The organism is Pedobacter nanyangensis, from assembly GCF_003313505.1.
Lineage (GTDB): Bacteria > Bacteroidota > Bacteroidia > Sphingobacteriales > Sphingobacteriaceae > Pedobacter > Pedobacter nanyangensis.
Genome location: NZ_QMHO01000007.1, coordinates 1 through 57,671 on the forward strand (window position 1 = coordinate 1; position 57,671 = coordinate 57,671).

The following is a 57,671-nucleotide window of genomic DNA, read 5'->3' on the forward strand; positions in this document are numbered from 1 at the left end:
TACTGAACAGTTTGGAACGTACAGGGATGGATAGTATTTCCGAAATACACAGGTCAAATCTAATAAGTCTTCCTGCCTTCTTTTGGCAGACCGTAAGGAAATAGTTGCTCCCAAGAAGATTTGCTAATTGCAAGTAAAGAGCCATTTCTGACGACAATTTGCCTGTTTTTATTGAAGCCTAGGTTTTTATGATTGTTTTAAAAATGATAATAATATTACTGCAAGTTTCACTATAATTCAAGCCTGTCCAATTGTAAGCTTTTTGATGGGGGAAGATATAGGGGAAATAGCTTTGAAACTTCGCGAAATCTGATGAAACTTTAAGAGAAAGTTTGTGTAGTCCATAGGGGAATCGAACCCCTGTTTCCAGAATGAAAATCTGGCGTCCTCACCCCTAGACGAATGGACCAAAGTTCAGTAAATCAAGCAGATGAGGCTTTTCAAAATCTGCATAAAAAAACACCAACCTTTTTTATTGATTGATGTTTAATGTAGCCCGTAGGGGAATCGAACCCCTGTTTCCAGAATGAAAATCTGGCGTCCTAACCCCTAGACGAACGGGCCATTAAAATAAAGAAGTGTCTTTTCAACTTCTTTTTTTGGTAGCGGGGACACGACTCGAACGTGCGACCTTCGGGTTATGAGCCCGACGAGCTACCAACTGCTCCACCCCGCACTATAAACAATTCAATTTTTGCTGCCTAATCCTACACAGCTTGTTTCCGAATTGGAATGCAAAGATATAATTCGTTTCTTTGTAACGCAAATTTTTTTTAAAAAAGTATATTATGGCACATAAAGCAGGTTTTGTAAGTATTATAGGAAAGCCAAACGTTGGTAAATCTACATTAATGAATGCATTGATAGGCGAAAAGCTATCCATCATTACCCCTAAAGCACAAACCACCCGCCACCGTATATTAGGAATTGTGAACGAAGATGACTTTCAGATTGTATTTTCAGATACCCCTGGAATCATTAAACCTAAATATGGACTGCAAAATTCGATGATGAATGCGGTAGGCGGAGCCTTACAAGATGCCGACCTGATTTTCTTTGTGACGGATATTAACGAGCGCCATGATGAAAATGACGTGCTTGAAAAAATTGTCAATACCAACATTCCGTTAGTGGTACTCATTAACAAGGTTGACAACGCTACCCAAGAGCAGGTGTTGGAGAAGATGGATTACTGGAAGGAAAAATTGAACCCTATGCACATCTTCGCCATTTCGGCCCTACATGGTTATAACCTGGAAGGCCTGCTCCCTTTGATACTGGAAGTAATTCCCGAGCATCCGGCATATTACGACAAAGAAGATTTAACCGATAGACACCTTCGGTTCTTTGTGTCGGAAATTATCCGGGAGAAAATTTTCAATAACTACCAAAAGGAGATTCCCTACAGTACCGAGGTAATTGTTACTGCTTTTAAGGAAGAAGAAAACCTGACCAGGATTAGTGCCGAAATTATTGTAGAACGTGAATCGCAAAAAAACATCCTCATCGGCAAGGGCGGCGCTAGTTTGAAAAAAGTAGGAATGGAAGCCCGTAAGGACATCGAGAAGTTCATCGATTCGAAAGTATTCCTGGAAACCTTTGTGAAGGTAATTCCAGATTGGAGAAGTAAAAAGAACTACCTTAAGAACTTCGGCTACGATAGCTAGTTGAACCGCCAAGAAAACGGCACTTATTTATTCGAAAATATTTTAGAGCCAAGGGTTTTGCCCTTGGCTTTTTTATCACTTTTTTTTATACTTGCATCACCATTTTTGAGGTTTAAATTTTAGCCTTTGGCCGCATAATGGATCGTGATAATTAGCATAAAAACGTAAAACAACCCTGTAAAAAATGGCAAGCACCTGTTTAAACTGTCAAGCAATCATTACTGAAAATTTTTGTAGCAACTGCGGGCAGAAGAAATTTAAACGAATTGACCGGAAATACGTGGTAGATGAGGCGCAATATCTGCTGGTACATACCAATAAGGGATTTTTGTATTCGGTGAAAAATATCCTTAAAAACCCAGGTAAAACAGCGAGGGATTTTATTGATGGAAATAGGGTTAACCATTACAAACCGATTCTTTTGGCTTTCGTATTGAGTGGTGTTTCGGCATTTATTTCCTACAAGGTGCTTAATTTGAATGAACTTTTGGGCCAGTTTACTGCCCAAATGAATGGTGCCAATGCAAACAAAGCTCTTTCCTTTTTGTCGAGCTACAACTCGGTAATTATGCTCGCCTTCCTGCCAGTTCTTGCTATTTTTACTTCTATTATTTTTCGTAAATGGGGCCAAAACTACTATGAGCATATCGTAATGAATGCTTTTGGGCTTTCTTGTTATACCCTAGTTACCATTATCATTTCGTATCCTATTCTGTATGTGGTAAGGGGAAATATGGGCCTATTTATGAAGGTATTTACAGCTTCAACCTTAATCATCCCATTTCTTTTTGTATGGTTTTACAAAGGCTTTTATCCTGAAAAGTCAATAGGAAAGATCATTTTAAAGGTATTGCTCATTATTGTAACGGTATTCTTAGCTTATATGGCGGTAATTTTCATAGCTGTTATTCTTATTGGTATTATCAAAGGACCAGAGGCACTTAAAATGCTGCAGCAGCCAAAATAAGTGTGCTCTTCCCGTCATCAGGTCTTTACTTAGCCGTATGTAAAGTTCCTCACCAATTGTTCAAAAAATAAGCGTACTTTTGCAAGTCAAACCCTTTACGTAAAAAGGGAATGAAACGAGAAACAGGTTCCGATTGATTTTATATCGTTCAAAAAGCTGAGATCGTAAACCCCTGTCTAAGGCAGGCAAGCAAAATCGTATTTTAAAATGAGCAATATCATCGCCATTGTAGGCAGACCCAACGTAGGAAAATCAACCCTTTTTAACCGCTTAACCGAAAGCCGTAAGGCTATTGTTGATGACTTTAGTGGGGTAACCAGAGATAGGCATTACGGCAAAGCCGAGTGGACCGATAAGGAATTTACCGTAATTGACACTGGTGGATATGTGGCCAACTCTGAAGATTTGTTCGAAGCCGCCATCCGCGAGCAGGTAGTCATTGCCATAGAAGAAGCTTCTGTAATCATCTTCATGGTGGATGTAACTACTGGCATTACCGATTTAGATGATGACATTGCTAATTTACTTCGCAAGAGCAAAAAGCCTGTTTTTGTAGTGGTGAACAAAGTAGACAACACCGCCTTAGAAACCGAATCGTCGGTATTTTATAGCTTTGGTTTGGGCGAAATTTACACCATCTCTTCCATGACCGGTTCTGGTACGGGTGATTTGTTGGATGAAGTGGTTAAGCACTTCGAAGATATCCAGGAAGAAGAAAATACCTTGCCGAAAATTACCATTGTAGGTAGGCCAAACGTAGGTAAATCTTCCTTGATTAATGCCCTGATCGGTAAAGACAGGAATATTGTAACCCCAATTGCCGGAACTACACGCGATTCGATCCATATCCATTATAACCAATACGGACACGAGTTCATGTTTATTGATACCGCTGGTTTACGTAAAAAAACCAAGGTAAAGGAAAACATCGAATTTTATTCGGTCATGCGTACCATTAAAGCTTTGGAAGATTCTGACGTGGTGATGTTGATGTTGGATGCGGAAGAAGGCTTAGAATCGCAAGACATCAATATTTTTCACCTTGCGGAGAAAAACAAAAAAGGAGTGGTCATTTTGGTGAACAAATGGGACTTGATCGAAAAGAACGACAAGACCATGAAAGCATTCGAAGAGCAAATTAAGCATAAGCTGCAGCCATTTACCGATGTGCCCATCCTTTTCATCTCGGTGCTAAATAAGCAGCGTATTTTCAAAGCCATAGAAACGGCATTGGAAGTGCAGAAAAACAGAGCGAAGAAAATCCCTACTTCTAAGCTTAACGACGTGTTGTTGCCCATTATTGAGGCATATCCGCCGCCGGCAACCAAAGGCAAGTACATCAAAATCAAGTACATTACCCAAATAAATGGGGTAGCACCCATGTTTGCTTTTTTCTGCAACCTGCCACAATATATCAAGGAGCCTTACAAGCGTTTTATTGAGAACAAACTGCGCGAAAACTTCGATTTTTCGGGCGTTCCTATCCAGATTTATTTCAGACAGAAATAGTTTTGGTTAGTCATGGCGAAGAACCATGCAATCAATTGGCGAGAATAGAAGATTTTAAAAGCCACCACAGAAGCCACTATTAAAGGATGGTCCTGCTGTACGCTGCAATCTTTTTGCTTTGCACCTTTTGTCGTTTCTGGGAATCTGTTCCTGTACAGGTTTAGCCTATCGGCAGCATTCACCTAAAATAAAGCAAAAAGGATTTCCGCTGCCATCAGGTTTAGCTGGCCATGCCTTTGCTATTGGGTGGGGCTTGTTTTGCACCGGCCTAAGTTTATAGCCCTTATTGTAGCGGCATCTTTTGGGCGCACGCAGTAAGCTCAAAAATACAGCGGAAAGAAGGACTAACTTTGATAGGAGCAGATCCAGTGCGCTCCAAAATCTATTGCTTTTTTGGGTTAAAGAGCGCAAGGGGCGGGCAGAGGCCACGTATCTCATCTGAGGTTAAATCTGCGTGAGCTGCGGAAAAACGAGGATTAGCCAACTAGGTTAAGCCCTGGTGTCGTTCCCGAAATAAATGCTTTGGTAGCTGTCGTAACGCGAAGGTGCTATTTCGCCTTCTTCCACTGCTTTGATAATGGCGCAGCCGGGCTCGTTAATGTGCCTACAGTTGTTAAACTTGCATTGGTTAAGCCTTTCCCTCATTTCTACGAAAAAGTGGCTTAGTTCCTCTTTTTCAATGTCTACAATGCCCAGTTCCCGGATGCCTGGCGTATCAATGAGGTAGCCGCCAAAAGGGAGTTGATGCATTTCCGCAAAAGTGGTGGTATGTTGGCCTTTATCGCTCCATTCGCTTACTTCGCCGGTTTTTAAGTCAAAATCGGGTAAAAGCGCATTGATTAAGCTTGATTTTCCTACGCCAGAGTGCCCAGAGAACAGCGTTACCTTGTTTTTCAATAGCGCTTCTATTTGTGGAATGTTGGTTCCCCGCAAGGCCGAAACCTCATAGCAGGAATAGCCGATATTTTCGTAGATGGCTTTGTAATCTGCCAATATTTCCAGGCCCTCGCTGCTGTATATGTCGAGTTTGTTGAATATCAAACAAGTGGGAATGTCATAAGCTTCGGCAGTTACCAAAAACCTGTCGATAAAACCTAGGGAAGTACGAGGTGATGCCAGGGTGACAATCAAAAAAGCCTGATCCAAGTTGGCCGCGATAATTTGCGTTTGCTTGCTCAGGTTGATAGATTTACGGATAATGTAGTTTTTGCGATCGTGCAGGTGGTTAATGACACCCGTATCAGCATTGGGTTCCAGCTCAAAATCCACTTGGTCGCCAACGGCAATAGGGTTGGTGGTTTGTATGCCCTTAATGCGAAATTTGCCCTTGATACGGCAAGAGTAGGTTTGGCCATCTTCGGCAAATACCTGGTACCAACTTCCTGTAGATTTAATGACTAATCCCTGCATATTTTTATTGTTGTAAAGGTAGCGTTGAAAGTTGACAGTTGAAAGTGAAAAGCTATTTAGTTATAACCACCTTAGGCATTTGAAGGGCTTTTATTTTATAAGGTCGTATGCTCAGGTGTTCTTAGGTGCCTAAGGTGGTTCAAATAACATGCAAGCTGGTTCAAAAACAAAAATGCCTCAACAAGCTGTCGAGGCACTTTCATTGAAATTAAATATTGCTTATTCCGAGAAATCGAAAGTCTCCATAAATTTAGTGGTAAAATTACCAGCTCTAAAGTTAGGGTCCTTCATCAATTTCAGGTGAAATGGAATGGTTGTTTTAATGCCTTCAATTACAAACTCGCTCAAGGCACGTTCCATGGTGCAAATGGCTTCTTCCCTCGTTTGAGCTACGGTGATCAGTTTTGCAATCATCGAGTCGTAGTTGGGCGGAATTTGGTAGCCAGCGTACACGTGCGTATCTACACGAACTCCGTGGCCACCTGGTGAGTGGAAATTGGTAATCCTGCCCGGTGAAGGACGGAAACCGTTAAACGGATCTTCCGCATTGATACGGCACTCGATAGCGTGCATGTCAGGCGTGTAGTTTTTGCCAGAAATTGGAATGCCTGCAGCAACCTTAATCTGTTCTTTGATCAGGTCAAAGTTGATCACTTCTTCCGTTACCGGGTGTTCTACCTGGATACGCGTGTTCATTTCCATGAAGTAGAAGTTGCGGTGCTTATCTACCAAAAATTCGATTGTTCCGGCGCCTTCGTAATTTACAGCCAAAGCACCTTTAATGGCAGCCTCTCCCATTTTCTGACGCAGTTCATCAGTCATGAAAGGAGAAGGAGCTTCTTCAACCAGTTTCTGGTGGCGACGTTGGATAGAGCAATCTCTTTCCGATAAGTGACAGGCCTTGCCATATTGGTCGCCGATGATCTGTATTTCGATGTGGCGGGGATCTTCGATGTATTTCTCTAGATAAAGGCCGTCGTTGCCAAAAGCAGCACCCGATTCCTGACGTGCACTGTCCCAAGCATTCTCAAATTCTTCATCTTTCCAAACTACACGCATCCCACGGCCACCACCACCAGCAGTAGCTTTTAAAATTACAGGATAGCCCATGCCATTGGCCAATTTGATCCCTTCGCTAACGCTCTCCAACAAGCCTTCTGAGCCTGGGATAGTAGGTACGCCAGCTTTTTTCATGGTTTCTTTAGCCGACGACTTGTCGCCCATGCTATTGATTTGCTCTGGTGTGGCACCAATGAACTTGATCCCGTAATCACGGCAAACTGAAGAGAATTTAGCATTCTCAGACAAGAAGCCGTAGCCTGGGTGTATGGCATCTGCATTGGTTAGTTCCGCAGCAGAAATAATGTTAGGAATGCTCAAGTAAGAGTCTTTGCTTGGCGGTGGGCCAATACAAACAGCCTCATCGGCAAAACGTACGTGTAAGCTATCTCTATCAGCTGTAGAGTAAACCGCCACGGTTTTAATGCCCATCTCCTTACAGGTACGGATAATACGCAAAGCGATTTCGCCCCTGTTGGCAATTAATATTTTTTTAAACATAATTTCTCTTTAATTAGCTGATTAGCTAATTGATTAATTTGCTAATTAAATAGGTTCTACTAAGAATAAAGGTTGGTCGTACTCCACAGGAGAGGCGTTGTCTACCAATATCTTCACGATACGGCCAGAAACTTCACTCTCAATTTCGTTGAAAAGCTTCATCGCCTCGATGATGCAAACCACTTTACCTGTACCTATTTCATCACCAACGTTTACAAACGAAGGTTTTTCTGGGCTTGCAGAACGATAGAAAGTACCAATCATAGGAGATTTTATGGTGATGTACTTAGAAGTATCTTCTGAAGCTGTAGATGCCGCTGGAGCTGCAGGTGCTGCTGCTACTGGAGCAGGTGCCGCTACTGTTGCCGCCGGAGCTGCCGCAGCTGGTACCTGTGTAGGAATGGCAGCATTTACATAAACTGGATTTTGGTTAGTTTTGATGGTAATCTTGAAGTTTTCTTGCTCTAGAGAAACTTCATTCACTCCCGACCGAGAAACAAATTTTATAAGTTCCTGAATTTGTTTAATATCCATTCTCTTTTTGTTATGTTAAATAATTGTTGTCTTATTTTGATTAACTAAGTTAAGGTTTTTATTAGTTTTTTAGATGTTCGGTTTTTTAGTTTTTTGGTCGCTTTTTTAGATTATAAACGCATTGTAATTCCCTAAGCAACGAACCATCCAATCAACCAACAACTAGCTATTATATGCCCACTTTAAATATACCGAGCCCCAGGTAAAACCTCCACCAAAGGCAGCTATAATAATGTTGTCGCCCTTTTTAAGATCTTTTTCCCATTCCCACAAACAAAGCGGAATGGTCCCATTGGTGGTGTTCCCGTAACGCTCAATGTTTACCATTACCTTCTCACTATCCACGCCCATTCTTGAAGCGGTAGCATCAATAATGCGTTTGTTGGCCTGGTGAGGTACCAACCATGCCACGTCATCAGAAGAAAGACTGTTTCTTTCCATGATTTCAGCGGCTACGTCAGCCATGTTGGTTACGGCAAATTTAAATACGGTTTGTCCTTCCTGATAGGCGAAATGCTCTTTGGCATCTATGGTTTGGTGGGTTGCAGGTTTTACAGATCCACCGGCTTTCATGCCTAAATATTTACCCCCTGAACCATCACTTCTTAAAATCGAATCCTGTATGCCTAAACCTTCTTCGTTAGGTTCCAGCAAAGCGCATCCACAACCGTCGCCAAAAATAATACAGGTGGTACGGTCTTCATAATTGATGATAGATGACATTTTATCGCCGCCAACCACCAGTACCTTTTTATGCTTGCCCGATTCGATGAACTGTGCGCCTGTAGTTAGGCCAAAAATAAACCCAGAGCAGGCTGCCTGTAGGTCGTATCCCCAGGCATTTACCGCACCGATTTTATCAGCCAATACATTGGCCGTGGCCGGAAAGGTAAAGTCGGGTGTGGTGGTACAAAAAATAATCAGGTCAATTTCTTTGGCATCTATGCCTCTTTTTTTCAAAAGGCCATTCACGGCCGGCACGGCCATATCCGAAGTGCCCATGCCTTCGCCTTTTAGTATTCTTCGCTCTTTAATACCAGTTCTGGTGGTAATCCATTCGTCAGTAGTGTCAACAATAGTTTCCAACTCTTTGTTGGTTAACACATATTCTGGAACGTAACCATTAACTGAGGTAATAGCAGCGTGAATTTTACTCATTTTGTTGTTTGTTTAATTATTGGAACGCGGCCTGTATTTTACCAACCAATCCAGTATTAATCATATCCCTAGATTGGAAGATCATATTCTTCACAGCTTCAGGGCTCGATATTCCATGTCCAATCAATACAGGCGCATTTACGCCCAATACAGGGCTGCCGCCATAGTTTTCATAATTGAACCGGTCAAAAAACTCGTCTTTCAATCCTTTTTTGATCGTTAGCACGTAAAAAGACTCCGCTAGTTTAAGCATAATGTTTCCCGTAAAGCCGTCGCAAACAATTACATCGGCCTTGTCGTTAAAAAGGTCTCTGCCTTCTACATTGCCCACAAAGTTAAAAGTTGCTTTTTCTTTAATTAAACGGTGGCTGGCCAAGGTAAGCATGTTGCCCTTTTCGTCTTCTTCTCCAATGTTCATCAATGCAACCTTTGGGTTAGGTATTTGCATAATGTGCTCTGCATACAAGCTGCCAAGTACCCCAAATTCCAATAAGTTGTCTGGCTTGCAATCTGCATTGGCGCCCACGTCTAAAAGTAGACCAACGCCACCTTTTAATTTAGGTACAATGGTGCACAGGCAAGGCCTAGAAATGCCTGCGATGGGCTTAACGCTAAAAACAGCGCCAACCAACATAGCGCCAGAATTACCTGCGCTGGCAAACGAATCCAGTTTGCCTTCCTTTAACAGCTGGAAGCCAACAGAAATACTAGAATTGGGTTTTTGAAGGATTGCTTTGGTAGCATGTTCGCCCATACCAATAACTTCTTCGGTATGTACGTATTCGAAGTGATCAGGGTTGAAACCTTGTTCAGAAAGAAGCGGTTTAATCTGCTGGGTATCTCCAATTAGCACTAAATGCTCATTTGGAGCCAGGGATTGATGAGCTGCTATTGCTCCCAAAACAATCGCTTTGGGAGCATAGTCTCCGCCCATAATATCGAGACCTATTTTCATAGTAAAAAATCTTTTGTGTAAGCCAGGCTGGCTTTTATTTCCATTGGCTAAGTTAATCTTAAACTAACGGAACACAAAAATTTTTCAGAAAATTAACCTATCGAAGTGTTTTCTATAACTAATTTACCGTTGTAGTAAAGGTTACCATCAACGTTGTAAGCTTGGTGAGGTACGTGTACTGCACCAGTAGTTTGGCAAGTAGTCAACGAAGGAGCTACAGCTTTGTAGTGTGTTCTTCTTTTATCTCTTCTTTGTTTAGAAGTTTTACGCTTTGGATGTGCCATTTCAGTTTTTTATTTACTATTTTAATTTTTTCAACGCTTCCCAACGTGGGTCGTCAATTTGTTCTTCTTGTTCTTCGTTTCCTGCCTGCAGCTTGTCCAGGGTAGCCAACATCTGCTCGTCGCAGCTTTGCCCGGCCTGTTCGCATTTGTTAATGAAAGGTACGGCAACGGTAATGAATTCATAAATCAATTCAGAAACGTCAATCGCAGTTTCCTTTCTTGGCAAAATGATGATCTCCAGATCTTCTTCTTCACCTTCTGCTTCTTCTGCAAACTTTACAATTTGTCTTTCGTTCAGCTCAATTGGTTGGTCAAAATCAGATAAACATTTGTCGCAATTTAATTTTATGGTTCCTTCAATATGGAAACCCAAAATCAACATGGTTTCTTGTTTATCCAGTTCAACTGTTGCCTTAAGCGCTCCATCTTTCACCAACGAATGCTCAAACGCATCAAAAAAGCTTTTATCAATTTCGAAATCGAACTGATGCTTTCCCAATTTCAAGCCTGTAAAGGGGATAGAAAATTGTTTCAACGCTTTCATGCTTTCAATTGCAACTAAATTTTAGCCTGCAAAGGTATGAAATATTTTTTGAATTGAAAATAAATTTAGAAAAATGGAAACGGAAAAAAATAAGCCCTCAACAGATGTTTGGCGATTTGAAAATCACTGCCGGTGGTTCTTGGCGCAACCAGCCCTTCTTTCCGCTTTACATCGGCCTCCCCCAATAAAACGGGGGCCGGCCTCGTGCCCGCTCCAATAAGGTTTATTTAACCAGGGAAGAAGTACATGGGTTAGTGTTAAGCTATTTACGCCAACCAGCAACCCTCTTGTGAGCACCTTAAGGCACATCGTGAATGCGCCCTGTATGCTGCCTGTGTAGCCTTTCAAAAAACGAGCTGTAAGTAAACTTTAGGCAGCGGTTAATTGTTGTAGATGAAAAAAACAACATCATGGAAAGAGCAGAATTGATAGAATTGTTGGAAGTTATCGAGCAACAGGTAAGTTCCTCTATATTAGGTGGCCGTGAAGCTGACTACGAAGAGCTGGAAGCTTTGGGCTACGTGAAAATAGATCGGGATAGCGTGCAGTGGGCAGCATCTATCACTCCCCAGGGAAGAGATTTTTTGAATAGGAACTAATGGCCAGGCAGCAGTTAAAGGACTGGCATAGCTGTAAGTTTATCTGATAATGGTTAAGCTACCAGTAATTTTTTGCCTGCCATCTAAATTGATTACGTAATAGTATACGCCCGGTGGGCAAACTTTGTTTCGGTGGTTTCCGTCCCAGGGCTTCGTGTATCCCGTTGAACTAAAAAGCTCAACCCCATTTCTCGAGAAAATTTTTACGGTACATTGGGGAAACATCCTTAGCTCGTCTATATTCCAAACGTCGTTAATGCCATCACCGTTTGGGGTAAAGGTGTTTGGCGGCACTACTTTCTCAATTTTGATCACATTTACCGTTAGCGTATTGGAGCTTACCAAGTTGGTGATTGCACAGGGCGTATTTACGCTCACTTCGCAAGTAATCTGATCGTTGTTTTTGAGGCTGTTGGTGCTGAAACTGTTGCCCCCGGTGTACGCTATCTGCCCGTTTATTTTCCAGGTGTAGGTTGGATACGTGCCCTCGTTTTTGGCTATTGCCGTAAAAGTTACTTCTAGGCCATCGTAAATTTTCTTTTCATCGGTATAAATCATTACCTCTGCAAAAATAATTGGTTTGATCAGTACATCGATGGTATTGCTCGTTGCAGAAGTGTTTGCTTGGCAAAACGGTGCGTTGCTGGTGATGGCACAGCTAACCAGGTCTCCGTTTTGGAATTGGTTGTATTGGAAAAACTTATCGTTTTTGCCGCTCATCGCCAAACCGTTCACATACCATTGGTAAGTGGGGTTGTTGCCGGCATTAACAGTTTGCGCCTCAAAAGTTTGTACGGAGCCTTTGCAAACATTGTTAACGTCAATATTGATTTGCACACTTGGCAGGGCCGTAGGATCCTGCAGGGTGATCATATTGCTTTGTACAACCGCATTGCTCACGCAATGATCTGAATTGGTCAGCTCACAGCTTACCACGTCATTTCCTTTTAAAGATGCGCTGCTAAAGGTACTTGCATGAGCATTTGGTACAACTATGCCATTTACTTTCCATTGTAGGGCCGGGTTGCTGCCTCCGTTGGTCAATGTAGCCGTAAATTCGGCAGGGAAGCTGCTACAGGTAATGGCTTTATTTGCGGTAATGCTAATTTGGGGAACGGTTTTGGCATTAACATCTATCGGATTTGAAGTAACTTCGCATCCGCTGGTGGTGGTAATTTTAACGGTATACCTTCCGCCTTGGAGCGTGGTATAGCTGCCGGTAAAGATATTTGAAAATTTAATCACCCTGGCATTGTCAAAATCACTTACAAAAAGGTTGTTGTGGTCATCCATGAAAATACCCACCGGTTTAATTTGGTTCGGATTGCTTCCCGGACCATTTCCGCCAGCAATGACTGTTCCCGAAGGCGCCCCTAAACGCCACTTTAATACGGCGTAACCAGTATAATCGCAGATATACATATGATCAGTCTGGTCAACGTAAATGCCTAAAGGGTTGGTGTACAGTGATGCTACGGTAGTGCCCGAATTAGCGCCAATTGCCCATTTTTGGATCCGTGTATTGTCGGTATCGCAAATATAAAGGTTGTTTTTGCCGTCCACAAAAATTCCGGTAGGGCTGGCCAGCTGGTTCGGATTTCTCCCTGTCCCGTTTCCACCGGCAACAATCCGGGCCGGTCCAGTGGCATTGGCAAGCATTAAAACGCTTTCGTCGTCTTGGGCAGAAACATAGAGGTTGCCATTGCCGTCAAAACAAACGCGTGTGGGAGCGCCAATGCCTGAGGCTAGTGTAACGCCGGTTGTAGCGCCGGGTGCCCATTTCTGAATTCTGTTATTGTTTTGGTCGGCAACGTAAATATTCCCATTTTTATCTACGGCCACGCCTGTTGGCCTGTTAAACTGGTTAGCCCCACTTCCAATACCATTCCCTCCCGCTACGGTAATTCCCGTACTTGCGCCAGGCGCCCATTTCTGTATGCGATTGTTGCTCATGTCGGGGATGTAAAGACTACCGTCTTTATCCACAAAAATGGCTGCCGGGTTGGCAAATTGGTTGGGAAGATTCCCTGTGCCATTACCACCAGCCACCACCACTCCGTTGTTTTGTAGTGCAATGTTCTGGTTCAAAATGGGCACTCCATCCAGCATCCAGGTAATTGACCGTACTGGCTCAGAACTTTTTACGGTAAGGATTTCACCTACGCAGGTACCACCCTCTAAAACAACGCTACAGGATTTTTGCTTGGGCTTTGAGGTTACTTCAGTAGTAAATGAACTGCAAAGAAGAAGTAAAAACAAATGGGTAGAAACGACTAAGAGGTTATTTGTAAGAGCATTTTTCATTAGTCTCAGTTCGCATCGTCTTTCACGTCGGCAGCTGTTTCGATAATCTTACCACCAGTTCTCAGCTGGTTGCGCAGCATTGCTTCCTGCTCCCTGCGGTTTTTAACGATATGGATGGCCGCAAATAGCGCTTCCATAAATGAAGTAGGATCAGCCAGGTTTTTGCCTGCAATATCATAGCCGGTACCGTGGTCGGGCGAAGTGCGTACAAACTTTAATCCCGCGGTAAAATTTACGCCGGTTTCAAAGGCAATGGTTTTGAAAGGGATTAAACCCTGGTCGTGGTACATGGCCAGCACAGCATCAAACTGTTTATAGGTGCCGTTGCCAAAAAAGCCATCAGCAGGATAAGGCCCGAAGCTAATAATTCCTTTATCAAAAGCATCTTGGATGGCTGGAGCAATAATTTCTGCTTCTTCGTTCCCCAGCAGGCCATTGTCGCTGGCATGCGGATTAAGGCCCAGTACCGCAATTTTAGGTTTTTCAATCCAAAAGTCCTTTTTTAAACTTTCGTTGATGAGCTGCAGTTTCCTAACAATTTTTTCCTTGGTAATGCTTTTGGCAACATCGGCAACGGGGATATGGCCGGTTACCACGCCAACACGCAGGGTGTCACTTACCAAAAACATCAGCACATCATTGCTGCCACTGCGTTCCTGTAAGTACTCGGTATGTCCTGGGAATTTAAAATCGGCAGATTGGATCTTGTTTTTATTGATAGGGGCGGTTACCAGGGCATCAATGGTGCCTCGTACCAGGTCATCGGTAGCTTTTTGCAAGGAAATAAAAGCATATTTGCCGCCGGTTTCATTGGCACTGCCCAAATCAATTTTAATGTCCTCGTCCCAGCAGTTGATCATGTTGGCTTTATGGGCAACAGCCGCTTCCGCATTGGGAATTACATTGAACATGAATTCGCTTAAACGCAGGCTTTTACGATGAAAAGAAGCTACTTTGGTATGGCCATAAACTATTGGCGTGCAATAATCTAAAATCTTGCTCTCGGCAAGCGTTTTTAAAATTACTTCTAAACCAATGCCGTTAACATCACCTATACTAATACCTATCTTAACCTTGTTGCTCATGTCGAAAATAAAATTTAGCGCAAAATAATGAATTGATACGAGATGTGAGATATGAGATGTGAGATTTGCGCCAGATCATCAGGCTTCGGACATTTGACATCAGACTAATTTCTTACCTTTGGCTTATGAGTTTAGTTAAAGCGAAAAAACATTTAGGACAACATTTTTTAACCGATAAAAACATTGCCCAAAGAATTGTAGATGGATTGGTCCATACCGATAAATACCATCAGGTGCTGGAAGTGGGGCCAGGCATGGGAATTTTGTCTGATATTTTGCTGCAGCGAGAAGACCTGCAAACTTTCCTCATCGATATTGACACAGAATCTTTCAACTTTTTAAGAGAGAAATATCCCCAATTAGGAGATCGGCTCATCAATGGCGACTTCCTAAAACTAAGCTTCGAATCTATTTTTCCGGGCAAGTTTGCCGTAATTGGCAATTTCCCCTATAACATCTCATCCCAGATTTTATTCAGGATTTTGGAAAACCGCCAAAACATTGTGGAAATGGTTGGTATGTTCCAAAAAGAAGTGGCCGAGCGTTGTGCCTCAAAGCCCGGTACTAAAGAGTACGGTATTTTAAGCGTGCTGATACAAGCCTACTACGATATCGAATATTTGTTTACCGTTAAACCGGGAACCTTTAATCCGCCGCCCAAGGTTAATTCAGGTGTTATTCGCTTAACTAGAAATAGCGTTGAAGAACTCGATTGTGATGAAAAGCTATTTTGGAGAGTGGTGAAAGCGGGCTTCAACCAGCGCAGAAAAACTTTGCGGAATGCGCTTTCGGCGGTAGTGCCAAAAGACCGATTGGGCGAACATCCATTTTATGAAAAAAGAGCGGAAACGTTAAGCGTACAGGATTTTGTTGAACTGACCAATTTTTTATCTACCAGATGATGCAACCTTAAACAAAAAATTAACCTCCTAATGGTAATGAAAAATTTAAGCTGTACCCTCATAATTGTGCTACTGGGACTGGTGGCTTTTGCCCAACAAGATCAAAACCAGGCTGATTTGGAAGCCTTGTATCAGGCTGTCCAGAAAATGCCATCCTATAAAAAGCTGTTAAAAGGCAAATCCAACTACCAACAACTTTACCAGGAAGTAAAAAAAAAACTGAAAGATGCCGATGAAAGGACCGCATTTATGCAACTCAGCCGTTTATTGTACTTCATTAACGACAACCATTTAGGATTTTATCGAACTCCCGATTCTGCCCTTAAAACAGCGTATGTTACTTTGCCGGTCAATATCGATTCTTTAAGAAAACAATTGGCCCAAAAAGACAAAAATGAGCTGGAAGGTATTTATTACATGGGCGATTATGATTTTGGACTTTATACTACCGACCAACAGCACTACAAGCTAATATTGCTGAAAAATGGGATTTTAATGGGCGAAATCATTAAAACGCCGTATGGTGGCTACGATGGTGTGCAATATGGCGGCCGGCATGTTCCTTATCAGTTGATTAAAAATGTACGTTTGATCAATGGACAGCTCATCGGAATGCCGTTTGTGAAAAGCAGGGCAAAGAGATTTTCTACCCTTGCAAAATCAGCTGAAAGCTTTGAATATAAGGATCTTAATGAAGATGTGGGCTATTTGAGGTTAAGTAGTTTTAGCGCTGATAATGCCAATGTCAAAAAATCAGAGGCGTTTTTTAAAACCATCAATGGTCGTTTAGCATCTAAATATTTGATTGTTGATTTAAGAAATAACATGGGCGGGGCCTATAAAACCTCACAAAAATTTATCGATCTGCTTAAGAAATATAAAGGCAAAATCTTTATCCTGCAAAATGCTCAAACGGTGAGCAATGCCGAACAAGTCATTATAGCGTTAAAAGGCCAAAAAAATATCGTAACGCTTGGCGAACAAACCAAGGGGATGATTACTTTTGGCAGCAACTACGGAAAAACCATACTGCTTCCCAGCGGCCGTTTCACCTTTTATCCTACCGATATGATTGGTGTAGACAGGGACCTGGCCTATGAAAGTAAGGGCGTTGATCCGGATGTCCCGTTAAACCCGTACCAGGGCGATTGGATTGAACAAGCGCTCGATTATATTAAAAAAACGCCTTAGGCATGAGCAAAAAGATATTAATAGTTGACGATTTACATCCCATTTTTAAAGCGCGTGCGGCGGCAATGGGCTATTTGGTTGATGACAGGCCAAATATTTCCCGAGAAGAAACCATTGCCACAATTGCCGATTATGAAGGCATTGCCGTAAGAACCAAATTTAATATAGATCAGGAGGTTTTTAACGCAGCGCCAAAACTTGAATTTGTAGCCAGGGCGGGCGCCGGATTGGACAATATTGATGTTGACATGGCCAATCAGCGTGGCATTAGGCTGTTGGCCGCCAACGAAGGAAATATGGATGCGGTAGGGGAACATGCCGTTGGACTACTATTGTCGTTGATGAACAATTTCAGAAGGGCCGATTTGCAGGTCAGGAATGGTATATGGGACCGCGAGGGCAACCGGGGCTATGAGCTAAAAGACAAAACGGTGGGCATTATTGGCTATGGTTTTATGGGCCGGAGCTTTGCCCGCAAGCTATCAGGTTTTGGCGTAAAAGTACTGGCCTACGATAAGTATAAAACTAACTTTAGTGATGCTTATGCCCAAGAAGCTGCCATGGAAGAAATTGTAAAACATTGCGATGTTTTGAGCCTGCATATCCCACTAACCAAGGAAACTAGGCAAATGGTTAATGAGGAATACTTCTTTCACTTTAAGAAACCTATCTTTTTGATCAACACCGCCAGGGGCGAAATCGTAAATACCCAAGCGGTACTGAACAATATCGCCAATGGCAAAATATTAGGCGCAGGATTAGACGTGCTCGAAAAAGAAAAATTCCCAGCCCTGGCCGAGCAACAATGGTATGATGCGCTGAGAACCAATGAGAAAGTGATTTTAACGCCCCACATAGGCGGTTGGACTTTCGATTCCTACCGTAAAATTTCTGAAGTTTTAGCCCAAAAATTGGAGGAAATAAATAGATAATTTGCTAAATTGGCGCAAACAAAACAATTTAGGCGGGCGTAGGTTGGGAAACAATCCTTAAAACTTATAGCTCTCTATCCGTATCTAGTTATGGCTAAGCATCATATTTACAAAACCAATTTGGTTTGGACAGGCAACAAAGGTTCTGGTACCATGGATTATCGTTCATACGATCGTGATTTTACGGTAGAGATAGAAGGTAAAATGTCCATACAAGGATCTTCCGACTCTGTTTTTTTGGGCGATAAGTCAAAGTACAATCCCGAAGATTTACTGCTTTCCTCGGTTTCTTCCTGCCATATGTTGTGGTATTTGCATTTATGTTCAAAAAACGGCATTGTGGTGATCGAATATACCGACAACGCTAGTGGCACCATGACTGAGAATGCCGATGGCAGCGGTAAGTTCACCGAGATCCTGTTGCAACCGCAGGTAGTAATTTCTAAACCTGAGGATATTTCATGGGCCAATTCTCTGCACGCAGAGGCCAATAGGATGTGCTTTATTGCCAGTTCGCTTAACTTTCCGGTAAAGCATCAAGCCAGCTGTACCGCCATAGGTAAATAAGATTTTCCTTTTAAAATACCTAAAAATGGGTATTGTATAGGCTAGCCCATTCGTTCATATTTACTGGTATTTAAATATCAGTTAATGTATGAAAAGGATACTGTTTTTCCTGTTTTTTATTCTTGCCACTTACGTAAAAGGCCAAATCCCTTATTTGGTAAAAGACGTAAACACCTCTGGAGCTTCTGTATCTTCTGCACCAACCTTTACTATTGAAGTTGGAGGAAGTATATACTTTGTTGCCAGAGATGCTGCTAATGGAGCTGAACTATGGAAAACCGATGGAACAGAAGTGGGCACCGTGTTGGTGAAGGACATTAGGCCGGGAAGCTTAGGATCAAACCCTCAATCATTAACCAATGTAAATGGTGTGCTTTATTTCGTGGCCGAAGATGATGTGAATGGTTATGAAGTATGGAAGAGTGATGGCACCGCGGCGGGGACAGTAATGGTAAAAGATATTAGAGCTAGTATTGGAGGATATGTTCCCAACTCGCTTACCAATGTGAATGGCACCTTGTTTTTTGCCGCAGACGATGGCGTTAACGGACTAGAACTTTGGAAAAGCGATGGCACTGCTGCGGGAACAGTAATGGTGAAGGATATCGTTAGTGGGGCTAGTTCGGGATTCCCACGCCTATTTACCAACGTAAATGGCACTTTGTTTTTTGCGGCTGATAATGGTACCAATGGCGAAGAACTTTGGAAGAGCGACGGTACCACTGCTGGAACTATAATGGTTAAAGATATCAATGTAGGTGTTGGGGCAAGTACGCTCGCAAATCTTTTGAATGTAAACGGCACACTCTATTTTAAAGCAGATAATAGCACCAATGGCGTAGAGCTCTGGAAGAGTAACGGCACTACTGCAGGTACAGTCATGGTAAGTGATTTGAATACTGGCTCAAGTGGTTCAGATATCTCAAATTTGACCGATGTTAACGGAACGCTATATTTTATCTTAGGAAATGGGCTGATGGCAAGTAAACTAATGAAGAGTAACGGTACTGCGGTAGGAACGGTTACCGTTAAAGATTTTTCTTCTGTGTCTCGTCCCTATGGTTTAACAGCCAATGGTAGTAGCCTTTATTTTGCGATTAATAATAATGCAGGTGAGGCCGAATTATGGCAAAGTAACGGCACCACTGTTGGCACTACGCTGATCAAAAAAATATATAGTGGAGATTCTTTCAATCAAGCTTTCAATTTTTTGATGGTGGGTAGCACTTTGTATTTTTCTGCAGTTGATGACGTGAACAATCGTGAGCTTTGGAAAAGTGACGGTACATTGGCGGGGACTGTAATGGTAAAGGATATCGCCCCTGGAAACATTGCATCTAGCCCCAATTATTTTGCAACGCTTAACAGTACCTTATATTTCTCGGCTTATGATGCGATAAACGGCGTTGAGCTATGGAAAAGTGATGGAACCGCTGTTGGTACAGTGATGATCAAGCATATTTATATAGGAACGGGAAGTGCTAATCCTCAACAGCTTACCAGAGTGGACAATCAAGTGTTTTATACTGCGGATAACGCTGTAAATGGGGTTGAACTTTGGAAAACAGACGGTACCGTAAGCGGTACAAGTATGGTCAAAGACATTTATCCAGGTAGTGGGATGCCTAACCTTTTAAAACTTACCAATGTCAATGGTACTTTATACTTCTCGGCCAATAACGGACCTCAAGGCCAGGAACTTTGGAAGAGTGATGGAACGACCGTAGGAACCGTGCTGGTTAAAGACATTTATCCAGGTGGGCTAGGGTCTAATCCCTCAAATCTAACTAATATCAACGGTACCTTATATTTCTCGGCCAACAACGGAACTCAAGGAACTGAACTTTGGAAGAGCGATGGAACAACCGCGGGAACGGTTATGGTCAAAGATGTTTATCCAGGTAGTGGAGATGCCTATGTGGATTTACTTATAAACGTGAATGGTACGCTGTATTTTGTGGCGAGTGATGGGGTAAATGGGCGGGAACTTTGGAAAAGCGACGGCACTACGGCAGGGACTATGATGGTAAAAGATATTTATAGTGGATCGTTTGATAGTGGTATTAATAATATGACCAACGTGAATGGTACACTGTTTTTCGCTGTTAATGATGGTGTAAATGGCTACGAACTTTGGAAGAGTGATGGCACCACAGCAGGTACCACATTGGTAAAAGATATACGGGTTGGTGCATTGGGTTCCTCGCCAGTGAATATGCTAGGTGTAGGCTCTACCCTATATTTTGCCGCCACAGATGGTTTTAGTGGTTATGAACTCTGGAAAAGTGACGGAACCACGGCAGGTACTGTAATGGTAAAGGATATTTGGAATGGTAGTAATGGCTCAAGCCCTGTCAATATGATTAATCATAACGGAACTTTGTTTTTTATAGGAAACGATGGTGCCAATGGTAGCGAGCTTTGGAAAAGTGACGGCACTGCAGCCGGTACCGTGATGGTGAAAGATATTGTTAGTGGAGCAGGTTCTTCTGGTTCATCACAGCTTGTGAGTATAGGTAATGCTTTATTCTTCTCGGCTACTAACGGAGTTGATGGGGCGGAACTTTGGAAAAGTGATGGCACAGCAGCTGGCACACAAATGGTTCATAATATTAGGAGTGGTATAGGAAATGCTTCTCCCGCATCTCTTACAAGGTTGAATGACCTTTTATTGTTTAGTGCAGATGATGGCACATCAGGGGTTGAGCTTTGGGCTTTGCAAATTCCTACAGAAGTATTGCCTTTGAAATGGCTAGATTTTAATGCCAAATTGGGTTTTGATAAAAAGACCCAGCTAAATTGGAGCGTAGAAGAACAGGATATAGCCACCTATGAAATTGAACGCAGCGTTGATGGGAAAACCTTTGAAAAACTAGCCGCATTTAAATCAATAGGCAATGGCACAAATCATTATCGTTTTATTGACAGTAATCCTTTCCCTAAGGAAAATCTAATAAGCTATTATCGCGTTAAACAAACTGAGCGGAGTGGTACAAGTGATTATAGTGAAGTTGCTTTTGTGAGGAATGATATCGGTGAATTAAGCATCTTCCCAAATCCTGTGGCCGATAAGTTTACTATACATTCGAAGATTAAACAGCATGTACAAGTGTTTGATGTAAGCGGGAAACAAATATGGAAGCAACAACTGCAACCTGGAGATAATACTTTTTTCAATTTCAATTGGAGTACAGGTGTTTACGTGCTGAAAACAGCTGATAAGGGATATAAATTAATTAAACAATAGCTGTTCAAAGTACATCACAGCCACTAAAAATTCCATCAATTTATTTGCTTTTATAGTTTAAGGCTTATATCTTCGTTTTCAACACAAGGCAAGACTATGTAGGTTAATCACCCATGTAGTCTTGTTTGTTTTTTAAGAGGATTAAAGAAAGAAATAGCGTTATGGCAGAAATTACCTATTACACTAAAGAAGGGTTAGATAAACTTAAAGAAGAATTGCACCAGTTAAAAACTGAAGGAAGAGCTTCAATTGCAAAAGCTATTGCGGAAGCCCGTGATAAGGGGGATTTATCCGAGAATGCAGAGTACGATGCAGCCAAGGAAGCACAAGGTTTGCATGAAGCTAAAATTGCGAAATTGGAAACGGTTTTGGCTAATTCTAGACTATTGGACGAATCGAAATTAGACTTGTCAAAAGTATTGGCGCTTTCTATCGTTAAAATAAAAAACATCAAAAACGGTGCTACCATGACCTATCAGTTGGTGGCTGAAAGCGAAGCTGACCTAAAGTCGGGGAAGATTTCCGTAAAATCGCCCATTGCTCAGGGTTTGTTGGGCAAATCTGTAGGCGATAAAACTGAAATTCAAGTGCCCGCGGGTAAAATTGAATTCGAAATTCTGGAAATCTCTAGATAATTACGTAATAAGTAATACTTTTACGTTTTGGCTGTGCCAACATAAAACGTATTACTTGAAACTTAATACTTTTATGGCAAGTATCTTTTCTAAAATAGTAGCTGGAGATATTCCTGCACACAAGGTGGCGGAAACCGAAGATTTTTTGGCTTTTTTGGATATCAGTCCTTTGGTGTTGGGCCACACCTTGGTGATTCCCAAAAAAGAGGTAGATTACATTTTTGATGTAGATGACGAGCTTTACCAAGGCCTGATGTTGTTTGCCAAGCAAGTGGCCGGGGGAATTAAAAAAGCCTGTCCCTGTGATAGGGTTGGAGTGGCCGTAATTGGCTTGGAAGTACCGCATGCGCACGTACACCTCATTCCCATTAACCAAATGAATGATATGAACTTTGCCAATCCTAAATTGAAACTTAGTCAGGAGGAGCTGGCAGAAGTAGCAACGAAGATTAGGGCAGCACTAACCCAAAACCCCTAAAGGGGGCTTGGATAGTAGTTGATATTGCGATCCCCTAGGGCATTTAGGGGTTCAATTTTTTGTTGTTTTGATGGCGTTCCGCATCGCGGATGGTTTTTTTCTCTAGGTTTTTGGTGAGCGCCTCTTCTAGGTCAATGCCCGTTTGATTGGCCAAGCACATCAGTACAAAAAGCACATCGGCCATCTCATCTGCCAGATCAACCTGCTCATCACTCTTTTTGAACGATTGCTCGCCATATTTACGGGCCATAATTCGGGCAACTTCGCCTACTTCTTCCATTAAAATCGCCGTATTGGTCAGCTCATTAAAGTAACGGATTCCGGTAGTGTTGATCCAACGATCTATCGTTTGTTGTGCTTCGGTAATGGTCATGCCCAAAGATAAGGATTGGAAATTAATGCCCAATGGCTAAGTAGCAATGATTAATGGTTAACGATCAATGATTAATTAACTAAGCACTAACCTCTGATGAAATCTTTCGCTGCCGAAATGTCGGTAGAGGTAGTTCGAAGAACGATGCAAGAGATTTACTTCGTAGCTGCTTCGCGGGAATGACCAAAGGCTGCGGTCGGGATGACGGGGTAGGAGAGAACGGTGTATAATTACTAACCAATAGTAAGTAACCACTAACATACAACTAACCCATTACCAAGCCCTAGCCCAAAAAACCATCCAACTAGATCACCAACGGCAATAAAAATTGGTCTTCGGAATAACAAAGAGGATGTTCAGAAGGGTGAACATAGCCCTTAAAGAAGGAAAATTGCACCTCAAAAGTGCAACATTAGTCATCCAAGCATCCAAACCTAGCTCATCAATCCCTTATTCCTTATTCTTGGTATCTATGATGATGGTCACGGGGCCGTCGTTCAATAAACTGATCTTCATGTCGGCACCGAAAATGCCACATTGTACCTCCTTACCAATCAGCACACCCAATTGCTTCTTCATTTCCTCATAAAGCGGAATAGCTGTGTTGGGCCTAGCGGCACGGGTAAAGCCAGGGCGGTTGCCCTTTTTGGTAGAAGCAAACAAAGTAAATTGGCTGATCAACAGGATGTTCCCGTCAATATCCGCTAGCGATTTGTTCATTAGGCCATTTTCATCACCAAAAACCCGCATGTTGGCAATCTTTTGCGCTAACCATTCCAAATCTTCTTGGCTGTCCGCATCTTCAATCCCTAATAAAACCAAAAAGCCATTGGTAATTTCGCCTGTTACCGTTCCATCTACTTTACAATTTGCCTCAGTTACCCTTTGTATTACTGCTCTCATACCGTACTTAATGTTAATTTTGCCTTATGAAATGCAAGTATATATTGTTTTTTGTAATTCTGTTCACGGGCTGCCAACAAAAAAGAGCGGTACAAACCAGTTTTTACTTTTGGAAAACGGTGTACCAAAACAATGCTGTGGAGCAAAGCTACTTGAAGCATTTCGGCAGCAATAAGTTATTTGTACGCATTTTGGATGTTGATAGCGATATTGATGGCAAAATTAGCCCTGTAGCACCCGTTAAATTTAAAGATCATATTCCTAAACAGCTGGAAATAGTACCGGTAGTTTTTATTGTAAATGAAGTGCTAAAGGAGATTAGCCAGGCCGAAATCAAAGAACTTGCTGCCAATATCGTGCAATTTGTAACCGTAAAGGTAAAACAGGCCGGCAAGGCCAGCTATAGGGAACTACAATTAGATTGCGACTGGACAGCAACCACCAGAGCCAATTATTTTCAGCTGCTTAAAGAGATCAAAAAGCAGTTGGGCAACAACATCATTTCATCTACGCTGCGGTTACACCAACTGAAAAATCAAGAAAAAAGCGGTATTCCGCCAGCAGATAAAGTATTGCTAATGTGCTATAATATGGGTAACTTAAGGAAATATGGTACACAAAATTCGATTTTGGACGTGCAAGAGCTCAAAAAATACGCTGGCCAAAACTTGGGATATTATCCCATGCCTATTGATGTAGCCTTGCCGCTATTTTCGTGGGCAGTGGTGTTTAGGAATAGGAACTATGCCGGTATTTCCAAACGCCTCAAGCTGGCCAACCTGCAAACAGGTGCGCAGTTCAGCAAAATGCCTCACGGGCTATATCGGGCTAATACCGATCTGCCTGAATTTGGGCTCTATAAAAATGATGAAATTAGGTTTGAAGCAAGTAAATTTGAAGATATTAAACAAAGCGCCTTCTATTTGGACAAGCACCTATCGGCAAAACCGCTAAACTTGTTGTTTTATCACTTAGATGAGCAAACGCTGGATAATTTTAAGATACATGAACTGGAAGAAATCAAGTATATTTTGCATTAGCTTTTTAACGGTCTTTTTTGGAGAAATTGTAGTTAATATCGCCTGTGGTGGCGAAATCGATCCCTATGATTATTACATTTCGTATTTCCATAACGATGTGCAGGGAAAGGAATATAGCCAATTTAATTTTACTGATTACCAGTATCTTTACCATGAGGAGGAAAGCGTAGATGAGTATGATTTGAACAGCGCCGAGTGGGCCAAATATCTAAAAGCTAAAAAGGAAGACGTACGTGAGGTAATGTACGGAAGTAAGGCTCTTCCAGAAAACCTTGACGAGAAAAACATCAGGCAATTGCCGCAAGAGATGCAGCAAAATACTTTTGTGAAAGCCCTTGCCAAAAATAAAGATGCCTTGAAATATTTTGCCTTTGCATTACGCTGCGAGCCCTTGGCAACGGTAAGTTACGATGCTTGGAACCCGGTGGAAAGAGACACCGCTCAATTGGTTGACCGGGCGGAAGAGGCCTTGAAACAACTGGAGGAGGTTAAAAAAGATCGGTTTTTGAAGATAAGATACGCCTATCAGGCCATGAGAATGTATCGCTATGCAGAAAACTATGAAGCTTGCAAAGCCGTATATAAACAATATGTAGCCCCCACCTCCTCTACGGATTTGGCCAAGGGTTGGGCCATGGCAGTTTATGCTGGTGCGGTGCGTTACAGCGGAAATCCTATAGAAGCGGCCTATCTTTTCGCCAAGGTTTTTAATAGCAATCCAGAGCGCAGGGTACAAGCCTACAAAAATTTCCACTACACCTCTGCTACCGTTAACGAGGTGCTGCCCTTTGCCAAAAACAACGAAGAAAAAGCACACATTTGGGCCATTGCAAGTTTTGGCAACCCTAGTTACGACCTCAATGCCTTGGAAAAAGTTTATGCTAACGTACCAAACAGCTTAATGAATGGAACTTTGTTGGTAAGGGAGGTAAACAAGCTCGAAAAAAACCTGAATACTCCGGCCGGCTTTATCAAAAACTACTATGATGAAGAGGATGAAAAAAATAAGGATGAAGTAAGGAAGGCCAACTTGCAGCAGCTTGAGCTCACCAAGGCTTTTGCACTGAAGTTGGCCAGCGATAAAAAATATCCGGAGCCAGAGCTGGGCATCATTAGCGCGGCCTATCTTAACTGGTTAAAAAAAGATGACTTGGCAGCAGCCAGTTTGCTAAAGCAGCTTAATCCAGCAACCTTGGCGCCTAGGTACGGCAATCAATACCAGCTCATCAACTTGTTGATTAATGCGAGAAAAATTAAGCAAAAAAGTACTTTTAATGCCAATGAGCTACTGCCAACGCTAAAATGGTTGGATGAAAAATGTAAGATTAAGCAGCCCGTTGGCCAAGATGACGACTTAAACAGTTCGGAAAATAGGTACCTTAACACTGCCCGCAATTTTTATCAGGAACTGCTGGTGCCAACTTACATGAAAATGGGCGATACTGCCCGGGCAGCATTGTTAATGCTCAAAGGAGATGTTACCCGCGATACTGCCAAAACAGGTCGTTTCTCCAATCAAATGAGTTGGAATACCCTGGAGTTTTGGCGGAACTATCTGAGTGCCGCTACCTTGACAAAGCTCGAAAAGAAATTTGCCAAAACTAACGAAGGCACTTTTGATGCTTTTCTTCAGGAGGATTTACAGAAGTTAAACCGATCTGACTTTTATGAGCTCCTTGGAACGGCATACCTCCGCGAACATCAATACCAGAAAGCACTAAAATGCTTTGACAAATTGAGCCCCCAGCATGAATTTACCACGCCCGAAGATTGGTACGGAGGGGGTGCGCTATACGCCAATCCGTTTATTACCACCCTTAACGATTATCCAAAGCAATTTACCTCAAAAATCAAAACCTATAACAAAAAAACCTTTGCAAAAGAGATGTTGCGCTTAGAAAAGCTAATTGTTAGTGATAAAAAGAATGCCGCACAATACTATTTCAAAATGGCCAATGGCGTGTACCAAACAGGATATTTTGGCAACTCGTGGATATTCATTAGCTATGTCTGGAGCTCGTACTCGATAAATGAGAAACCAATTTATATTTATGATAACGACTTTAAACTGGCCAAAACAGCTAAAAAATGGTATCTGAAAGCACGCAGTTTAAGCACTGATCCCGAGTTTAGGGCCAAATGTACGTTTATGTTGGCCAAATGCGAGCAAAAGCAAAAAGCAAACGACGCTTTAAGTTCGTTTAAATGGTACCATAATGAGTATTCCAACAGAATTAATCAACTACATTATTTAAACCGTAACAATATTTATTTCTCAGCATTAAAGCAGCATTATGCAAATACTGCTTACTTTAAAAAAGTTGGTAATGAATGTAGTTACTTAAGCGATTTTTTAGCGAGTAAGTAGATTTACGTTGTTTTTCGGATAGGGAATCGTCATTGCGAGGCACGAGTCTTTGCGTTCTTTGCGAATACTTCAAAAACCTTTGCATTAAACTATTTAAACTAAACCGCAAAGAAAAGAAGAGTTTCGCGAAGAGCGCAAAGCAGGCGTTTACATCCCTGTTAATCCGATGTTAAAGCTTCAAGCTCGCCGCATCATCATTCCAGCAGAATTAATCAACTACATTATTTAAACCGTAACAATATTTATTTCTCAGCATTAAAGCAGCATTATGCAAATACTGCTTACTTTAAAAAAGTTGGTAATGAATGTAGTTACTTAAGCGATTTTTTAGCGAGTAAGTAGATTTACGTTGTTTTTCGGATAGGGAATCGTCATTGCGAGGCACGAGTCTTTGCGTTCTTTGCGAATACTTCAAAAACCTTTGCATTAAACTATTTAAACTAAACCGCAAAGAAAAGAAGAGTTTCGCGAAGAGCGCAAAGTAGGTGTTTATATCCCTGTTAATCCAATGTTAAAACTTCAAGCTTGCCGCATCATAATTAGGGCAAGCGCCCTTTTGCGAAGTAACAAAGCCAGCCACCTTGGCAGCAAAATTTAGGCAGTCCACTATTTTTTCGCCAGCCAGTTTTTGGCTTAAAAATGCCGCTAAAAAACTATCGCCGCTACCCACGGTGTCCACTACGGTTACTTTTTCAGCCAGGTAATCAATCTTTTGGTTTTGGCTGTAATAAGTCCCGCCATCAGCACCTTTGGTAATTAATATCTCTGCAAGTTGAAACTGTTCCATCAAAGCAGCCACCACATTTTGCTCGTCACCGCCAGCCGTAAACCAGTTGCCCAGCATCACAATCTCATTTTCGTTCAGTTTTACAACATCAGCCTTGCTTAAAAAAGTGCCAATAGTATTTTTATCGTAGTATGGCGTTCTAAGGTTCACATCAAAAACCTTAAATTTGGCATGGTCCAATAATTGGAGCAAAGTGGTTTTGCTCACCTCATTTCTTGCCGAGAGGCTGCCAAAAATAAAAACATCCGCATCAGCTAACCTTCTCTCAAAATCATTTTGCCAAGTAATATAGTCCCAGGCCGTAGGGTAGGTAATGGTATAAACCATTTCGTTGTTTTCCTTCAGGCTGGCAATTACCTCGCTGGTGCTTTGTTCAAGGTCAATCTGTATATTTTCGGCAGGAATTCCAATGGAGGAAATAAAGTCAATCAGTGTTTTGCCCGCTTCATCATCACCAACACGGCTAATTAGCGAAGCATCAACACCTAGTTTTCTCAAATGGTAGGCAACATTCATGGGTGCACCACCAGCCAATCGGCCTGATGGTAGGTTATCCCATAAAATTTCCCCAAAGCAAATGGCTTTTTTAAGTTGATTTTGCATCGTGGACAAGCTTTAGGATAATATTTCCTGCATTTCCCTAAGTTCTGCTACTTTTTCAGTGGCACCTAAATTTTCATAGGCCGAAATCAGGTTCCGTAAAATACGGCGTACAATTTCCGCATTGCTACAGGGCGCATAAAAACCAGGTTGCGGCTCCAGGTTAAGCTGACGCAAAAACTGGTCTACATCATGCTTGCCAAAAATAGCCCCTTTGTTAAAAGCATTAATGTAAAATAGCACCGCCTGCTCCTTATCGGGATTGCTTTCATCAATATAGCCTAATATAAAATGTTGCGGCAAATTCACGCCATATACTGGTATATCCAGCTTTTGCGCAATGGTCGAGTAAATAATGGCCAACGAAATTTGGTTGCCCTTTTTGCTCTCCAATACTTGGTTTAAATAAGAATTTTGCGGATCATGGTGGTTTTTGGTATTCCCACTAAAGCCAAACTGGTTGTAAAAAACATGGTTAATCAGCTTAATTTTCTCTATCGAGCTCATTTCGTACTGCAGGCCCACCCACACTTCCCTTTTAATATCTTCAATTTGGTTAATAATGGCTTGCTCATCCAAATCCGGAAACTGGTATCGGTTAATGATCAGTGCGCCCTGCAAAAGGTCAAAGGCACCGCTTTGATACCACAAATTAAGATCCTGTTTAACATTGGTGAACTGAATAGTATGCACAATATTCTCTATCCTTTCGTGCAGCAAGGTATCCAACGATTTTTCCCAGGCCAGTTCCAGCGAACCAATGGCATCGCTCCCATACTCCAGCAGTTTTTCCTGCACATGCCTAAAAACCTCCTCATCAGGGTCGTCCAATAATTTTACCAACGCATCTATTTCTGCAACATTTTTCATCTGATGCTACCTTTCTTTCAATTATGCTGTTTAATTTTTTTTTGAAAATCGGGGCCGGTTTTCCATCGGCAACTGCCGTCCCGCTTTTCGTTGCAATCTTTTTGTTCCCTTACTCAAACCTCATAGGTTTATCGGCACCATGCAAAGAAAACCTATGAGGTTTACCCCCCCAGCGCAAAAAGTATTTCCACTTCAATCGGGTTTAGTTTACAAACTTTTGTGCACGTTTAAATCCTCCCCCCTTAACAAAAGTAACAAGTCTGCAAAAACAGGCCTTAATCCTTATTCTTTGCTCCTTGTTCTTTTTTCCTTTACTTTTGCCTCATGGTCCTACAATTTTTTGCCGATTACCTTAAGCATCAGTTTACTGCTAAAACCCGACATGGCACACACTCGCCCTTTGTTTACAAGCTAGCCGATGAGGTAATTTACGATTTTTCTGCAAAAAGCGCTTACAAAGACATCGAAGCACAGCGAAAAAAACTTTTAGCTGACCAAAAGCTCATCACCGTAACCGATTTGGGAGCGGGTTCCCATTTAAATAAAAATAGAACCAAAAAGGTAGCGCAAATTGCCAAAAATGCCCTAAAAACACCCCGATTAGCGCAATTGATCTACCGTTTGGCAGCCAACCACCAGCCCGCTAATATGGTAGAATTGGGCACGTGCTTAGGCATTACCACGGCATATTTATCCAAAGCGCAGCCAAAAGCCAATGTACTAACCATCGAAGGCTGCCCGCAAACGGCCGAAGTAGCCTATCAGAACTTTAACGAATTGGGCTTAAACAATGTGGAACTGCAAGTAGGTAATTTCAACGATTTGTTGCCAAAAGCCATCGAACAAAGCAACCAATTAGACTTTGTTTACATTGATGGCAACCACACCAAAGAAGCTACGCTCAATTATTTTCATTGGTGCTTGCCCAAGCTTACCGAAAACAGCCTGCTTATCTTCGACGATATCTATTGGAGCGAAGGAATGAAGCAGGCCTGGGAAGAAATTAAGGCCCATCCGCAGGTAACCGTAACCATTGATTTATTTTGGATAGGTTTGGTGTATTTCAGGAAAGGACAGGCCAAGGAGCACTTTAAGCTTAAAATTTAATTTCTATATAAAATTATTTTATTGATAATCAGTATTTTATTGTTTTAACTGATTTTTCAGTTGTATAACTGAAAAATCAGTTGTACATTCGGTTATGGAAGAATTAACCAAAGCCGAAGAACGTATCATGCAGATTCTATGGAAATTGGAACATGCATTTGTAAAGGACATCATCGAAGAAATAGATGAAGAACCTAAACCTCCCTATAACACTATTTCGTCAATTGTTAGGCTTTTAGAAAAGAAAGGCTACGTAAGCTATAAAGCCTACGGTAAAACTTATGAATATTTTCCCGCCATTACCAAGGAGCAGTATGCCGAAACCAGCTTTTCTAAGCTATTCTCTGGTTATTTCGATAATTCGCCCAAAAGCCTATTGTCGTTTATGGTAAAACAGGACAAATTAAGTGAAGCAGATATAGAAGAGTTAAAAGCACTCATCAATCAAAAATCTTAACATGGAACTATTCAGCTATTTACTCAAGGCAAGTGCGGGTTTAGTATTGTTTTTCGCCTTTTATTTACTTGTACTTCAAAAACTTACCTTCTTTAAATTCAACAGGTTTTATCTGTTGGGCGCTTTAATCGTAAGTTTTGTAATTCCAACACTACATTTTACCATTGAACGAGAGGTGCAGCCGACCACTAGCGAAGCAATAGCAGTGGCCCCTTCGCTTAATGTCGAAAATTTGCAAGCTGCCGATATGGAACAGTCAATGGATGTGCCCAAAGCTTTTCAATCAGAAAAGTTAATGGAACAACAAACGGCTTGGCTTGGCTTACTTCCTTATGCCTACGCAATGATTACTGCCTTGCTGCTGCTTATCGGAATGAGGAAATTGTTGGTGCTGGTTTGTTATACACGACAAAATGCCAAATCCATACATGGGCTAAAACTGTTGGAAAAGACGGAAGGGTTTACCAATTGCTCTTTTTTCAACTATGTTTTTATCGACGGATCAAATTTAGCCCCTCAAGAACTAGCCGCATTACTTGATCACGAAAAGGTTCATGCGCAACAATACCACTCTGTAGATAAAATTATCATGATGATGGCCAAGGCAGTCATGTGGTTTAACCCTGTTATTTATTTATGGGACAAAGCACTAGAACAAACACACGAATACGAAGCCGACGAAGCCACAGCCAATCATTTTGGCTCAAAAGATTACGCCTCTCTATTGCTTAAACTGGCAGTGAGCGAAAGCCAAGGCACTTTGGTTCACAATTTTGTGAAAAGCCCCGTAAAGGAGCGCATTAAAATGTTATTCAACGCTAAATCAAATAAAATGAAAAAAATAATGTATTTACTGGTAGTGCCTATCATTTTAGGTATTACCTGGGGTTTTACGGTTGAGGTGGTGGATGTTGTACCGAGTAAGGCACTGCTAAAACAGCAGGAAAAATTTCAAGAAGATCCCTTAATTGGAAAGACCATTAAAGGTAGGGTAGATAGTATTTCAAAACAAGGTTTTCCTCGGATACTATATCTTAAAGTAGGAAATGTCACCTATCCCATCAGACATGATATCCCTTACAAAATTAAGGCAGGTGATCAGTTGACGGTTACTATTTCAGGAAAAATCGAAGAATTAAGTATAAAAGATGTCGCTAAAAACGAGGAGCTGATTTATGATACACCTATTTACATGGTTAATGCTGCAGCTACTCCAACAGGTCAATCGTTAATGAAGGCGCCAGAAAAGCATGCTTTTTTGTACGAAGCCAATAGAGCCAGATTTGCTCATAGCAAAATCAAGAGCATCAAAAGAAACTCAAGTGGATATGCTACCGAAATTGAGCTTAATGATGGGACTTTTAAAATTTTATTAGATGTATCAGCGCTGAAAACAAAAGCAGAAAAATTTAAAATAGGTGATAAGATTACCGCAAAATTCATTGGAGAAAAATTGATCTCTAAAAATGTATACGCTACCGATAAACTCATTGCATTATATACTGATCCTAAAAAGTATGAATTAGTTAACCCAGCATTGTACACTAAGTTTTATACGAAAGAGGGTTATCAAAAAATAGCTGGAAGCCGACAAAAGCCGCTTACGATTACGCCAATTTCTGAAGACGAGGTAAAGGTGGTTTCGGCTGCAAATGCTACCAGAAATGCAAGTAGCGGGGTTGCTTATTTAACAAAGGCAAAACTACAGATCGGGAAGATCACCATTGAAGCAGAGGAAGCTTCTTTAGACAGCAGAAATAGAATGATGTTTGCAGAAAATGCGAAAGTTCATTTTGCCGATGGGAAAGTAAAGGTTTATAAAAGTGTTATTTATAATGTCAATAACAAAACCTATAATTTTTATGAGTTTGCAGTAAATAAAGAGCAATCCAGCGTAATTTCTGGACCTGGTAAAGAAGGTGCTTTGTCTTTTAGTAAAGACGTTGCGCTTTCGAAAATCCAATGGTCTGCATCTGACTCTGTAAAAATTAGAAGATTTTTTAACGATGTTGTATTTACTGGGAAAGCAAAAGTAGCGTTAGAGAAATATAAGGCCGAGGGTAGACTTATTCATCTTGACGATGAGAACAAAAGAATGATCATCTATTTTGGCTCTTTAATAGATGATGCTAATCTTAAGATAGAAGCGGAAGTCATAGAAGTAGATTTGATGGTCAATACTTATAAAACAAAGAATTTAGGGAAATCATTTCCTCAAGTACAAAGATAAGGCCCGTGAAAATTTTCCTATATTTATTGGAGGTAGAAAATAAGCATGAGCTTGGAGCTAAAAAGAATACATCACATAAAGGCAGCAGAGCACTTAGGTATTAGCCTAGTTGTTGCGGTAATGGTTTACTTCTTCTCAGCTCCTTTATTTAATAATTTCTTAAGCAGAATAATGCTCTCTTGGATTACATTCTGCACCATTCAAACAGGAATTAGCTGGTTGGTTTTCGTCAAATCATCGGCAAAACAAACCCGTCAACATGCAGGTATTGAGGATGGTGGACGAGCAATTGTCTCCTTAACCGTGTTATTGGCGACTTTTGCTGGTATGATGGCTGTTTTTATTTTGTTAATTAAAACTGATAATAGCTCAAAGCAGTGGATTGATGTATTACTTGGAATGGTGGGAATGTTTTTAAGCTGGATACTGGTACACACCAGCTACACCTCCCGCTATGCGCATCTATATTACGATGTGAAGGCAGGTAAATTGCATAAGGGACTGGTTTTTCCGGGCGATGAAGCACCTGATTTTATCGATTTTGCCTATCATTCCTTTGTCATTGGGATGACTTTCCAGGTTTCAGACATCGACATAACTTCCAAACGCATGCGCCGGCTGACCCTAGGGCATAGCCTAATTTCCTTTGTATTCAATACCTGTATTGTGGCACTTACCATTAGTGCGGTAGCGGGCTTATTTGGATAGAAACTTATTCTCCTGGGCGGTATTTTCTTTCCATATTAGCCAATACATCTTCTTTGTAGAAAAGCACATCTTTAAATTCTCCTTTAGTAAACATTTCCGCTTGGTCGTTAAAATGTTTAGAAGAAGGATTGCCGCTATTTCCACCCGCTAGTATTGATTTAGCTTTTACTTTTTCGCCAAACTCCACCGCACAAACAAAGCTATTGCCACTATAGCCATAACGTTTGTTGGTGCTAAACGGGTTACTGCGATAGGAGGGTAGCTGGCCCCAAAGTGCCGAGCCGTAAGCTACAGGGAGGCTAGGCAGGCTGTCGTCATATTTTTCGTTAACCTGTCCGGTAAGGCGCTGAAACCTGTTGATTTCGCCCCAGGGCATTTGCCATTTGCCAAAACGTTTGGTCAAATCATCAATGGTGGTTTTTAAAGGCTGAAGCAAAGTTTCATCCTTTGCTGTTTTGGCAAATTCTTTGGTCTTTTCTACCTGATCTTTTTCGCCTTGGTTGATATAAACATTTTGAATATCCCTATTTACCCTTTGAGCCCATTCCATAGCCAAGGTAGCCGCAATGGAAGTTGTAGAAGAATGATAGTTCCATTTTTTCAATTCGGCAATAGGTTCCTTTAAGCTTGCTCGTAAAGCATGGTCTAAAGGCAGCTGATCATAAGCTTTCGCAAGTGCGGGCAAGAGCACTTCAAAAGCGGGGAGGTAAGTGTCGTACCCCATGCTGATAACATCATTGAGGTCGTATTTTTTGGGCTGGTTCAATAAACGCAATGCCGCAACCCCTCTAAAGTTTTCCCCGTCGGGAGCCATATAACTGGGATAGGCCGATTTTTTGGGACTGTTTGCCCCAGCTACGGTAAATGGTGTTGAATTACAGTTTTGTAACCAACCATTTGCTGGGTTGTACAAATGTACCGTTTCACTTACGGGATGAAGGCCTTGCCAAGCCGTAGCAGAAGTGGTGCCATCTACTACCTCATTCCAGTTATAGGCAGGGTCTCTTTTGGGTACAAAATTTCCGTGCCAGTAGGCAATGTTTCCTTTAGCATCGGCATAAACCGTGTTGTTAGACGCATTGGCGTTTAAATCCATGGCTTTTTGATAGTCCTCAAAGCTTTTGGATTTGGTACGGACCCAGCTTTGCAGCAAACTCTGCGGATTTTGGTTTTTGTGCTTAAGGCTAATCCATTTGCCATCCCTAATGGCCATTATAGGTCCGTTATGCGTAAAATAGGTTTCAAATTTTTTGGTTTGCAAAAGGCCGTTCTCCAGATATTTGATCTCTATGGCCTTCTTCCCAATCGGGTATAGTTTTTTATCATAAGTATAATAAAGCGTTTTGTTCAGTTTGGTGATTTTTTCTGCGTACATGTCTGCCACGTCCACATTGTTGGAAGTGTGCATCCATCCGCAATACTCGTTAAAGCCTTGATAAATAAAAAATTGCCCCCAAGTTACCGCACCATAAGTATTCAAGCCTTCCTCGCTTTGCATGTGTATTTCGGGCCTAAAATAGAAAGTGGTATGTGGATTGATGTACAACATTGCCCGGCCAGTTTTACTGATTTTGGGCGCAAAAGCAAAACCATTGGAGCCACTATGCTGATCCCTGATTTGAGGGCGGTAACCGGTGGGAGAATAATCGTTGGTGTAGAATTTTTTAAGCTCGTTGATGGTAAGGTTGCCGGTACTGATGGCGCCTATACTACCGTCGGTCCATAAAAATGGGTACCAAGGTTTAAATTTGGTCAGGAGTGCAGGCTTTACCTGAGGGTTTTTGTACAAATAAAAATTAATGCCGTTGGCGTAAGCCTCTAAAATCTTTTTCAGCCAAGGCTCGGCCTTTTTATAATCGTTGATGGCTTGCACACTATCAATCAGTAGCCTGATCTGGAGATCGTTGTACAGGCTTTTCTCGCCTTCAATTTCTGCCAGGCGCCCAAGTTTTTCGATGTAATTGAGTTCAACGCGTTTAAAATCATCTTCACACTGGGCGTATAGCATGCCAAAAACAGCATCAGCATCGGTTTTGCCATAAATATGGGCAATTCCCCATTTATCGCGGATAATTTCTACTTGATGGGCTTGTTTTTCCCAATCGTTAATTTCTTTTAAGCTTGGTTTTTGGGCAAATAAATTTAAAGGTAGCAGCAATAACAACAGAAGTTTTTTCATACTCATGATAACCCGCAAATAGCGGCGAAGTTTTAGTATTTAGATTTTAGCGTTAAGCTAATTTCCATAAAAATACCAGAAACTTAAAGCTTTGAACTCATTATTGTGTGTAAAAACTTTGCGTTGAAGCAAATCAAACGCGCTAAAAGGACTCGGCAAAGCTGATGTAGAAGCCGCTTTGGCGTTTTTCGTTCGGCCGCTTCTCGCCAACGCCATAATCAATGCGCACGCTAAGGCCTTTGGCAGGGTCAAAAAAGTACCTTCCGCCAATGCCATAGTTGGGTTTAAAATTTTTAAGGTCGAAATCATCGTTGGCAAAAACTTTACCTGTACCACCAAAAAGGACTAAGCCCAATCTTTCCATAAATCTATACCTTAGTTCTGCTTGGGTAGCAAATAGGTTCTCATCGCGATAGCGCCCACCATAATAACCCCTCATCATTTCATCATTGCCTAATTGCGGCAACAAATAAAAAGACGTGTTTTTGCTTTGAACAGTGTGATACAAAGCCTGTACGCCAAGCACTACTTTTGGAGCCAGCAACCAAAAGTTGCGTAAGTTTACTTTGATTTGGCTCCCGCTGAAATTCTCGCCCCCAAATATATTGGGTGCATATTGGTAACTGATACGACCAAAAAAGCCCTTAGTGGGGTAATTGTTAGAATTTCGGGTGTCGTAACTTTGTGATACGCCGATAAAAAAAGCAGAACCACCGTCTTTATCGTACATGTTGTTGCCTGTGGCGTAAATACCGCCTGGTTCACTATCTTTAAAACGATAATTTTCAAAACCTACAGATATGCCGGTATAGGTATTTTTGGCAAAAGCTTTTTCAGCATCCAGTTGTACTTTGAACATGCGTTGCACCAGTTTGTCTTCATCGTCATGTGCAGTGTTGTTGCCAATGCCGTAAAAATTGAAAGGCATGTTTTTGAAACGTATTTCGCTGATGAAATGTAGCTCATTGCGCTTGGTCCAGGCATCACCTCTAAAAGTAACATTATAAGTTTTTTTGGTGGAGTAAGAAGCAGCACCAAAAAAGTTAGAACTTCGGTTGTTGGTATCGGCCTTATCCACATAAAAGGAATAAATACTGCCCAAGCCAAATTCAAAACCAGTTTCCTGAGCGTAGCCAAACACGGGGATAGGCATATAGCTGGATTTGCGAGTAGTGTCCTTTTCGTTGGAGAAAAGTTTTTTTAGAAACTTACCTTGTGCAAAGCTGAGGTGGGCCATGCAAAGGCACAAAACCATAAGTTGTACTTTTTTCATTTGCGTACAAAGTAAGTGAATTTCTGCGGATTAGGGTAATCTTACTTATATTAGGCAACCTTAACACTTGATTATGAGAAAAGTTCTCCTTTTTGCCATCCTGAACGTATTTTTTGTAGTTAACGCACAAAATACAGCTGTTTCTTTGGCTAATGAAGCCAGCTCCTTGCAGCCTTACGTAAATCAATTTCAATCTGATGAAAACATGCTCAATAGAAAGTATGTGCTAAAGAGGACTGATGAATATTTTTTACGCATGGAGAAATTCTATAAAGATTGGCTTTCTCAGTTGAAAAATATCGCATTTCAGAAGCTGTCTCAAAATGAAAAGATCGACTATATCTTATTGAAAAGAAATATCAGCGCAAATGCCAAAAGTTTGAAAATAGCACATCAAGAATTTAAAAGCAATAGCTATTTATTGCCCTTTGCAGCAATCATTATAGATTTTGAACAAAAAAGAAGAATAGGCAAGCAACAGCCCGGCGATCAGGCTAGCGCAGCTTTTGAGGAGTTGAAAACTCAAATTGAGGCAACCAGGATGGCTGTTGATAAAAAAGAACTTTCGGTAAACTGGAAGCAAGCAAATTGGGCACAACAAACCGTAGGCCAGTATACTGCGGCATTTACCGAAGCCTACAAGTTTTACGATGGTTACGATCCGCAGTTTACCAAGGCGACTAAAAATCTATACCCTGGAGTAATTACGGCACTTAAAAATTATGCAGCTGATTTAGAAAAAATCGCTAAGCAAAACACCGCTTTGGATGATGGGACAGGTATCGTAGGCGAGCCCATCGGGCGATTGGCTTTACTAGATGGTTTGAAAAACGAAATGATCCCTTACACCCCGGAAGAACTTACGGCTATAGCCCAAAGGGAATTTGCCTGGTGCGATGCAGAAATGGCCAAAGCTACCCGTGAAATGGGTTTTGGTAACGATTGGAAAGCGGCACTCGAAAAGGTCAAAACTGCTTATCCGCCACTAGGTAAGCAGCCTGAGTTGGTTTTTGAGCTGGCCAATGAAGCAATCAACTTTGTAGAGCAAAATAAGTTAATTGCCATTCCGGCTATGGCCAAAGAAGGCTGGCGCATGCGTATGCTAACGCCCGAAGAACAACGCTTTGCACCATTCTTTTTAGGGGGCGAATCGGTGCTGATTGCCTATCCCACGGAGGATATGGCCGAAGAAGCAAAAATGATGACCTTAAGAGGGAATAACCGGCATTTTTCAAGAGCCGTGGTGTTTCATGAACTAATCCCAGGGCATAATTTACAATATTACATGCAAAGCAGATACAAACCTTACCGCAGGGCATTTGGTACACCATTCTGGACCGAAGGTTGGTCCCTCTATTGGGAAATGCAGCTTTGGGACAACAACTTTGCAAAAACGCCCGAAGATAAAATTGGGATGCTGTTTTGGCGTATGCACCGTTGTGCCCGTATCATTTTTTCTACAAAATATCACCTGGGGGAGTGGACACCCAAACAATGCATCGACTTCCTGGTGGAGCGTGTAGGTTTTGAAAAGGCCAATGCCGAAGCGGAAGTGAGAAGATCTTTTACAGGTAATTATGGCCCTTTATATCAAATTGGATATATGATTGGCGGCTTACAGTTTAAAGCACTGCAAAAAGAGTTGGTGCAAACTGGAAAAATGAATAATATCGCTTTTCACGATCGGATCCTGAAAGAAAACTGTATGCCGGTAGAACTGTTGAGGGCGCTGTTAACTCAACAAGTATTAACCGAAAATTTTAGCACAAAGTGGAAGTTCGCTGGCGAGATAAAATAAATATCTGGGCATATTAGAAGTAAACTAAGCTATAAGCCAAACCAAAAATAAAAATTGATATTCTGCTTGTTTGGTAAAAATCAATTCACTAAATTTGTTATGCAAGCATAATAAATTAATGAAGCAGAAGGAAACCGTAGATTATTTTTTGAAGGTAGTTTGGCAAAACGTTTCAAACACCTATAACCAAATAGCGTCAGGGTTTGGGATTACCCAAGCTATAGGCTATGTACTGATCAATATAGACGCTGAAGGTACTGCGGTGTCGGCATTGGCAAATTTGCTTGGCGTTAAGGCCACAAGTTTATCGCGGATGTTAAACAATATGGAAGAATCGGGGTTGATTTATAGAGAAACTTCAGAAGGTGATAAGCGGTCTGTCAAGATTTTTTTAACGCCCTTTGGAATCGAAAAGCGAAAGCTGGCCCGAGATGTGGTGGTTTCATTTAACGAATACCTTAACGAAAGACTCAGCGTAAGGGAAAAAGAACAACTGATCAGCACGCTAGAAAAAATTAACCAGTTAACCTTGGCTTATCCGCCAGCAAAAAAATAATAATGAACAGAAAAATAACGAAAGTAGCGGTTTTAGGATCGGGCATTATGGGATCACGTATTGCCTGTCATTTTGCTAATATTGGCGTAGAAGTTTTATTGTTGGATATTGCACCGAAAGAACTGACAACCGAAGAGCAGGCTAAGGGTTTGGCTTTGGATCATAAGGTAGTTAAAAACAGAATCGTGAATGCAGCGCTGCAAACCGCGGTGAAAAGCAATCCTTCGCCAATTTATTCCCAAAGCGTACTTCAAAAAATTAGTACGGGTAATTTCGATGACGATATGTCTAAGATTGCCAATTACGATTGGATTATAGAGGTGGTGGTAGAAAACTTGGACATCAAGAAGAAAGTATTTGAACAAGTAGAGCAATTTCGTAAACCAGGAACTTTAATCACCTCAAATACTTCGGGTATCCCAATCCATTTGATGGCCGAGGGAAGAAGCGATGATTTTAAGGCCAATTTCTGCGGTACGCACTTTTTTAATCCGCCGCGCTACTTAAGATTGCTCGAAATTATCCCAACGCCGTATACCAAACCAGAAATTGTAGATTTCCTGATGCACTATGGCGATAAGTTTTTGGGTAAAACTACGGTGTTGTGTAAAGATACTCCTGCGTTTATCGCTAACCGGGTAGGTGTATATTCGATCATGGCCCTGCTTCATTCTGTAGAAAAGTTAGATCTTACGGTAGAGGAAGTAGATAAATTTACGGGCCCGGCCCTGGGCAGGCCAAAATCGGCCACTTTCCGTACCTCGGATGTAGTAGGCTTGGATACCATGATCAAAGTGGCCAAAGGCTTGTACGACAACGTGCCGAACGACAAAGCTCACGACCTATTTAAGCTGCCTGCCTACGTTGAAAAAATGTCTGAGAATAATTGGTTGGGCGATAAGACGAAGCAAGGTTTCTATAAAAAGATCAAAAATGCAGATGGTAAAAGCGAAATTTTGGCGCTTGACCTTAAAACGCTAGAATATAAACCACAGCAAAAAGTAAAATCGGCTACGTTAGAAATGACCAAAAACATTGACAAGGTAGCGGATAGGATGAAGGTTTTTGCGGCCGGGAAAGATAAAGCGGGCGAACTGTTCCGCACCTCGTTCTTTGGCTTGTTCGAATATGTTTCGGATCGTATTCCTGAAATTGCCGATGAGCTATATAAAATAGATGATGCCATGCGTGCTGGCTTTGGATGGGAGCTAGGCCCTTTTGAAGTTTGGGATGCGGTAGGCGTGGCCGAAGCGATTGAGGGCATGAAGAAATATGGTAACGAACCAGCGGCTTGGGTAAGTGAAATGTTGGCTGCGGGTAATACCTCATTCTATAAAGTAGAAGATGGCGTAAAGAAATACTATGACATTCCTTCAAAAAGCTATAAAGCTATTCCCGGAACATCAGATTTCATTATCCTCGAAAACCTGAAGGCCAACAATAAGGTGCTTTATAAAAATGCAGGTGCCTCTATCATTGATCTGGGTGATGGTATTTTAAATGTAGAGTTCCACTCGAAAATGAATACCATTGGTGGCGATACCTTAAGTGCCATCAATAAAGCCATTGACATGGCCGAAAAAGATTATCGCGGTGTGGTGATTGGTAACGATGGTGCCAATTTCTCTGCCGGGGCCAACGTGGGTATGATCTTTATGATGGCCGTGGAGCAGGAATGGGAAGAACTGAACATGGCCATACGCTTGTTTCAAAATACCTCAATGCGTATTCGATATTCTTCTATTCCGGTAGTGGTGGCCTCTCATAACCTTACCTTGGGTGGCGGCTGCGAGTTTAGCTTGCATGCCGACCACGTACAGTTGAGTGCCGAAACCTATATGGGACTGGTGGAGTTTGGTGTAGGCGTAATCCCTGGTGGTGGCGGAACCAAAGAGTTTGCCTTGAGGGCATCTGATGAGTTCAGCGATGATCAAATTGTACAAAATACCTTGAAAAACCGCTTCTTAACCATTGGTATGGCCAAAGTGTCGACCTCTGCTGTGGAGGCTTTTGAGTTGGGTTATTTGCAGAAAGATAAATACGCCATTAGTATGAACCGAAGCCGCTTAATTGCCGATGCCAAAGCTAAAGCTATTGAACTGGCCGATGCGGGTTATACCAAACCTGTACAGCGTAAAAACATTAAGGTGCTGGGCAAACAGGGCCTGGGCATTGTTTACGCAGGAGCGAATAGCATGTATTCGGGCCACTATATTTCGGAGCACGATAAAAAAATCTCTGAAAAATTGGGTTATGTAATGTGTGGCGGCGATCTATCATCTCCAACGGAAGTAACCGAGCAATACCTGTTAGATCTGGAACGCGAGGCCTTTTTATCGCTTTGCGGAGAACGTAAAACACTGGAGCGTATACAAAGTATTGTAACCAAGGGGAAACCGTTGAGGAATTAGGTTGGAGTAAAGAGCAAGGAACAAAGAGCAAAGATTTTTATGCACCACTTTAGGCAACTGCAAATTTGGAAAGAAGGAATGGGAATGACCAAACAGATTTACCTGCTTTTGGCTAAGTTTCCATCTTCAGAAAAATTTGGTCTGATATCACAAATCTCCAGATGTGCAGTTTCTGTTCCTTCAAACATTGCTGAAGGTTCATCAAGATCATCTGATAAGGAATTTGCACATTTCTTATCCATTGCTTTAGGTTCTTTATTTGAATTGGAAACTCAACTTTTGCTCGCAATTGAACTAGAAATTATTAATAGAAATGAAATGGACCCGATAATAGAAAGCATTATTCAACTGCAAAAGAAAATATCGGCTTTTAAAAAGACATTAAAATAAAACTTATTGGTTAAGGTACTTGGTCTTTATTCCTTGCTCCTTAATCTTTAATCCAAAATAAAAATGGAAGCATACATAATAGCAGGACTTAGAACAGCCGTTGGCAAGGCTCCAAGAGGGGTATTTCGCTTTACCAGAGCCGATGATTTAGCCGCGGATGTGATCAGACAGTTGGTAGCATCGGTACCTAATCTGGTAAAAGAAGAAATTGACGATGTCATTGTGGGCAATGCCACTCCCGAAGCAGAACAGGGCCTGAATATCGGGCGCATGATCAGTTTAATGGGCTTGGATACGGATAAAGTGCCCGGAGTAACCGTCAATAGGTATTGTGCATCAGGCTTAGAAACCATTGCCACTGCGGTAGCTAAAATTAAAGCAGGCATGGCCGATTGCATTGTGGCAGGTGGCGTAGAGGTGATGTCGGGAATGCCTTTTGGCGGTTGGAAACTGGTGCCCAACCCAGATGTGGCCAAAAACAACCCAGACTGGTACTGGGGCATGGGATTAACCGCCGAAGCCGTCGCCAAAGAATACAATGTGAGCAGGGAAGATCAAGACGAGTTTGCTTACCGCTCGCACATGAAAGCCGTTGAAGCCATCAAAAATGGTCACCTAAAAGCAGGTGTAGCACCAATTACGGTAAACGAAACTTACTTGGACGATCAACTGAAAAAGAAAACCAAATCTTACATAGTAGATACAGATGAAGGCCCTCGTGCTGATACAACTTTAGATCGTTTGGCCAAGCTAAAACCTGTTTTTGCCGCTGATGGCTGTATTACCGCAGGGAACTCCTCACAAACTTCAGATGGCGCAGCCTTTGTGCTGGTAGTGTCGGAAAAGAAAATGAAAGCACTGGGTGCTGAGCCGATTGCCCGTTTGGTAAGTTACGGTGTAGCAGGGGTACCGCCACGTATTATGGGGATTGGTCCAATTGAAGCCATCCCTAAGGCTTTAAAAATGGCCAATATGAAACAGGATGAAATTGGGCTGATAGAACTGAACGAGGCCTTTGCTTCGCAGTCATTGTCCATCATCAGGGCATTAGGCCTAGACCAAAGCAAAATTAATGTAAATGGTGGGGCAATTGCCCTAGGTCACCCGTTGGGTTGTACAGGGGCCAAATTATCGGTGCAGCTTTTTAACGAAGCCAAGCGCCAAAACCAGAAATACGGCATGGTTACCATGTGCGTAGGAACGGGGCAAGGCGCTGCGGGAATATTTGAGATTTTTTAGTAGCAAGATGTGAGTATCGAGTAGCAAGATTGAACAGTTGACGAAACGGTAGGCATGCATAATTTTAAGGATTTGAAAGTTTGGCAAAAGGCAATTGATTTAGCAGTAGATGTTTATCAGGCGATGTCTTTGCTGCCGATTGATGAAAAATATGGTCTCATCTCTCAAATCAAAAGATGTACTGTTTCGATATCATCAAATATTGCAGAAGGTGCTGGAAGAAATACGGATTTACAATTTAAACACTTCTTAAATATTAGTCAAGGTTCGGCGTTTGAACTTGAAACACAGTTAATAATTTCAAATAAATTAGGTTTGATTAATGATGTCGTAGCTAAACATCTAATTGATCAAACAACCGAAATTCAAAAAATGATATATGCTTTAGAGCGAAAATTGATTAAAAATTAAACTTAGCGAATATCAAGATTCAACAACCAGTCTTGATTCCTGATACTCGCTACTAGATACTAAAAACCATGAGCAAAACAATTAAAGGCGGAGAATTCCTAATCAAGGAAACATCTTACCACGATGTATTTATACCAGAAGAATTTGATGAAGAACAGCAAATGATTGCGCAAACCTGTCGCGATTTCTTGGCAGCGGAGGTTTATCCTAACCTAGAGAAATTGGACAGTCATGAAGATCCAGAACTGATGCCAACGTTATTAACCAAAGCCGGCGAGCTGGGTATTTTGGGGGTTTCAGTGCCAGAGGAATATGGCGGCTTCGGAAAGAACTTCAATACCTCCATGTTGGTGGCAGATGTGGTAGGTGCAGGACATTCGTTCGCGGTAGCATTGTCGGCACATACCGGTATTGGTACTTTACCAATCCTTTATTATGGTAATGAAGCACAAAAAGCGAAATATATTCCAAAGCTAGGTACTGGCGAGTGGAAAGCGGCTTACTGTTTAACCGAGCCCAACTCAGGTTCTGATGCCAACTCCGGAAAAACCAAAGCCAAATTGAGCGACGATGGCAAGCACTACATCATTAATGGCCAAAAAATGTGGATCACTAATGGGGGATTTGCAGATATCTTTATCGTTTTTGCCAAGATTGACGACGATGAAAACCTAACTGCTTTTATTGTGGAGCGTGATTTCGGTGGCATTACCATGAATCCCGAAGAACATAAAATGGGAATCAAAGGCTCATCTACCCGTCAAATCTTTTTTAACGACTGTCCAGTACCAGTAGAAAATATGCTGAGCGACCGTCAAAATGGGTTTAAGATTGCCGTTAATATCCTGAACATTGGTCGTATTAAACTTTCGGCTGCAGCTATTGGTGCCTCAAAAGCTACCATTAGCACCGCAGTAAACTATGCAAACGAGCGTCAGCAATTTGGAAGATCTATTTCAAAATATGGCGCAATACGCTACAAAATAGCCGAAATGGCAGCCAAGGTATATGCCGTAGATGCCGCAAATTACCGTGCCGGCCAGAACATTGACGATACTTACGACGCCTTAGTGGCCGAAGGAATGGAGCCCGCAAAAGCCAAATTGAAATCGGTAGAACAGTTTGCCGTGGAGTGTGCCATTTTAAAAGTTTGGGGCTCTGAGGCATTGGATTACGTGGTGGATGAAGGCGTACAGATTTACGGTGGGATGGGTTTTAGTGCGGATGCGCCAATGGACAGGGCTTATCGCGATGCACGGATCAACCGTATTTTTGAAGGAACCAACGAGATTAACCGCTTGCTGACCGTTGACATGATGCTGAAACGTGCCATGAAAGGCGAACTGGATCTGATGACCCCGGCAACGGCTGTAGCAGCAGAGCTGATGTCGATCCCTGATTTTGGAGAAGAAGACAATACGCTGTTTGCTGCCGAGAAGAAAGTATTGCAAAACCTCAAAAAAGCTACTTTGATGGTAGCAGGCGCTGCGGTACAGAAACTCATGATGAGCCTGAGCAAAGAGCAGGAAATTTTAATGAACATTGCTGACATGGCCAGCTACGTGTACGTGGCAGAATCGGCCATGTTGCGTACAGAGAAATTAGTGAGTATGAAAGGTGAGGAAGCTTGCAAAGCTCAGTTAGACATGATGCGCATTTACTTTGTAGAAGCGGTTGACGGCGTAGCCAAAGCAGGTAAAGAAGCACTTTGGGCATTTGGTGAAGGCGATGAACTTCGTATGATGTTGGTAGGATTGAGACGATTTACCAAAATGGAGCCGTTTAATGTAAAACAGGCCCGTCAAAATGTAGCCGTTCAAATTATTGAAGCGAATAAATATATTTTTTAAGGTGATATGATTTGTTGTTAAGGCTTAAGGTTATGGCAGCGCCATCCTTAAGCCTTTTTTAATAATACCGCATTTCTTGGATATATGAAGCTAAACTAAAATAGCGCTTCGGGAATTTCCGGTTTATAGATCTTATAGCAATGCAAGTAAGGCTCATTTTTTACTGGCCCTACACCAGCTAGTGGAGATGTTTTGGAAGGAATAATTGGTTACACATCTACAGATCCTTTCCCTACAAATCCTTGCGATACGGATTCTATGCTTTGTAGAAACGTTGTAGTCTTCAGGTATGCCAAACTTACCGGTTGGAGCGGACATGTTTACACCAATAGATATTCAGAGTTGGGTGCCGGTAATTCGACCTGGCTTTATGAAGGACCAGTATTTTGGTTAGATGCTTTTAGTTAATCTTCTTTATAAGTTGGAGAGCTCGAGTATTTCGGGCTCTTTTCATTTGTTAAATTTGGTTAAAAATTGTAGCATCGGATATAAAAGTTTATTTTTGCTGAATGAAGATAGTGGTAAGGTTTTTATTCTCCTTGGTTGCTCTTGTAACAGTCTTAGGGTCATGTAGTAAAGACAATTATAATGCAGAAGAGCAGGCGAAAAAAGACGATGCCTTAATTGTTGATTTTATTGCCAAAAACAATATCCAAGCAACAAAACACAGTTCAGGGTTATATTATCAAATTATTACACCAGGAACGGGAGCTAGCGTAACCGCATCTTCTAATGTAGGGGTTAATTATGTAGGTAAGTTTCTTGATGGCACACAGTTTGAAAAATCAGAAGCTATTGTGCCGTTAAATTTAAGCCAGGTAATTCAAGGTTGGACCATTGGCGTACCTTTAATTAAGGTAGGCGGCCGTATTCGTTTAATTATTCCTTCTGGGTTGGCCTACGGTAACAACGCCCAGGGCCCTATCGCTAAAAACACTGTTTTAGATTTTACTATCGATTTAATCAATGCGCAATAAGAACTTAATGTATAAAACCAGCACTTATTTGTTGGCACTTTTTACCGTGCTAACAGTTTTTACTTCTTGTAAGAAAGAGTATGAAACTACTGAGGAATTAGACAACAGAAATATTAAAAGCTATAAAGATGCCCATCCTAATTTAGCTTTTACTGATGTTGATGGCTACAGCTATAGCATTACAGAACCAGGAACGGGCAGTGCTGTAGTCAATACCGATTCAGTTTATTATTCATATGCCTTTAAATCAACTTCAGGCACAGTTTACAATCAAACTTCTGATTTAGTAATCACTGGCACTCTTTTAGGTTATACAGATCGATTTGCTATTGGAGGCTCCATTTATTCATTTAAACCAGTTAGAGAAGTTTTAGGAAAATTAAAACGTGGAGGTAAGGCAGTACTTCTTCTGCCGTCAAGAATGGCTTTTGGCAAAAATGGATTGAGCAATTTTGGAATTGGCTCCAATGAAATGATCGTTGTGGAGTTGGGATTATATAGCTTTGAAAAAAGACATCAAGTTGATGCTTTCGAGACACAAACTTTTATTACCAAGAATAACCTAACATTTAATACTGATCCTTCAGGCGTTAAATACAATATTTCTACACCTGGTACTGGTGCAGATTTAATCAGTTCAACTACTACTTTTGTCTGTAACTATACCGGAAGGTTTTTAGATGGAACTATTTTTGATCAAAGGAGTTCAGAGACTCTTAGATTAAGGGAATTGGTAACAGGTTGGGAAGTAATTGCTGGTAAGCTTTCTGCTGGTGGAAAGATAAGGATGATCATTCCTTCTCACTTAGGATATGGAAATACAGCAGACCCAAAATCGCCATCTTATGGAAGAGATTTTCCTAGTAATAAAGTTTTAGATTTTGAGATTGAAATTGTAAGCGTAACCAAAGACTAAAATATATTAAAGCCAGCAACTAGCTGGCTTTTTCATTTAATGCCTTTTTATAAACTTCCAATACTCTTTTTCTGGCAAACTCATGCTCAACGATAGGAATTGGTAGTAAAGCACTTTTGTACTCAGGAGCCCATTTAAAAACATACTCCATTTTAGGGTCAAACTTTTTAAGCTGTAGTTCGGGGTTAAATACCCTAAAGTAGGGTGCAGCATCGTTACCGCTACCGCAAGCCCATTGCCAGCCCCCTACATTGCTAGCCTGTTCGTAATCCAAAAGCTTTTCGGCAAAATAGGCTTCGCCCCAACGCCAGTCAATGAGCAAATGCTTACATAAAAAGCTGGCCACTACCATGCGCACGCGGTTGTGCATAAAGCCTGTAGCGTTTAGTTCCCGCATGCCCGCATCTACCAAAGGATAACCCGTTTGGCCTTTGCACCAAAGTTCAAACTCCTTTTCGTTGTTGCGCCAATTGATCTTGTCGTAATCAGGTTTAAAGGAGCTGTTAACGGTTTTAGGAAAATGCCATAAAATCATCATGTAAAACTCCCGCCAAGCCAGTTCAGATACCCACTTATCGGCCTTTTGAGAGAGTGCTTCACTAACTACTTCTCTGATACTTACTGTGCCAAAACGTAAGTGCAAACCGAGTTTTGTGGTGGCATTTTTGGCCGGATAATCTCTGTATTTTTCATAGCCGTCTAGTTTTTCCTTGAAATTTACCGGTGGAAATTTGGCGCCACTGCTAGAAAATCCAATAGCCTCTAAGGAAGGTAAACTGCATTTTTCTTTCTCCGAAGGCTCCGAAATTTGATATAAGTTTTTAAAATATTTGGCAGTAGGGTAAGGCTTTAAATAAAAGGGATTGAGCTTGAGCCGCCATTGCTTATAATAGGGCGTGAAAACGGTGTAGGGCGTGCCATCAGCTTTTTGTACCTCTCCTTTATCAAAAACCACCTGGTCTTTATAAGTGTGAAAGGCGATGCCATTTTGCGTTAGGAAATCGGCTATTTGCTGATCTCGTTTTCGGGCATAGGGTTCGTAGTCGTGGTTGGTATAAACCGCCTTGATCTCGAAATCGCCAATGATTTCTTCCCATGCTTTTTGCGGTGTTTGAAATTTTACGAGTAGCTGCGACCCTTTTTCCGTCAACTGTTGGTTAAGCTTAACTAGCTGTTGGTGGATAAAATCTACCCTCGCATCCTTTTTATTCTCCAGACGATCTAAAATATTGGGATCGAAGATGAATACAGCCAGTACCGGATAACCTGATTTTAGGGCGTGGTATAGGGCGGCGTGGTCTTCTAATCTTAAATCTCTTCTCAACCAGCAAATACTGATCGGCTGTACATTATTCTTTTTGCTCATAAATAGCGGTCAGGGCATTTTCGAGGGTCAAATATCTGAATTGAAAACCAGTATTCAAGATTTTTTGCGCAGAGGTATTGTTGCTGATCAGGGGCAGAATACTCATCTCCCCCAAAATCAATTTTAAGGCAAACCTGGGAACATTTATAGGCCAAACCGGCCGGTGCAGTGCTTTGGCTAGTGCTTTGGTGAAAGTGGTGTTGGTAACGGGCGAAGGCGCTGTAGCGTTGTAGGCATCAAACAACAAAGGATCTTCAACGGCTTTAACGTAAATGTTTACCAGATCATCGATATGTATCCAGGGCATCCATTGTTGGCCTGTTCCCAAAGGGGCACCTACAAAATTTTTCACGGGTTTTTCCATCGTGGCAAGGGCGCCACCTTTTGCACTCAACACAATGCCCGTTCTTAATTTCACTACTCGAATCCCTAAGGCTATACCTTCATCAGCGGCTTTTTCCCAAAGAATGCAACATTCGGCCAAAAAATCGTTGCCGGGGAGGCTTTCCTCATCTAAAACTTCATCGGCCCTATCTCCATAATAGCCCACTCCCGAGGCAGAGATAAAACTTTCAACAGGTGTGTTGGTTTCTTTAATTGCCTTAAAAAGAAGCTCGGTTGATTTTACCCTGCTGTCAATGATCTGTTGTTTGCGTTGCAGGCTCCAGGGTTTATCGGCTATGCCTTCTCCAGCTAAATTTATCACGGTATCTACCCCATTAAAAGCATCGTAGTCGATTTGTTGCTGATCAATATCCCACAGAAAAACTTTGATTCCTGCTTTCTGCGTAGGTTTCCTTGCTAAAATACTTACCTGATGTCCTTTTGCTTGCAATTGTGCAACCAGTTCCTGACCTATTAAGCCTGTGGCCCCTGCAATGAGAATGTTTTTTGCCATATCAACTAAACCCTAAATTAGGGAATTAGTTTTTGTTGGCAAGCCAATTCAGGATATAATCTGCCGTATTTTTCCAGTTAGAAAGTCCTAGCACAAAATGATTATTGCCCTCAAATTCTTTAAAGTCGGTAATCGATTGCTCGTTTCTATATTTCTTATAATTGCTGTAGTTTAAGGAAGCTGGCATAATATTGTCTGTTGAGCCCGCAATGAAAAGTAAAGGTGCATGGACTTTTTTGAAATCAATTTTTGCAGCACCAGTTAGCCCGTCTCTTGAAATTCTTTTCGATTCTGGAATGACATTCTCATCATAAGCTTTTTGTTGTTCGTCTAAAGACATGCCATTGGTGAAAGCATATTGCCATTGTGGGAAAGACATTAAGAAAGTTTTGTTGGGAGAAGTGAAAAACCCCAATGGTCCCCAGGTAGCTTTAAAGAAAGAAAATTTGGTGGTAATTACCCCCTGTGGTGGTACAGAGTGGATAGCCACAGCGGCTTCTGCCAAGCCACGTTGAACAAGTAATTGGGTAATTAAACCTCCCATGGAGTGGCCTACAATAATTGGTTTTTCAGGTAAGGTTTTAATGATGTTTTCGAAATAATCCACTACTTGTTTGAGTCTTAGCGAGGCAATGTTTTGATCTGGATGTTTTTGTCTAAGTTCGGCTGCGGTACCTTCTTTAAAAGGCCAAGCTGGCGCAAGGGTAGTATAGCCTTGTTCTTCGAAATATTTTTGCCAAGCAGTCCATCCTAAGTGGCTTACAAAATTACCTGTTACAAATAGTACGGTTTTAGAGTTGATCGTTTTCATCGTTTTTTGTTTTGTTTTAAATTGAACAAGTCAAAATTCCGCACAAAAACTGTCAATAATTTTAACCCAGGTTAAAATCGTTATTTACTGACCATTCTTTTTCTAATCCTACTTAATGAGGGACCTTGAATGCCCAGATAAGAAGCAATATGATATAAAGGGATGTGATTGGCCAATTGTGGATGGGCTTCGGTTAAATCTTTATAGCGCTGTTCGGGCGTATTAAAAATGAAATCTTCGGTTCTGGTCATGGCCATGTTAAAAGCCTTTTCCGCAATGAGCCTCCCAAAATGCTCCCATTGGTGTGATTGCTGGTAGAGCTTTTCTAATTGTGCATAACTGATATAGAGCACGCTTGCAGCAGTCATGGATTCGGTATGATAATTACAAGGAGCTTGGTTGACGAAACTTTTGTACGAAACAATAATTTGCTGCGGAGAAAAGAAAAAGATATTCTTTTCTTCTCCAGTTTCTTCATTTACATAATAAGTACGGAAAATACCATCGATGATAAAGCCCAAATTTTTGCAAACGTTTTTATATTCGTTGTAAAACTCCCCTTTCTGATAATTCCGTGGTTGCCAGTATTCACGGGAAAGGTCAAAGTTTTCTTCATCTATTCCTGCAAATGCCAGTAAAGCATGTTTGAGCATAACCATTTGTTCCATAGCTAAATATAGCTAAATAGAATAAATTTGATGCTTGTTTTATTTCTTTGCGTACTTCTTGAAAAAATTGATGATGGTTTGATTGGCATTTCTGGGATATTCATGGCCACCACTATGCAAAAAAATGATGACATCGTTTCCATCTTTGCCAGCGTATAAAGTGGCATTGCTATCTAGTTTTACTCCTTCTTTACTACAACCGTTTATCGATAACACCTTATTGTAGGTTGCTTTTTGCATGAACGGCTTTACCAAAGGATCTGCTTCGCCCATTAAGTGCAGTGCAGGTTTAGGTGTTAAGTCGCCTCTTAACTTTCCAGCTGCGGTAGCGGTTGGCGCAAAGGCGGCAAATTCATTAGCCCGTGTTGCCCATAGCAAATAAGTAAAACCACCGCCGTTGGAGTGACCCGTGGCATAAATGCGATTGTTGTCAACTTTATAGTTGGCTTTGAGCGTTTTAAGCATGGCATCAAAAAACTGCAAATCCCTATTCTTATCGGTTTCACTGATCATTACCCAGCCGCTTTTTTTGCCTTCCGGATCGGTAAGCATTCCAGGAGTGTTTAATCCTTGCGGACAAATGAAAATGGCTTCTGGCCAAAGTTTCTCAAAGCCTCTTGTTCTGTACATGTTAAGCATGGTTCCGCCATGACCATGAAAAGCGAAAATAACGGCAGTTGGCTTGCTTTTGGCAGATGAAGGAATGTAAACCATTGCTTTTCTAATTTCGCCATTGATGGTCCATTCCATTATTTTTGGACTGCTTTCCTGAGCTGCTGCCGATAATAGCGAAGTGAACATGAACAACGCCAACAACTGGATCTTAAAATAGTGTTTTGCTTGCATACCCGATAGAATAGCGTTTTGGAATAAGGTTTAAATGTTATTTTAATTTTGGAGGTTGAAAACGTCAAAATAACTTCAAATAACAGCTTTTTCCTAAACAATAGCCAATTAAAAGCGTTAGTTTTACAAGATACTATTTGGGTTATGGAGAAAGTTTTAGTTACGCGTTGTATTAGCGAAAATGCTTTGGAATTGATTAGAAATGAAGGCTACGAAACTAATGTTTACAAGGAAAGTAAGGACTTAACCCCCGCAGAACTCATTAAAATGTGTGAGGGTCATGCAGGTTTACTCAGCGTAGGTCCTAATAAAATCGACGAGCAATTTCTCCGCTCGTGTAAACATTTAAAAGGCATTGCCTTAATGAGCGTGGGCTACGATAAAGTTGACGTAAAAGCAGCCACTAAACACGGTATGCCTATTAGCAATACCCCCGATGTATTGAGCGAAGCTACCGCAGATGTAGCTTTTTTGTTAATGCTGTCGGTAGCCAGAAAAGCCTTTTACATGCATAAAACCATTGAGCGTGGTGAGTGGGGATTTTTTGATCCGATGAAAAACCTGGGGCAAGAGCTTTATGGCAAAACCCTTGGCGTATTGGGCTTAGGAAGGATAGGATTGGAGCTTGCCAAAAAAGCAAAAGCAGCCTATGGAATGCAGGTGATTTACCATAATAGAAGCAGAAATCAAGAGGCTGAAAAATTGCTCAATGCCACTTATGTGTCCTTTGAGGAACTGCTGAATCAAAGCGATGTGCTTTCGGTACATGTGAATTTAACGGAAGAAACTAAGGGTATGTTCAACCTCACAGCATTTGAAAAAATGAAGCCTAACGCCATCTTTATCAATACTGCACGTGGAGCTATCCACAATGAAAAGGATTTGATTACTGCATTACAAAACAAAACCATTTGGGGCGCTGGTTTAGATGTGACCAATCCTGAACCTATGGACAGAAACAATCTGTTGTTAAATATGGAAAATGTTTGTGTGCTGCCGCATATTGGCTCGGCTACAGAAGAAACGAGGGAAAAAATGGCGGTGATGGCGGCACAAAATATTGTTAAAGCTCTAAAAGGAGAGCAAATGCCACAGGTGATTAATCCTGAGGTGTATCAAAAGGATTAGCTAAAAGCTTTTTCTGTTTCGAAATTAGAATCCTCCCTCTTAATCTCCTCCGATGAGTTGGACAGCCTCTCCAAACGCAGACACGGTTACTGCTACTATTTGTTTCTCTAAAGTTTACTAAGTTTCTGCCATGGCTAATGCTTGGCGCTGTCGCTATATCCCCCTCTGGAGGGGGCAGGGGGAGGAATTATTCATATTTCCAACTCTCAACATATGAGAAAGGCGGTTAATTTTCATTAAATTCAAATATGAAAACCGCTGGAAAACAAAATCTCTGGCATTATAATGCCAATTTGAAAAACTTTGCTCGTGAAAATCGGAAGGAGATGACAAAAGCTGAAGCTTGTATCTGGAAATATTTGCTGAGTAATAAACAGATGATGGGTTATCAATTTAAGCGACAGCGTCCAATCTTAAATTATATTGCTGATTTTTTTTGTAAGGAGCTGATGCTGATCATAGAAGTGGATGGATTGACACATCAGTGGGAAGAAGTAGCAAAAAAAGATGTAATTAGAGAGCGGGAGCTGAAGCAGATAGGTTTTGAAGTTCTAAGGTTTCACGATGAAGAGGTTTTGAATGATATCGTGAATGTTGAGAGGGCAATTGTAGCTTATATCGAAAATTATCGTAGCTAATCCTCCCTCTTAATCTCCCTCCAAAGGGAGACATAGGCACTGCTAATATTTGCTTTTCTACAGCTTATTTAAGTTTCTGCTATGGCTAATGCTTGATCTTGTTGCTATATCCCCCTCTTCGAGGGGGTAGGGGGAGGATTTTTTAACTCGAAGAAATAAAGAAAGCATTTGTCCCAGAATTATGGAGGCGGTTATATAAATTAGTTGGTAAGGCGAATTGTAATAGGATTCCCGTGTAAACGGGAATGACGGGGAATGAGCAGTCTATGAAATTTGTTAGCGTTTGTTAAAATTTCAAAAAGATATTCCGAAAAGCTTTATTTTTATTTCATGATTGTTTCTATAAAGAATGAGCATTTGGCTATAGATTTTTCTACCAAAGGCGCAGAACTTCAACGTATCATGGGAACCGATAGTGAGGTAAACTACATGTGGAGTGGTGATGCAAAGTTTTGGGGAAAGTTTAGTCCAGTGTTATTTCCAATTGTAGGAGCGTTTAAAGATAATACCTATTTCTATCAAGGCAAACAATATCATTTGTCGAGGCATGGTTTTGCCCGAGACATGGAGTTCTCTTATGAAAAATTAAATGCCAATGAAATTGCTTTTAAGCTAAGACATAACGAGGAAACCTTAAAAAACTATCCTTTTGAGTTTGAACTTACCCTTAAGTACCGACTTCAGGGGGCTAGCTTACAATGCACCTACCAAGTTTCAAATCCAAGTATTCAACCACTTTTGTTTTCTATAGGTGGGCATCCCGCCTTTGCGGCGCCCTTGCATAATGAAGGGGTTTATACCGATTACTATCTGCAATTTGATAATGATGACGAGCTTACCTTTTATCACATTGTAGATAACCTAGTTTTAGATGAAACCACCACTTTAAAACTGAACGATAAGATTTTACCTTTAAAGCACGAGCTCTTTTATGAGGATGCACTGGTTTTTAAAAATCTGAAAAGCAAACATATCCGACTGCTAAACAACAAAAATTATAAGGGCCTAAATTTTCATTTTGAAGGCTTTCCTTATTTTGGGATTTGGGCAGCTAAAGATGCTGATTTTGTATGCTTAGAACCTTGGTGTGGCATAGCCGATGGGGTTAACCATAACCAGCAATTGGAAGATAAAGAGGGGATGGAAAAGTTGGAAGGTGGGCAAACTTGGCAACGAAGCTGGGAAATATGCTGCTTTTAACTTCCGCAACTTGCAGTAACCATCCTGTTCTCGAATACGAAACCGGCTCCTATTCATTGCTTGCAGATTATTTATCTGGAATGATTAACTTTAAGCAGTTCTTTAATCTTAACCTTTGACATAAAAATCGATTTGACTACCAGAAGAGATTTCCTAAAACAGGCCAGTCTATTGTCGGGGGCCACGGCATTGGCCACCGTTTTTCCAGAAGCCATTCAACGTGCCTTGGCCATTAACCCTAATTTGGGCAGTACCTTTTACGATGCCGAGCATGTGGTTTTTCTGATGCAGGAAAACCGTTCATTTGACCACATGTTTGGAGCCATGCGGGGGGTACGTGGTTTTAATGACCCGCATCCACATATTTTGCCCAATAAGGATAAAGTTTGGGTACAGCGTGATGCCAAGGGCAATGCCTATACGCCTTTTCATGTCGATATCCATAAAACCAAAATTACTTGGCAGGGAGGTTTGGCGCATTCATGGCCCGACCAAATTGCGGCAAGAAATGACGGGAAATACGACCGTTGGATTCCCGCAAAAACAGCCATGTGCTTAGCTCATTATCAAAGGCACGATTTGCCTTTTTATTATGCCATGGCAGATGCTTTCACCATTTGTGATCATCATTTTTGCTCGTCGTTAACGGGAACAACTCCTAACAGATTATTTTTTTGGACCGGAAATGTACGCCCCAACCCTAACGATAAAGAAACCAAGGCCGTAGTGAGCAATGCCCAAGCCGAATCGCATACCAACCGATTTGTGGACTGGCCTACATTTCCTGAACTGCTGGAAGATCACGGGATTGATTGGCGGGTTTACCAAAATGAGATCTGGACGGCCAAACTGCCCTCGCAAATAGATGATTGGTTAGGCAACTATGGGGATAATGCCTTGGAATATGTGAAGCGGCACCAGGTAAAACTATCTGCTTATTTCCGTAAAAACGGCGATAAAACGGTAACGCCAAATCTTTCGGCAGAAGAAGTGCTTGAAAAGTATAATCGTTTGTCGCAAAGGGAAAAAAACTTAATTGATAGGGCGTTTACAACCAATATCGACGCCCATGATTATTTGGATTTAGCTCCCCACGCTTATGAAAATGAACTGGGCGAAAAAGAAACCTTAAATGTGCCCAAGGGCGATATTTTTTATCAGTTTCGAAAAGACGTGAAGGAAGGAAAGCTACCTACAGTTTCGTGGCTGGTAGCCCCGCAACGATTTTCGGAGCATACCAGCTCGCCGTTATATGGCATTTGGTACGTATCGGAAGCACTCAATATTTTAACGGAAAATCCCGAGATCTGGAAAAAAACCATCTTTATTGTTAATTACGACGAAAATGATGGCTATTATGACCACATGCCGCCATTTGTAGCACCAAAACCTGATACTTTGGCTCGAGGAAAGGTGTCTGATGGGATTGATACCGCCTCAGATTATGAGTCGAATGAGGGTAGTCCCATTGGTTTAGGGTATCGTGTACCCATGATTGTGGCCTCGCCCTGGAGTAGGGGCGGCTATGTAAATTCGCAAGTTTTTGATCATACCAGTACCTTAATGTTTCTGGAGGATTTCCTCAAGCATAAAACTGGTAAGCAGTTAAAAAGCGAGCAAATTAGTACCTGGCGCAGGGCCGTTTGCGGAGATTTGACTTCGGTGTTTAGGCCTTACAAAGGCGAAAAGCTCAAATACCCAACCGTGTTGGAACGCAATCAGGTAATTGACCATATCCAAAAAGTGAAAAGCAAGCCACAACAACGTATTCCCTTTCCACTTAAGGAAGAAGATATTGCAAAGATCAATAGACACCATGCTTTCGAAGATGGCGCATCGGCCTTGATGGCCAAACAGGAAAGAGGAACTAAACCTGCCTGTGCTTTGCCTTATCATTTAAGGGTTGATGCCCGTTTAAATGAAGCCAAAACGAGTATAGTGCTTGATTTTGTTACAGAGGAACGAAGTGTTGGTGCACCTTTTAATGTTTCTGCGTTAAATAGCTACAGCGGCGAACAAGGCCGTAATTGGTACATTGCTGTAAAAGCAAATGATCATATTGAGGATAATTGGGAAATAGATGCTTTTGCGCAAGGCAGATATGATTTGTCGGTACATGGGCCAAATGGTTTCTATCGGAGGTTT

General features: G+C 41.5%; 50 protein-coding genes and 3 tRNA genes (1 of these 53 running past the window's edge). 30 read left to right on the plus strand and 23 right to left on the minus strand.

Annotation, left to right across the window (positions count from 1 at the left end; all coding sequences use genetic code 11):
- Positions 1–337: 337 nt before the first annotated feature.
- The 3 genes from DUT71_RS12625 to DUT71_RS12635 all read right to left on the minus strand — a co-directional run bounded on the left by DUT71_RS12625 (position 338) and on the right by DUT71_RS12635 (position 676).
- Positions 338–409, minus strand: a tRNA-Glu gene (locus tag DUT71_RS12625).
- A gap of 83 nt (positions 410–492) precedes the next feature.
- Positions 493–564: transfer RNA gene (locus tag DUT71_RS12630), tRNA-Glu, on the minus strand.
- A gap of 36 nt (positions 565–600) precedes the next feature.
- Positions 601–676 (minus strand) — tRNA-Met (locus DUT71_RS12635).
- Positions 677–788: 112 nt separating this feature from the next.
- Between DUT71_RS12635 and era the strand changes: the two genes are divergently transcribed.
- From era to der, 3 genes are all read left to right on the plus strand, one after another.
- Entirely contained in the window at positions 789–1,667 is an 879-nt protein-coding gene (gene era / locus DUT71_RS12640; RefSeq protein ID WP_113662913.1) for a GTPase Era, read from the plus strand.
- 184 nt (positions 1,668–1,851) lie between these two features.
- Complete coding sequence (locus DUT71_RS12645) at positions 1,852–2,634, plus strand: DUF3667 domain-containing protein (RefSeq protein WP_113662914.1); 783 nt, start codon at positions 1,852–1,854, stop codon at positions 2,632–2,634.
- A 207-nt stretch (positions 2,635–2,841) separates the two neighbouring features.
- A complete protein-coding gene (gene der, locus DUT71_RS12650) occupies positions 2,842–4,143 on the plus strand; it encodes a ribosome biogenesis GTPase Der (protein WP_113662915.1) in 1,302 nt (433 codons plus the stop codon).
- Between the two features lie 489 nt (positions 4,144–4,632).
- Here the strand turns inward: der and rsgA are convergent, their stop codons facing one another.
- The 7 genes from rsgA to DUT71_RS12690 all read right to left on the minus strand — a co-directional run bounded on the left by rsgA (position 4,633) and on the right by DUT71_RS12690 (position 10,588).
- Positions 4,633–5,553 carry a ribosome small subunit-dependent GTPase A gene (gene rsgA / locus DUT71_RS12660; RefSeq protein WP_113662917.1) on the minus strand — a complete coding sequence of 307 codons (921 nt, stop codon included), beginning with the start codon at positions 5,551–5,553 and terminating at the stop codon, positions 4,633–4,635.
- A 219-nt stretch (positions 5,554–5,772) separates the two neighbouring features.
- Positions 5,773–7,113: an acetyl-CoA carboxylase biotin carboxylase subunit gene (gene accC / locus DUT71_RS12665; protein WP_113662918.1), complete on the minus strand. Its 1,341-nt coding sequence runs from the start codon at positions 7,111–7,113 to the stop codon at positions 5,773–5,775.
- Positions 7,114–7,158: 45 nt separating this feature from the next.
- Complete coding sequence (accB, locus tag DUT71_RS12670) at positions 7,159–7,647, minus strand: acetyl-CoA carboxylase biotin carboxyl carrier protein (protein WP_113662919.1); 489 nt, start codon at positions 7,645–7,647, stop codon at positions 7,159–7,161.
- A gap of 162 nt (positions 7,648–7,809) precedes the next feature.
- Complete coding sequence (locus DUT71_RS12675; RefSeq protein WP_113662920.1) at positions 7,810–8,805, minus strand: beta-ketoacyl-ACP synthase III; 996 nt, start codon at positions 8,803–8,805, stop codon at positions 7,810–7,812.
- Positions 8,806–8,821: 16 nt separating this feature from the next.
- Positions 8,822–9,760, minus strand: a complete 939-nt coding sequence (gene plsX / locus DUT71_RS12680) for a phosphate acyltransferase PlsX (protein ID WP_113662921.1) — start codon at positions 9,758–9,760, stop codon at positions 8,822–8,824.
- A 92-nt stretch (positions 9,761–9,852) separates the two neighbouring features.
- A complete protein-coding gene (rpmF, locus tag DUT71_RS12685; protein ID WP_113637233.1) occupies positions 9,853–10,044 on the minus strand; it encodes a 50S ribosomal protein L32 in 192 nt (63 codons plus the stop codon).
- Positions 10,045–10,060: 16 nt separating this feature from the next.
- The gene (locus DUT71_RS12690; protein ID WP_113662922.1) at positions 10,061–10,588 is read right to left on the minus strand and encodes a YceD family protein; all 528 of its coding nucleotides are present in this window, start codon (positions 10,586–10,588) and stop codon (positions 10,061–10,063) included.
- A gap of 410 nt (positions 10,589–10,998) precedes the next feature.
- On the opposite strand from DUT71_RS12690, the gene DUT71_RS12700 reads away from it, so the two are divergent.
- Positions 10,999–11,187, plus strand: coding sequence for a hypothetical protein (locus DUT71_RS12700; protein ID WP_113662924.1), 189 nt, complete (start codon positions 10,999–11,001; stop codon positions 11,185–11,187).
- Between the two features lie 39 nt (positions 11,188–11,226).
- Here DUT71_RS12700 and DUT71_RS12705 read toward each other — a convergent pair whose 3' ends face one another.
- Positions 11,227–13,491: a T9SS type B sorting domain-containing protein gene (locus tag DUT71_RS12705; protein WP_113662925.1), complete on the minus strand. Its 2,265-nt coding sequence runs from the start codon at positions 13,489–13,491 to the stop codon at positions 11,227–11,229.
- 5 nt (positions 13,492–13,496) lie between these two features.
- On the minus strand, positions 13,497–14,576 hold the full coding sequence (gene pdxA, locus DUT71_RS12710) for a 4-hydroxythreonine-4-phosphate dehydrogenase PdxA (protein ID WP_113662926.1): 1,080 nt from the start codon (positions 14,574–14,576) through the stop codon (positions 13,497–13,499).
- Positions 14,577–14,701: 125 nt separating this feature from the next.
- On the opposite strand from pdxA, the gene rsmA reads away from it, so the two are divergent.
- The 7 genes from rsmA (at position 14,702) to DUT71_RS12745 (ending at position 22,528) form a co-directional block, all read left to right on the plus strand.
- Entirely contained in the window at positions 14,702–15,478 is a 777-nt protein-coding gene (gene rsmA / locus DUT71_RS12715; RefSeq protein WP_113662927.1) for a 16S rRNA (adenine(1518)-N(6)/adenine(1519)-N(6))-dimethyltransferase RsmA, read from the plus strand.
- Positions 15,479–15,514: 36 nt separating this feature from the next.
- Entirely contained in the window at positions 15,515–16,669 is a 1,155-nt protein-coding gene (locus DUT71_RS12720) for a S41 family peptidase (protein WP_162796038.1), read from the plus strand.
- 2 nt (positions 16,670–16,671) lie between these two features.
- A complete protein-coding gene (locus DUT71_RS12725; protein ID WP_113662929.1) occupies positions 16,672–17,601 on the plus strand; it encodes a 2-hydroxyacid dehydrogenase in 930 nt (309 codons plus the stop codon).
- 90 nt (positions 17,602–17,691) lie between these two features.
- Positions 17,692–18,168 carry an OsmC family protein gene (locus tag DUT71_RS12730; RefSeq protein WP_113662930.1) on the plus strand — a complete coding sequence of 159 codons (477 nt, stop codon included), beginning with the start codon at positions 17,692–17,694 and terminating at the stop codon, positions 18,166–18,168.
- Between the two features lie 88 nt (positions 18,169–18,256).
- Positions 18,257–21,415 carry an ELWxxDGT repeat protein gene (locus DUT71_RS12735; protein WP_113662931.1) on the plus strand — a complete coding sequence of 1,053 codons (3,159 nt, stop codon included), beginning with the start codon at positions 18,257–18,259 and terminating at the stop codon, positions 21,413–21,415.
- A 161-nt stretch (positions 21,416–21,576) separates the two neighbouring features.
- On the plus strand, positions 21,577–22,050 hold the full coding sequence (greA, locus tag DUT71_RS12740) for a transcription elongation factor GreA (RefSeq protein WP_113662932.1): 474 nt from the start codon (positions 21,577–21,579) through the stop codon (positions 22,048–22,050).
- Between the two features lie 73 nt (positions 22,051–22,123).
- Positions 22,124–22,528 (plus strand): HIT family protein, encoded by a 405-nt coding sequence (locus tag DUT71_RS12745; protein ID WP_113663075.1) that lies wholly within the window; start codon positions 22,124–22,126, stop codon positions 22,526–22,528.
- 43 nt (positions 22,529–22,571) lie between these two features.
- On the opposite strand, the gene DUT71_RS12750 is transcribed toward DUT71_RS12745, so the two are convergent.
- Both DUT71_RS12750 and dtd read right to left on the minus strand, forming a co-directional pair.
- Entirely contained in the window at positions 22,572–22,901 is a 330-nt protein-coding gene (locus tag DUT71_RS12750) for a nucleotide pyrophosphohydrolase (RefSeq protein ID WP_113662933.1), read from the minus strand.
- Positions 22,902–23,351: 450 nt separating this feature from the next.
- On the minus strand, positions 23,352–23,804 hold the full coding sequence (gene dtd, locus DUT71_RS12755; protein WP_113662934.1) for a D-aminoacyl-tRNA deacylase: 453 nt from the start codon (positions 23,802–23,804) through the stop codon (positions 23,352–23,354).
- 26 nt (positions 23,805–23,830) lie between these two features.
- On the opposite strand from dtd, the gene DUT71_RS12760 reads away from it, so the two are divergent.
- Both DUT71_RS12760 and DUT71_RS12765 read left to right on the plus strand, forming a co-directional pair.
- On the plus strand, positions 23,831–24,844 hold the full coding sequence (locus tag DUT71_RS12760; RefSeq protein WP_113662935.1) for a hypothetical protein: 1,014 nt from the start codon (positions 23,831–23,833) through the stop codon (positions 24,842–24,844).
- Entirely contained in the window at positions 24,810–27,212 is a 2,403-nt protein-coding gene (locus DUT71_RS12765; protein ID WP_113662936.1) for a hypothetical protein, read from the plus strand. The genes DUT71_RS12760 and DUT71_RS12765 overlap by 35 nt, the downstream gene beginning before the upstream one ends.
- Positions 27,213–27,723: 511 nt before the next feature.
- Here the strand turns inward: DUT71_RS12765 and DUT71_RS12770 are convergent.
- Positions 27,724–28,602 carry a carbohydrate kinase family protein gene (locus DUT71_RS12770; RefSeq protein WP_113662937.1) on the minus strand — a complete coding sequence of 293 codons (879 nt, stop codon included), beginning with the start codon at positions 28,600–28,602 and terminating at the stop codon, positions 27,724–27,726.
- A gap of 12 nt (positions 28,603–28,614) precedes the next feature.
- Complete coding sequence (locus tag DUT71_RS12775; protein WP_113662938.1) at positions 28,615–29,469, minus strand: transglutaminase-like domain-containing protein; 855 nt, start codon at positions 29,467–29,469, stop codon at positions 28,615–28,617.
- Between the two features lie 324 nt (positions 29,470–29,793).
- Here DUT71_RS12775 and DUT71_RS12780 point away from each other — a divergent pair, with 324 nt between their 5' ends.
- The 4 genes from DUT71_RS12780 (at position 29,794) to DUT71_RS12795 (ending at position 33,971) form a co-directional block, all read left to right on the plus strand.
- On the plus strand, positions 29,794–30,576 hold the full coding sequence (locus DUT71_RS12780; protein ID WP_113662939.1) for an O-methyltransferase: 783 nt from the start codon (positions 29,794–29,796) through the stop codon (positions 30,574–30,576).
- Between the two features lie 94 nt (positions 30,577–30,670).
- Positions 30,671–31,033: a BlaI/MecI/CopY family transcriptional regulator gene (locus DUT71_RS12785; protein ID WP_113662940.1), complete on the plus strand. Its 363-nt coding sequence runs from the start codon at positions 30,671–30,673 to the stop codon at positions 31,031–31,033.
- A 1-nt stretch (position 31,034) separates the two neighbouring features.
- On the plus strand, positions 31,035–33,263 hold the full coding sequence (locus tag DUT71_RS12790; protein ID WP_113662941.1) for a M56 family metallopeptidase: 2,229 nt from the start codon (positions 31,035–31,037) through the stop codon (positions 33,261–33,263).
- 45 nt (positions 33,264–33,308) lie between these two features.
- Positions 33,309–33,971 (plus strand): DUF1345 domain-containing protein, encoded by a 663-nt coding sequence (locus DUT71_RS12795; RefSeq protein ID WP_113662942.1) that lies wholly within the window; start codon positions 33,309–33,311, stop codon positions 33,969–33,971.
- 4 nt (positions 33,972–33,975) lie between these two features.
- Here DUT71_RS12795 and DUT71_RS12800 read toward each other — a convergent pair whose 3' ends face one another.
- The gene (locus DUT71_RS12800) at positions 33,976–36,150 is read right to left on the minus strand and encodes a penicillin acylase family protein (RefSeq protein WP_113662943.1); all 2,175 of its coding nucleotides are present in this window, start codon (positions 36,148–36,150) and stop codon (positions 33,976–33,978) included.
- Positions 36,151–36,292: 142 nt separating this feature from the next.
- Positions 36,293–37,423 carry a BamA/TamA family outer membrane protein gene (locus tag DUT71_RS12805; protein WP_113662944.1) on the minus strand — a complete coding sequence of 377 codons (1,131 nt, stop codon included), beginning with the start codon at positions 37,421–37,423 and terminating at the stop codon, positions 36,293–36,295.
- A 73-nt stretch (positions 37,424–37,496) separates the two neighbouring features.
- On the opposite strand from DUT71_RS12805, the gene DUT71_RS12810 reads away from it, so the two are divergent.
- The 9 genes from DUT71_RS12810 (at position 37,497) to DUT71_RS12850 (ending at position 47,971) form a co-directional block, all read left to right on the plus strand.
- Entirely contained in the window at positions 37,497–39,221 is a 1,725-nt protein-coding gene (locus tag DUT71_RS12810; RefSeq protein ID WP_113662945.1) for a DUF885 family protein, read from the plus strand.
- Positions 39,222–39,339: 118 nt separating this feature from the next.
- A complete protein-coding gene (locus DUT71_RS12815; RefSeq protein ID WP_113662946.1) occupies positions 39,340–39,777 on the plus strand; it encodes a MarR family winged helix-turn-helix transcriptional regulator in 438 nt (145 codons plus the stop codon).
- 2 nt (positions 39,778–39,779) lie between these two features.
- Positions 39,780–42,188 carry a 3-hydroxyacyl-CoA dehydrogenase/enoyl-CoA hydratase family protein gene (locus DUT71_RS12820; protein WP_205313931.1) on the plus strand — a complete coding sequence of 803 codons (2,409 nt, stop codon included), beginning with the start codon at positions 39,780–39,782 and terminating at the stop codon, positions 42,186–42,188.
- A gap of 39 nt (positions 42,189–42,227) precedes the next feature.
- Positions 42,228–42,578 carry a four helix bundle protein gene (locus DUT71_RS12825; protein WP_113662948.1) on the plus strand — a complete coding sequence of 117 codons (351 nt, stop codon included), beginning with the start codon at positions 42,228–42,230 and terminating at the stop codon, positions 42,576–42,578.
- A gap of 63 nt (positions 42,579–42,641) precedes the next feature.
- Positions 42,642–43,817, plus strand: a complete 1,176-nt coding sequence (locus tag DUT71_RS12830; RefSeq protein WP_113662949.1) for an acetyl-CoA C-acyltransferase — start codon at positions 42,642–42,644, stop codon at positions 43,815–43,817.
- A gap of 54 nt (positions 43,818–43,871) precedes the next feature.
- Complete coding sequence (locus DUT71_RS12835; protein ID WP_113662950.1) at positions 43,872–44,228, plus strand: four helix bundle protein; 357 nt, start codon at positions 43,872–43,874, stop codon at positions 44,226–44,228.
- Positions 44,229–44,296: 68 nt separating this feature from the next.
- Positions 44,297–46,078: an acyl-CoA dehydrogenase family protein gene (locus tag DUT71_RS12840; RefSeq protein WP_113662951.1), complete on the plus strand. Its 1,782-nt coding sequence runs from the start codon at positions 44,297–44,299 to the stop codon at positions 46,076–46,078.
- 509 nt (positions 46,079–46,587) lie between these two features.
- Positions 46,588–47,055, plus strand: coding sequence for an FKBP-type peptidyl-prolyl cis-trans isomerase (locus DUT71_RS12845; RefSeq protein WP_113662952.1), 468 nt, complete (start codon positions 46,588–46,590; stop codon positions 47,053–47,055).
- Entirely contained in the window at positions 47,045–47,971 is a 927-nt protein-coding gene (locus tag DUT71_RS12850; RefSeq protein WP_113662953.1) for an FKBP-type peptidyl-prolyl cis-trans isomerase, read from the plus strand. The genes DUT71_RS12845 and DUT71_RS12850 overlap by 11 nt, the downstream gene beginning before the upstream one ends.
- A gap of 19 nt (positions 47,972–47,990) precedes the next feature.
- Here the strand turns inward: DUT71_RS12850 and DUT71_RS12855 are convergent, their stop codons facing one another.
- The 5 genes from DUT71_RS12855 to DUT71_RS12875 form a co-directional block, all read right to left on the minus strand.
- Positions 47,991–49,337 (minus strand): cryptochrome/photolyase family protein, encoded by a 1,347-nt coding sequence (locus DUT71_RS12855; RefSeq protein WP_113662954.1) that lies wholly within the window; start codon positions 49,335–49,337, stop codon positions 47,991–47,993.
- Complete coding sequence (locus DUT71_RS12860; RefSeq protein ID WP_113662955.1) at positions 49,321–50,235, minus strand: TIGR01777 family oxidoreductase; 915 nt, start codon at positions 50,233–50,235, stop codon at positions 49,321–49,323. Before DUT71_RS12860 ends, DUT71_RS12855 begins: the two co-directional genes overlap by 17 nt.
- 25 nt (positions 50,236–50,260) lie before the next feature.
- On the minus strand, positions 50,261–51,046 hold the full coding sequence (locus tag DUT71_RS12865) for an alpha/beta hydrolase (RefSeq protein WP_113662956.1): 786 nt from the start codon (positions 51,044–51,046) through the stop codon (positions 50,261–50,263).
- A gap of 80 nt (positions 51,047–51,126) precedes the next feature.
- Positions 51,127–51,714: a Crp/Fnr family transcriptional regulator gene (locus DUT71_RS12870; protein WP_113662957.1), complete on the minus strand. Its 588-nt coding sequence runs from the start codon at positions 51,712–51,714 to the stop codon at positions 51,127–51,129.
- 39 nt (positions 51,715–51,753) lie between these two features.
- Positions 51,754–52,560 (minus strand): alpha/beta hydrolase family esterase, encoded by an 807-nt coding sequence (locus DUT71_RS12875; RefSeq protein WP_113662958.1) that lies wholly within the window; start codon positions 52,558–52,560, stop codon positions 51,754–51,756.
- 144 nt (positions 52,561–52,704) lie between these two features.
- Between DUT71_RS12875 and DUT71_RS12880 the strand changes: the two genes are divergently transcribed.
- From DUT71_RS12880 to DUT71_RS12895, 4 genes are all read left to right on the plus strand, one after another.
- Positions 52,705–53,688 (plus strand): 2-hydroxyacid dehydrogenase, encoded by a 984-nt coding sequence (locus DUT71_RS12880; protein WP_113663076.1) that lies wholly within the window; start codon positions 52,705–52,707, stop codon positions 53,686–53,688.
- Between the two features lie 248 nt (positions 53,689–53,936).
- Complete coding sequence (locus tag DUT71_RS12885) at positions 53,937–54,326, plus strand: endonuclease domain-containing protein (protein ID WP_113662959.1); 390 nt, start codon at positions 53,937–53,939, stop codon at positions 54,324–54,326.
- Between the two features lie 330 nt (positions 54,327–54,656).
- Positions 54,657–55,526 (plus strand): aldose 1-epimerase family protein, encoded by an 870-nt coding sequence (locus DUT71_RS12890; protein WP_113662960.1) that lies wholly within the window; start codon positions 54,657–54,659, stop codon positions 55,524–55,526.
- A 132-nt stretch (positions 55,527–55,658) separates the two neighbouring features.
- Positions 55,659–57,671, plus strand: the 5' portion of a protein-coding gene (locus DUT71_RS12895; protein ID WP_113662961.1) for a phosphocholine-specific phospholipase C. The gene runs 342 nt beyond the window's last position; 2,013 of the gene's 2,355 nt are visible here — the first part of the coding sequence; the start codon lies at positions 55,659–55,661; its stop codon lies beyond the right edge, outside the window.

What these genes read in the sequence shown, in the direction of transcription:
- era (WP_113662913.1), top strand. Translation starts at nt 789, where the DNA reads ATGGCACATAAAGCAGGTTTTGTAAGTATTATAGGAAAGCCAAACGTT.
- DUT71_RS12645 (WP_113662914.1), top strand. Translation starts at nt 1,852, where the DNA reads ATGGCAAGCACCTGTTTAAACTGTCAAGCAATCATTACTGAAAATTTT.
- der (WP_113662915.1), top strand. Translation starts at nt 2,842, where the DNA reads ATGAGCAATATCATCGCCATTGTAGGCAGACCCAACGTAGGAAAATCA.
- rsgA (WP_113662917.1), bottom strand. Translation starts at nt 5,553, where the DNA reads ATGCAGGGATTAGTCATTAAATCTACAGGAAGTTGGTACCAGGTATTT.
- accC (WP_113662918.1), bottom strand. Translation starts at nt 7,113, where the DNA reads ATGTTTAAAAAAATATTAATTGCCAACAGGGGCGAAATCGCTTTGCGT.
- accB (WP_113662919.1), bottom strand. Translation starts at nt 7,647, where the DNA reads ATGGATATTAAACAAATTCAGGAACTTATAAAATTTGTTTCTCGGTCG.
- DUT71_RS12675 (WP_113662920.1), bottom strand. Translation starts at nt 8,805, where the DNA reads ATGAGTAAAATTCACGCTGCTATTACCTCAGTTAATGGTTACGTTCCA.
- plsX (WP_113662921.1), bottom strand. Translation starts at nt 9,760, where the DNA reads ATGAAAATAGGTCTCGATATTATGGGCGGAGACTATGCTCCCAAAGCG.
- rpmF (WP_113637233.1), bottom strand. Translation starts at nt 10,044, where the DNA reads ATGGCACATCCAAAGCGTAAAACTTCTAAACAAAGAAGAGATAAAAGA.
- DUT71_RS12690 (WP_113662922.1), bottom strand. Translation starts at nt 10,588, where the DNA reads ATGAAAGCGTTGAAACAATTTTCTATCCCCTTTACAGGCTTGAAATTG.
- DUT71_RS12700 (WP_113662924.1), top strand. Translation starts at nt 10,999, where the DNA reads ATGGAAAGAGCAGAATTGATAGAATTGTTGGAAGTTATCGAGCAACAG.
- DUT71_RS12705 (WP_113662925.1), bottom strand. Translation starts at nt 13,491, where the DNA reads ATGAAAAATGCTCTTACAAATAACCTCTTAGTCGTTTCTACCCATTTG.
- pdxA (WP_113662926.1), bottom strand. Translation starts at nt 14,576, where the DNA reads ATGAGCAACAAGGTTAAGATAGGTATTAGTATAGGTGATGTTAACGGC.
- rsmA (WP_113662927.1), top strand. Translation starts at nt 14,702, where the DNA reads ATGAGTTTAGTTAAAGCGAAAAAACATTTAGGACAACATTTTTTAACC.
- DUT71_RS12720 (WP_162796038.1), top strand. Translation starts at nt 15,515, where the DNA reads ATGAAAAATTTAAGCTGTACCCTCATAATTGTGCTACTGGGACTGGTG.
- DUT71_RS12725 (WP_113662929.1), top strand. Translation starts at nt 16,672, where the DNA reads ATGAGCAAAAAGATATTAATAGTTGACGATTTACATCCCATTTTTAAA.
- DUT71_RS12730 (WP_113662930.1), top strand. Translation starts at nt 17,692, where the DNA reads ATGGCTAAGCATCATATTTACAAAACCAATTTGGTTTGGACAGGCAAC.
- DUT71_RS12735 (WP_113662931.1), top strand. Translation starts at nt 18,257, where the DNA reads ATGAAAAGGATACTGTTTTTCCTGTTTTTTATTCTTGCCACTTACGTA.
- greA (WP_113662932.1), top strand. Translation starts at nt 21,577, where the DNA reads ATGGCAGAAATTACCTATTACACTAAAGAAGGGTTAGATAAACTTAAA.
- DUT71_RS12745 (WP_113663075.1), top strand. Translation starts at nt 22,124, where the DNA reads ATGGCAAGTATCTTTTCTAAAATAGTAGCTGGAGATATTCCTGCACAC.
- DUT71_RS12750 (WP_113662933.1), bottom strand. Translation starts at nt 22,901, where the DNA reads ATGACCATTACCGAAGCACAACAAACGATAGATCGTTGGATCAACACT.
- dtd (WP_113662934.1), bottom strand. Translation starts at nt 23,804, where the DNA reads ATGAGAGCAGTAATACAAAGGGTAACTGAGGCAAATTGTAAAGTAGAT.
- DUT71_RS12760 (WP_113662935.1), top strand. Translation starts at nt 23,831, where the DNA reads ATGAAATGCAAGTATATATTGTTTTTTGTAATTCTGTTCACGGGCTGC.
- DUT71_RS12765 (WP_113662936.1), top strand. Translation starts at nt 24,810, where the DNA reads ATGAACTGGAAGAAATCAAGTATATTTTGCATTAGCTTTTTAACGGTC.
- DUT71_RS12770 (WP_113662937.1), bottom strand. Translation starts at nt 28,602, where the DNA reads ATGCAAAATCAACTTAAAAAAGCCATTTGCTTTGGGGAAATTTTATGG.
- DUT71_RS12775 (WP_113662938.1), bottom strand. Translation starts at nt 29,469, where the DNA reads ATGAAAAATGTTGCAGAAATAGATGCGTTGGTAAAATTATTGGACGAC.
- DUT71_RS12780 (WP_113662939.1), top strand. Translation starts at nt 29,794, where the DNA reads ATGGTCCTACAATTTTTTGCCGATTACCTTAAGCATCAGTTTACTGCT.
- DUT71_RS12785 (WP_113662940.1), top strand. Translation starts at nt 30,671, where the DNA reads ATGGAAGAATTAACCAAAGCCGAAGAACGTATCATGCAGATTCTATGG.
- DUT71_RS12790 (WP_113662941.1), top strand. Translation starts at nt 31,035, where the DNA reads ATGGAACTATTCAGCTATTTACTCAAGGCAAGTGCGGGTTTAGTATTG.
- DUT71_RS12795 (WP_113662942.1), top strand. Translation starts at nt 33,309, where the DNA reads ATGAGCTTGGAGCTAAAAAGAATACATCACATAAAGGCAGCAGAGCAC.
- DUT71_RS12800 (WP_113662943.1), bottom strand. Translation starts at nt 36,150, where the DNA reads ATGAAAAAACTTCTGTTGTTATTGCTGCTACCTTTAAATTTATTTGCC.
- DUT71_RS12805 (WP_113662944.1), bottom strand. Translation starts at nt 37,423, where the DNA reads ATGAAAAAAGTACAACTTATGGTTTTGTGCCTTTGCATGGCCCACCTC.
- DUT71_RS12810 (WP_113662945.1), top strand. Translation starts at nt 37,497, where the DNA reads ATGAGAAAAGTTCTCCTTTTTGCCATCCTGAACGTATTTTTTGTAGTT.
- DUT71_RS12815 (WP_113662946.1), top strand. Translation starts at nt 39,340, where the DNA reads ATGAAGCAGAAGGAAACCGTAGATTATTTTTTGAAGGTAGTTTGGCAA.
- DUT71_RS12820 (WP_205313931.1), top strand. Translation starts at nt 39,780, where the DNA reads ATGAACAGAAAAATAACGAAAGTAGCGGTTTTAGGATCGGGCATTATG.
- DUT71_RS12825 (WP_113662948.1), top strand. Translation starts at nt 42,228, where the DNA reads ATGCACCACTTTAGGCAACTGCAAATTTGGAAAGAAGGAATGGGAATG.
- DUT71_RS12830 (WP_113662949.1), top strand. Translation starts at nt 42,642, where the DNA reads ATGGAAGCATACATAATAGCAGGACTTAGAACAGCCGTTGGCAAGGCT.
- DUT71_RS12835 (WP_113662950.1), top strand. Translation starts at nt 43,872, where the DNA reads ATGCATAATTTTAAGGATTTGAAAGTTTGGCAAAAGGCAATTGATTTA.
- DUT71_RS12840 (WP_113662951.1), top strand. Translation starts at nt 44,297, where the DNA reads ATGAGCAAAACAATTAAAGGCGGAGAATTCCTAATCAAGGAAACATCT.
- DUT71_RS12845 (WP_113662952.1), top strand. Translation starts at nt 46,588, where the DNA reads ATGAAGATAGTGGTAAGGTTTTTATTCTCCTTGGTTGCTCTTGTAACA.
- DUT71_RS12850 (WP_113662953.1), top strand. Translation starts at nt 47,045, where the DNA reads ATGCGCAATAAGAACTTAATGTATAAAACCAGCACTTATTTGTTGGCA.
- DUT71_RS12855 (WP_113662954.1), bottom strand. Translation starts at nt 49,337, where the DNA reads ATGAGCAAAAAGAATAATGTACAGCCGATCAGTATTTGCTGGTTGAGA.
- DUT71_RS12860 (WP_113662955.1), bottom strand. Translation starts at nt 50,235, where the DNA reads ATGGCAAAAAACATTCTCATTGCAGGGGCCACAGGCTTAATAGGTCAG.
- DUT71_RS12865 (WP_113662956.1), bottom strand. Translation starts at nt 51,046, where the DNA reads ATGAAAACGATCAACTCTAAAACCGTACTATTTGTAACAGGTAATTTT.
- DUT71_RS12870 (WP_113662957.1), bottom strand. Translation starts at nt 51,714, where the DNA reads ATGGAACAAATGGTTATGCTCAAACATGCTTTACTGGCATTTGCAGGA.
- DUT71_RS12875 (WP_113662958.1), bottom strand. Translation starts at nt 52,560, where the DNA reads ATGCAAGCAAAACACTATTTTAAGATCCAGTTGTTGGCGTTGTTCATG.
- DUT71_RS12880 (WP_113663076.1), top strand. Translation starts at nt 52,705, where the DNA reads ATGGAGAAAGTTTTAGTTACGCGTTGTATTAGCGAAAATGCTTTGGAA.
- DUT71_RS12885 (WP_113662959.1), top strand. Translation starts at nt 53,937, where the DNA reads ATGAAAACCGCTGGAAAACAAAATCTCTGGCATTATAATGCCAATTTG.
- DUT71_RS12890 (WP_113662960.1), top strand. Translation starts at nt 54,657, where the DNA reads ATGATTGTTTCTATAAAGAATGAGCATTTGGCTATAGATTTTTCTACC.